Below are 57,671 nucleotides of genomic sequence, written 5' to 3' on the forward strand. Positions count from 1 at the left end.
GAAGCACGGCAGGTCGTTCACGTCGTTGCCGACGTAGAGCACGCGCTCGGGCGCGACACCCTGTTCATCGCACCACTGCTTGAGTGCGAGGTCCTTGCGGTCGATGCCGTGCAGCACGGGCACCCGCAGCTTGCGGGCGCGCGCCGCGACGACCGGGTTCTGTTCGGTGGAGAGGATCAGGAGCTTGAGGTCCGTGGTGTCACGGAGCGCCGCGATACCGAGGCCGTCGCCGCGGTGGACGGCGACGGTCTCGCGGCCGTCCGCGTCGATGAGCACCCGGTCGTCGGTCTGGGTGCCGTCGAAGTCCAGGACGACGGCGTCGATGTCGTCACGGCCCGGCAGCGTACGGACGTCGAGCAGCGGCGCGAGGGCGCGGGCGCGCGCCAGGTCGTGCGGGTCGTCGATCTCCAGCACCCGGGCCGGGTCGGTGCGGACCAGCGCGGTCTCGCCGAAGAACCGGTGCCGGGCGGTACGGAACCCCGCGGCGTCCATCGCGTAGGCCGCGCCGGTCTCCAGGAAGTCCTGCGGGCGGTCCTGACGGCGGGGGCGGAACGCCTTGTCGTGGTTGACACCGACCGTTTCCGTGCCGACCGTTTCCGTGCCGGCTTTGTCCGTGCCGGCTTTGTCCGTGCCGGCTTTGTCCGTGCCGGCGTGGCCCGTGCCGGCCGTGTCCGTGCCGCTCCCGTCGGCGCGGTGTTCCTCGCGGTGTTCCTCGCGCCAGACGAAGCCGTGCGTGGGCGCCACGGTCAGCGCGGTGTCCGCGCCGCCGTCGGTGACCGCGGCCGCCACGCCGTCGATCTCCTCGCTGGTGAGGAAGGGGCTGGTGCACTGCACGAGCAGCACGACGTCCGTTCCCCGGTACGCGTCCAGCGCGTGCAGCACGGCGGCCTCGCTGGTCGCCGTGTCACCGGCGATCTCGGCGGGGCGCAGCACGACATCGGCGCCGGCCTCGCGGGCCGCCGTCGCGATCCGCTCGTCGTCCGTCGACACGGCGATGTCGGTGACGCGGCGGGCGCCCCGGCAGGCCCGTACGGCACGGGCCACGAGCGGTACACCGCCGACCGCTTCGAGGTTCTTGGCCGGTACGCCCTTGGACCCGCCACGCGCCGGGATCACGGCCAGGACCCGGGGGGACCTGGCGGGTGCGGCCGGTACCGCGGGCTGTACGGACGGGGCCGGCGGGGGCAGTTCGGCCGGGTCGGTGGCTTCGGTGGGCATCACAGTTCTCCCATGCGGCGGATGACGGGGGCCACGCGCTGGACGCCGTGGCGGTACGCCCCGCGCGCCGCGTCCCGTACGGCGTCGCGCACCACTCGCCGTACGCCGCCGGTCCCGGTGTCGGGGGCGGCGTCCAGCCGGTAGCGGGCGAGGATGCCGGGGAGGTATCCGGGCGCGGTGGCGAGGGTGTAGTAGGGCTGGATCGGCGGGAGTCCGGGGTCAAGGAGCAGCCGGGCGACCCGCTCGCGTGCGGCGTCGAAGGCGGTGTCGTACGGGGCTCCGGCGCGGGGCGCTTCCCCATCGGGGGCTCCCCCATCGGGGACTCGCCCATCGGGGACTCGCCCATCGGGGACTCGCCCATCGGACACTCCCCCATCGGGGGCTCCCTCGGCAGGGACTTCCCGGGCAGGGGCTCCCCCGGCAGGAACTTCCCTGCCAGTGGTTTCCCCGCCAGTGGTTTCCCTGCCGGGGGCTACGCCGCCAGGCGTTTCCGGCCCGGCGGCCACCCCCTGGTCGGCCAGCCACCCGGGGTCGGCCTCCGGGCTCGTGCCGGAGTCCAGCTGGTCCCAGGAGGCGAGGCAGCCGGAGCCGAGGAAGTGGTGGTTGCCGAGCGCCTCGCGGATGCCGAGGTCGGTGAGGACAGCCGTGGGGATGCGCCGGTGCAGGGATTCGAGAGCCGCGGTCGACGAGACCGTCACCAGCAGGTCCGTGCGGTCCAGTACCTCGCCCATGTGCCCGTACACCAGGCGGAAGTTGGCGGGCAGCCCGCCGGGCAGCTTCTCCGCCAGCTTCTGGTAGGGCAGCTCCTCGATGTGTGTGGTGTGCTCACCCGGCTGGGAGCGCAGCTTGAGCAGCACCTCGCGGTCCGGGTGCAGCCGGGCGTGCTCGGCCAGCCGGCGCAGCAGATAGGTACGGTCCGCGCGGGAGGCGGGCACCGAGGGCTGGGCCGCGAAGACGACGGTCCTCAGCGTGTCCCCTGCGTACGGCGCCCCGCCGAGGAAGGGCAGCGCGGTGCAGGTCACCGCGGACGCGTCGGCGCCCACTCCCTCGTACACCGCGCGGAACCGTGCCGCGTCGTGCGGCGAGTTGGCGAGCACCACGTCGGCGCCGTGCCGCAGCAGCAGGCCGTCGGCCAGCTTCTCGTAGACGACACCGACGTAGCCGGTCACGACGACGGGCCGCCGCGCGGGGGTGGAGACTGCGGAGGTGGCGAGCGCGGGAGTGGCGAGCGCGGGGGTGGTGACCGCGGAGGTGGTGACCGCGGAGGTGGTGACCGCGGAGGTGGTGACCGCGGGGGTGGTGAGCGCGGCGAGGCCGTGCAGCATGGCCTGGACGGCGCCGCCGACGAGCGCGAGGACGACCACGTCATAGCCGTCGTCCTCGACGGCCCGGAGGAATTCGGCCCCCGTCACCTCCCGTACATCGGCCGTGTCCACACCGGCCCCGACCTCGGCGAGCTGGCGCGGCGTGGGCGTGGCCCGGCCGCGCAGCAGAAAGCCGCTGAGCCGTGTGTCGCCCACGGAGAGGCGGCGTGCGGTGAGCGCGCCCCATTTCCAACGGGTGTCGGAATCGGCGATCACGGCAACGCGGAGAACATCGCTTGTACTTGCTTGCACACCGACGAAGGTAGAAAGGCATTCGGTTCGGCGGCCCAACTCAGCCGCAACAAAGGGTTAACAGCGGGCCGACAGCGAGAGAAACGGCGAGCGGGGCGGGCCGGTTCACTGTTCCGCCATATTCAGTTCACCTGTCATCCCACCGGGCTTCAGGGCGAATGCCGGGGGGCCTCTTAGCGTCACGCAGGTGGTTAAGCTCTCCGTCATCGTGCCGTTCTTCAACGTGCAGACCTACGCCCCCGACACCCTCCGAAGCCTGCGCGCGAATGCACGCGACGACTTCGAGTTCCTGCTCGTCGACGACTGTTCGACGGACGGGACCCCGGAGATCCTCGAACGTGCGGAACGCGAGCTTCCGGGGGCCGTCCTGCTGAGACACCGGGAGAACGGAGGACTCGCCACCGCCCGCAACACCGGCCTCGACGCGGCCAACGGCGAATACATCACCTTCCTGGACGGCGACGACTGGCTCGCCCCCGGCCACTACGAGCGGCTGCTCGCCGGCGCTGAGGCGCTGGGCTGCGACTTCGTCCGCACCGACCATGTGCAGTGCACGGGCAGCACCCGGACGGTCCACCGGGTCCCGTACGGCAGGCGGGGCGAGGTGACCCGCCCGCGCGAGGTGATTCTGCCCGCCGACCGCTCCACCCCGGTCGACTACGCGTACGCCTGGGCCGGTATGTACCACCGCAGGCTGCTGGACCGCGGGCTGCTGCACTTCACCCACGGGCTGCGCACCGCCGAGGACCGCCCGTGGATCTGGCGGCTGCACAGGGAGGCGGAGTCATTCGCCGTTCTCGGGCTGCTCGGTGTTTTCTACCGGCGCGGTGTCGCCTCGTCCCTCACTCAGATCGGCGATGTCCGCCAGCTCGATTTCATCCGCGCTTTCGACCAGGTAATCGACGACACATCGAAAGACCCGGAAGCCGATCTCCTTCTTCCCAAGGCCGTGCGCACCTATTGCGCCATTATTTCGCACCACTTGGGCTCCATCGAAAGGTTCGAACCAGCCGTGGCACGTAAATTGCGGACGCTCAGCGCGGCCGCCCTGAAACGGATGCCGCAGGATCTGCTGAGCGACGCGCTCGACTCGATGGACACCCCGCGCGCCTCACGGCTGCGGCGGTTGCGCCGCCGCCCGGCCCCGCTGACGACGGAGGCCGCAGCGTGACACCGCCCGCCGCTACGGCCCCTGTCCGTACGACGCAGATCTTCTACGCCTCCACGCTGTACGGGGCCGCCACGCTCGCCGCCGCGATCGACAGCGGCTGCTTCGGCGCCGCCGACCGGCGCCTGCTGCTGGTCAGCAACAACGCGGCGATCCCGGAGACCACCCCCGCGCTGGACGCGATGCCCGGCTTCGAACGGCTGCGGGACCGGTTCGACGGGGTGCTCTCGTGGAACGAGACCATCGCCCCGCTGCACCCGGGCGGCTGGTCGCCGCGCACCGACGACATCCCGCTGTGGGAACGGCAGTTGAGACTGCTCTGGGACCTCGGTGACGACCGGATCGAGCTGGCCGTCGAGTCCGTGCAGGTCAACCCGGCGCAGGCGCTCGCCCTGCTCTTCCAGGACGCGCCGGTCACGGTGTACGCGGACGGCCTGATGTCGTACGGGCCGACCCGCAACAAGATCGACCCGCTGATCGGCACCCGGATCCGGCGGCTGCTCCATCTGGATCTGGTGCCGGGGCTGAAGCCCCTGCTGCTGGCCGAGTTCGGGGTCGAGCCGGAGATCGTGCCGGACGCGGCCTTCCGCAAGGTCCTGGCCGAGGTGGCCCTCGACGCGACGGGCCTGCCCGAGTGCGCGGAGCCTCCGGCGCTGTTGCTGGGTCAGTACCTCTCGGCCCTGGAGATCCTCACCCCGCAACAGGAGGAGGACCTCCATGTGCGGATGCTGCGCGGGGCCGTCGCCCTCGGCCACCGCACCGTCGTGTTCAAGCCGCACCCGACGGCCCCGGCGCGCTGGTCGCGGCTGCTGGAACGGGAGGCGGAGCAGCTCGGCGCCGAACTGACCGTGATCGAGGAGCCGTTGCTCGCCGAGACCCTGTACGAACGGGTGCGCCCTGCGCTGGTGGTCGGCTGTTTCTCCACCGCGCTGCTGACGGCGAGCGCCTACTACGGGATCCCCGTCGCCCGCACCGGCACGGAGCTGCTGCTCGGCCGGCTCTCCCCGTACCAGAACAGCAACCGGGTCCCGGTGACGATCGTCGACGCGCTGCTGCCCGATCTGGAGGACGCCGGGGCCGCGCCCGCCGATGATCTGCCGGGGCTCGTCGCCGCTGTCGGCTTCGCGATGCAGCCGCAGCTGCGGCCCGATCTGCGCCCGGCGGCCGAGGCGTATCTGACCCGCCGTCTGGACGCCCACACCTGGCGCTACTTCAAACGCCGCCGGCTGACCGTGCTGGGCCTGCCGGGCGCGATGCCCGCTCAGCTCGCCTTCATCCCGCGCAACGCGACGGTACGACGGGTGGCCAGGCGGGCCCGCTCCCTCAAGAGAGTTGCCCTGGGATGACCACGACCCCGGCCTCCGTGCCGCTTCCCGCTGCTGTCTCCGCACCGGCAGCGGCGTCGGCGTCGGCGTCGGCAGCGGCGTCGGCGTCGGCCTCGGCGTCGGCGTCAGCGCCGGCGTCAGCGCCGGACCAGGCCAGGGACCAGGGATCCGGGGGCTCCCCCGGGACCGGGACTGGATCCGGGTCCGGCTCCGGTTCCGGACCCGGTTCCGGGCCCGGGTCGGATCCCGGCGACGCTCCGCTGCCGATATCCCCCGCGCGCACGGGACCCGGAAAGCCCGTGCGCGCGGGCGGGCGACTGCGTGCCCTCGACGGTCTGCGGCTGGTCGCCGCCCTGATGGTCGCCGCGTACCACTACGGCGGCCGGGACGGCGACATCAGCAAGGGCTGGGGCGGCTCACCCCGCCACCAGTTCCCGACGCTCTCCGAGTGGTTCGCCTACGGCTGCCTCGGTGTGCAGATCTTCTTCGTCATCAGCGGGTTCGTGATCTGCATGAGCGGCTGGGGACGGCCGCTGCGTTCCTTCTTCGCCTCCCGCGTCTCCCGCCTCTACCCGGCGTACTGGGCGGCGATCGTCATCGTCACGGCGACGTTCGCGCTGCCCTGGGTCGCGTACCGGACGGTCTCGCCCAGCGACGCGCTGGTCAACCTCACCATGCTCCAGCAGCCGGTCGGCACCGAACGGGTGCTCGGGGTGTGCTGGACCCTCTGGGCGGAGCTGCGCTTCTACGCGCTCTTCGCCCTCTGTGTGGTGCTGCCGGGCGCCAACCGGCAGCGCGTGCTGGTGTTCTGCGGGGTGTGGACCCTGGCCGCCGTGATCACCGACGCGGTGCACCAGCCGATGCTGAACATGGTGCTGATGCCGGAGTACGCGCCGTTCTTCATCGGCGGGATCGGCCTCTATCTGCTGCACCGCGACCGCCGTGACGTCATCGCCTGGGGCGTGACCGGCGTGAGCTGGGCGATCGGCCAGCACTACGCGGTCGCCGGGCTGTGGCACCGGGCCGATCCGGCGTTCTTCTCCTACCGGCACACCTCGGTGATCGTCGCCGTGATCACGCTGGGGTTCGTGCTCGTCGGCGCCGTGGCACTCGGCTTCTTCCGCTGGGCCGACTGGCGCTGGCTGACGGTCGCCGGGGCGCTGACGTACCCCTTCTACCTGGTGCATGAGCACCTGGGCTGGGTGGTGGTGGCCGTACTCCACCGGAAGCTGGGCATCCCCTCGTACGGGACGCTCGTCCTGACCGTCGCGTTGATGCTGGGGCTGGCCTGGCTGCTCAACCGCTACGTCGAGAACAGACTGACGCCACTGCTGCGCCGCGCCCTGTCCAGAAAGATGCTGCCCCGAGAGGTCACTCCGGCTCCGCCCGCGGGCCGCTGACGGATCACGGATGACGGGTCGAGGGTCGCGGGGCACGGATGGCGAGCCAGGGCCAGTCACGCACAGCCCCAGGAGGGGGTCCGCCGGCCGGGCCCGTCACGCGTCGCGCGGCAGGTAGGCCGCTTCGATCCCGGCGACGATCAGCCGCAGCCCTTCCTCGAAGCGCCGGTCGTAGTCGGTGAAGATCTCCCGGCCGGCCGCCGCCGTGAGCGGATAGTCGGCCAGCCGCTGGGCGCGCTCCTCGATCCCGTACCCCTCGCGGCGCTCGTCCGGCATCGGCTGGACTCCCTGCTCCTCGATGACGAAGCCCACCGTGAACGAGTACGCCGTGGTGCCGGCCTGGACCGCCTGTGCCAGGCCGAACCCCAGTGAGGTCATCTCACCCAGCTGCCGCTCCAGCGACTCCGCGTGGTCGGTGCCGGTGAACCGGGCGCCGCTGTAGACCCTGGCGCCGTCACGGTGGCGCAGCAGCATGGCGCGCAGCGCGCGGTGGTAGACGATCAGCCCGTCCTGCCAGCTTCCACCGCTCCGTTCACGGTCCTTCTCCGGCAGATCGTCGGCGATCATCCGCCGGTACATCAGCGTCGCCATCTCGTCCAGCAGGGACTGCTTGTCCTTGAAGTGCCAGTAGAGAGCGGGGGCTTTGACGTCCAGCTCCCTGGCGATGGCGCGCAGCGACAGCCCGTCGAACCCGACCTCGTTCAGCAGTCGCAGCGCGGTCTCGGCGACGCGCGCCCGGTCGATCTTCGTAGTTCCCACCTTGACAATTTAACAGCGTTAAGGGCACGCTCGGAACCATGGAACTTAACAGCGTTAAGGAAACGGATGTGCTGATCGTCGGCGCGGGCCCCACCGGGCTCGCGCTGGCCGTGGATCTGGCCAGGCGCGGAGTGCGTACGACCGTGGCCGAGAAGGCCGACCGGCTCTTTCCCGGCTCCCGGGGCAAGGGCCTTCAGCCCCGTACGCTCGAAGTCTTCGACGACCTCGGCGTGATTGGCGATGTGCTGGCTTCGAGCGGGCCCGCCCCGGTGCAGATGATCTGGAAGGACGGCGAGCGGCAGGGCGAGCACCACATGTTCGACCCGGTGGAGCCGACGTCGGCAGCGCCGTACGCGGGAACGCCGCGCATTCTGCCGCAGTGGCGCACCCAGGAGATCCTTTACGAGCGGCTGACCGGGCTGGGCGGCGAGGTCTCCTTCGGCAGCGCCCTGACGTCCGTCGCGCAGGACGCGTTCGGGGTCACCGCGACGCTCTCCACCGGTGCCACCGTCCGCGCGGCCTACGCGGTCGCGGCCGACGGCGGCCGCAGCACGGTTCGTGCCGCGCTCTCCATCGCCATGACCGGGGAGCCCGTCGACCCATCGTCGATGCTGGTCGCCGATGTGCGGATCCCGGCCCTTGACCGGCTGAACTGGCATGTCTTCCCCGTCGACGCCGGGTTCCTGGTGCTCTGCCCACTGCCCGGCACCGAGGACTTCCAGCTGGCCGCGCGCTTCCCGGACGGAGCACGCCCCGACCTCTCGTCCGACGGCGTACGCGACCTGATCGCCGCCCGTACCCATCTGGACGCGGCCGATGTCACCGAGGTGCGCTGGGCCTCGGACTTCCGTCCGCGCGCCGCCCTCGCCGACCGGTTCCGCGAGGGCCGCATCTTCCTGGCGGGCGACGCCGCCCATGTCCACTCACCGGCCGGCGGCCAGGGCCTCAACACCAGCATCCAGGACGCGTACAACCTGGGGTGGAAACTCGGCCGGGTGCTGCGGGGCGGGGCTCCCGCGGCGCTGCTCGACTCGTACGAGGAGGAACGGCGGCCCAACGCGGCCGAGATGCTGGGCCTTTCCACCCGGGTCCACCGCGGCGAGCAGCGGCGCGGCGCCGCCACCCAGCAGCTGGGCATCGGCTACCGCGGCGGGCCGCTCTCCGAGGGGGCCGCGGGCGCACTGGAGTCGGGCGACCGCGCACCCGACGGACCGCTGGACGGCGGGCGGCTCTTCGACGCCTTCCGCGGCCCGCACTTCACCCTCCTCGCGGTGGGCACCGACGCGGAACTGCCACCGCTGGACGCCGCCGTGGTGCACATCCACCGGCTCGATGCCTGTGAGGCGTACGGCAAGGGGCTGTTCCTCGTCCGGCCCGACGGGTACATCGGCTGGGCGGGAGACGACGCCACCGGGCTGGCCGGCTACCTCACACGCTGCTGAGCGAGAGCTTCACCGCGAAGCCCAGGAAGAGCGCGCCCGCCGCCGAAGTCACCCCGGCCGAGAGACGCCTGCGGCGGCGGAAGGCGGCGGCGAGGCGGGTGCCGCCGAATATCAGCAGGGTGAGGTAGAGGAAGCTCGCCAGCTGTGCCAGCCCGCCGAGCACCACGAAGGAGAGCGCCGGGTAGGCGTAGTGCGGGTCGACGAACTGCACGAAGAAGGAGATGAAGAAGAGGATCGCCTTCGGGTTGAACAGGCTGACCACCAGGGCCCTGCGGTAGGGACGCTCCGGCGCGGACGACTGCTCGTCGGCGGTACGGGCGGCCCGGGCTGCCCCGTTGGTCCCGGCCGCCGCCTCGGTGGCCCCGGCCGTCCCTGGGGTCCCGCCCGAGTCCGCGGCCCGGTCACTCCGGTCACTCCGGTCACTCCTGTCGCGCCAGAGCGCGCGGGCCGTGCGGACCATGCCGAACGCCAGATACGTGAGATACCCGGCGCCCGCGTACTTCACCAGGCCGAACAGCAGCGGGTTCGCCTGGAGCAGCGAGGCGACCCCCGCGGCGGACAGTGTCATCAGCACGGTGTCCCCGCAGAACACCCCGGCGGCCGCCGTATATCCGGTGCGCACGCCGCGCCGGGCGGCAACCGAGAGCACATACAGCGAGTTGGGGCCCGGCAGCAGAATGATCAGCGCGAGGCCGGCGAGGTAGGTCGGGAGATCCGTGACACCGAGCATGGATCGAGTCTCGCACGCGGGTACGACAGTCCCGGCGTGACCCTCACCACCCCACCTCAGCGCCCCCGGGACCGGCCCGGGGCCCGACCGGATCGGACCCCAGCCGCCCCGGAATCGGCACCGGTGGCAGCCCCGGACCGGCCCGGGAGGCCAAGGCTTCCGTAGCGCCCGGACGGGGAATCACCCGGGGCGAGGCGGCGGAAGTACGCCGGACCGAGAGGAACACGAGAGGAACAAGGGGGACACATGCGGAAGATCCTGATGTGCAGAGCGCTCGTCGCCGCCACCGCGGTCGCCGTGGCAGCGGGCTGTTCGGTGCAGACCACCGGGCGGACCGCGGCGGACGACGCGAAGCCGGGCGGCGGGGCGAGCCACCACGCCACGGCCGGCGGGCAGGACAGCGGTGCCACCCCGGGGCCCGCGCACCGGGCCACCCCGCCCGGCGCCCCCTCCCCCACGGAGAAGCCCGCCGACCCCACCGGGCCGAAGACCTCGGCACCGGCGCCCGGCCGGACCCTGCTGGCGAGCGGCGCCACCGGCAAGCGGGTACGTGAACTCCAGGCCAGGCTGCGGCAGATCGCCTGGTTCGGCGCCACGCCCACCGGGACGTACGGCCCGGTGACCGTCGCCGCCGTCAAGGGGTTCCAGGGCAAGCGAGGGCTGGCCCGCACCGGCACGACGGACACCGTCACCTGGCAGCGGCTGCTCGCCATGACGAAGACCCCGACCAGCGACGAGCTGAACGGCACGGCGGGCGGCCACTCCACGGACAAGCTCGACCCGCGCTGCCTCACCGGCCGGGTGCTCTGCATCAGCAAGACGAGCCGCACGCTGCGCTGGGTCAGGGACGGCAAGGTGCTCTCGACGATGGATGTGCGGTTCGGCTCGCAGTACACACCGACCCGCGAAGGCACCTTCCACATCGACTTCAAGAGCCGCCACCATGTGTCGACGATCTACCACACGGCCATGCCGTACGCGATGTTCTTCAGCGGGGGCCAGGCGGTGCACTACTCGTCGGACTTCGCGGCCCGCGGCTACGACGGGGCGTCGCACGGCTGCGTCAACGTGCGGGACAAGGCGAAGATCGCCGCGCTCTTCGACCAGGCGCGGACCGGCGACAAGGTCGTCGTCTACGGAGGATGAGACCCGGGGCTCACCGGAGAGGTGCTCCCCCACCGGGGAGGTAAGGGGGCGCGGGTGGGTCCGGGGGAACGAAACCCACCCGCGCCGATTGCGCGGAGCCGAAGGTACGGGGGGAACCCCGGCTCACGCGCGGCCGATGACCAGTCGGCTCACTCTCTACTGCGCCGGGCCCCCGGAAAGTGTCACACCGCGGAAAGCGTCACACCCGCGGAGAGCATCACGCCCGAGGGCCGGCCTCGGTCCGGTGACCCGGCCCCGCCGCTTCCCTGAGTGCGCCGCACCCGGGCACGGCCTGCCCTGGCCGGTCCTTCCGCCGGTGCTTCGGTGCTCAGACTCCGAAGAGCGAGGCGCTCCTCCCCGAGCGCCCCCGTCTCACCGAACGAAATCGTCGTCCGGCCCGCCGCGAGCGCCCAGCGAGCGAGAAGAGCAAGCGGGAAGGCGAGCGGGAAAGGCGGGGGCATGGGCAGGGCAGGGGCGAGGCGTGGGCGGGGGGCGAAATCCCTGCCTCGATCCGGCCTCGAACGGTCTCTACACGCTGGGGGAGGGCGACGCGGGGAAGTCGAGCGTCGCCGACGGCGACGGTGAGGCACTGGCCGACAGGGAAGGTGAGGGTGTCGGTGTGGGGGACGTCGCAGGGGCGGCCGGGGCGAGCGGGGCCGAGGGGGTGAACGAGATGCGGTGGCCGCCGGAGCCACCGCTGCCCAGCACCCGGCCGCAGAACTTCTCGATGTTCCTCGCGCCGCCCGCCTTCGCCTCCAGGCTCCGTCTGCGCTCGCCCTCGACCCGGCCCGCCCGGTAGTCACGGCAGGCGGCGACCACCTTGCGGAGCACCTCGTCGCCCGAGTGCTGACCGCCGTCGGACGGGGTCGGCCGGCTCTGGCTCCCGGTGCCGGACGCGCGGCCGGTGCCCGCTGTCGGGTCCGCGCCCCGGTCGCCCAGCCCCCGGTCGCTGACGTCGCCGCCTGCCTCACCGGCGGGCGGCGAGGGCCGGGGGCTGCGCTCCTCGGGTCCCGGGGTTTCACCGGAGGGCGTGGCACTGTCCGGCCCCGGGGAGGCGCTGGTGGCAGTGCCGGAGGGGGTTTCGGAGAGCAGCGGGCGCGGAGTCGCGGCGGACGAGACCGACGAGGCAGGCATCGGTTCGCTGCGGCCGAAGGGCGAAGGCAGCATGCCCGCCCCGGCGGCGACCGCCACCCCGCTCAGCGCACAGCCCGCCACCACGGCGGCGATACTGAACCGCACCGGCCGGCCCCAGCGTCCGGCGGCGGACGCCGTCCACGGTGTACGGCCCACCGGTGCGGGCTGCGGATCCGCGGCGCCTTCCCTGGCCAGCCGGAACGCCTCCACGGCCGCTTTCTCGCCGGGGAGTTCGTCGATTTCGGGCCGGGCGGCCGACCCGGCCGCCCCGTTCAGTGCGGCGTGCAGCCGTGCGGCCTGCGCCCTCGCGTGATCGTCGACGGCACCGACAGGCCCACCGCTCAGCAACCGCTCCGCTGTGTCCTTGTCAAGCCATTCGCACCGCTCGTCGGCCATCACATGTCCTTCTGCGTCCACGGGCGCGAATGCGTCACACCGACCGCGGATTTCGTTCCCTCGCGTGGGGAGCGCTGCGACGGGACGGCGTCGAGTCCGTGCGGGCCCGCGTCGGGGCCGAGCAGTTCGGCGAGTCTCTTCAGGCCGCGGTGCGCGGCGGTCCGTACGGCGCCGGGCCGCTTGCCGAGCGTCCTGGCGGCACTCTTCGCGTCGAGCCCCACGACGACCCGCAGCACCACCGCTTCGGCCTGGTCCTGCGGGAGCTGGGCGATGAGCCGCATCGTGCGTCCGGTGGCCAGCGCTTCGATGGCTTCGCCCGCGGTGTCCGAGTCGCCCGGCTCGGCGGCCAGTTCGGACTCGTCACCGCCGCCCGCGGGACGCCTGCCGCGCATCCGTATGTGGTCGAGCGCACGGTTACGGGCTATCCGGGCCGCCCAGCCGCGGAACCGGTCGGCATCGCCGCTGAACCGCTGGAGGTCACGGGCTATCTGCAGCCACGCCTCGGACGTGACGTCCTCCGCGTCCGGATCGCCGACCAACGTCCGTACATACCCGAGCAGTCGCGGGTGCACCGCGCGGTACACAGTCCGGAAGGCGTCCTCGTCCCCGTCCTGCGCCGCGAGCACCGCGGTGGTCAGCTCCGCGTCGTCCCCCAGCACTTCCTCAACCTGTCCTGCTGCACGGCTCCCCCGCCGTGCGGCCTGGTCGCCACTGCCGCGCTGCTGTGCGCAATCCGTCACGCTACGGCCTGTGCCCGGCCCACGTCCATGTCTTGTACCACCTGCGACAACGCGCTGACTCTGCGCGGTGTGACAGAAAACGCACGCCCGGCGCTGAGAGAGGTACGGGGCCGTTCTGCGGCTCCCGCAGACGGCGACCGGGGCCTCTCCTGTGGGGGGTGGCGGCCCCGGTCGTCCTCCCGCCTTTCACCGCCTCGACCTGCTGTTGTGTCGTGCAGATAGCGGCACCTTCAGCTGCTCCGACGTGCATCCACCGCTGCGCCCTGACAAGCCCCTCGGTATGTGCGCTGACAGCCCCTCGGTATGTGGTGAGGGCCCGACCGGTGCCTGCTGGTCGGGCCCTCACTGTTGTTCTGGTGGCGGCTCGCGCCTGCCCCTCGGTCAGACGGCGGCAGGGGCGCCGAGCGCCGCGGAAGCCTGCTGGAACGGGCTGGGCGCGTGCCTGGGCGCGGCGGTGTGGGAGGGGCCGGGGCAGGTGAAGCCGAGCTGGGTCATGGCCCGGATGATTTCACCGGCGCTGAAATCGCGACGGTCCTGGCGTGTGATGACCTGCCCGACCTGCTTGATCGGGTAGGTGCGGCGGCCGATGATCACGGACTCGCCGATGACCTGTTCGGGCTTGACGCCCTTCAGGGATTCCAGAACGCCGCTTTTGGTGAGGTCGAACGGGAACCGGGCGATGACACAGCGCATGATGCCTCACAGGGAGAAGAAGGGGATGGTTCTGCCGCGGTGAGGCGGTTCAGCGAGCGAGGACGAGGACGCCCTGCTCGCTTCCCTGCCCGTCGACAACCGGCAGGGCAGCGAGCCGGCGGCCGCCCACTGCGTGCTTGGCTTCGGCGATCAAGGGCTCTAGGCCGCCGCGTCGAAGGAGGACTGACGCGCGGTGACACGCCGGGCAGCTGATACGGGGCTGCGACGACCGCGAGAGGCCGTGCTGCGGGTGCGCTCACGCCGTGCGGCCACCGGCGCGGTGATCGTCACGGGAATGCCCGAGGGTGTCTGGGCGCCGGTGATCCGGCTGAGTGCCTCTTCCCCGGAGCGGACCGGGGTGGTCTGGGGAACGATGCCTGCGGCTGCCATGAGCCGGGTCACGTCGCGGCGCTGGTGGGGGGTGACCAGGGTGACGACACTGCCGGACTCGCCGGCCCGCGCGGTACGGCCGCCCCGGTGGAGGTAGTCCTTGTGATCGGTCGGCGGGTCGACGTTGACGACGAGGTCGAGGTTGTCGACGTGGATCCCGCGTGCCGCGACGTTCGTCGCGACGAGCACGGTGACGTGCCCGGTCTTGAACTGGGACAGGGTCCGGGTGCGCTGCGGCTGCGACTTCCCGCCGTGCAGGGCAGCGGCCCGCACTCCGCTGTTGAGCAGGTCCTGGGTGAGCCGGTCGACGGCGTGCTTGGTGTCCAGGAACATGATCACCCGGCCTTCGCGCGCGGCGATCTCCGTGGTCGTGCGGTGCTTGTCGGCGCCGTGGACGTGCAGGACGTGGTGCTCCATCGTGGTAACCGCGCCTGCGGACGGGTCGACGGAGTGGACCACGGGGTCAGTGAGGTAGCGGCGGACCAGGAGGTCGACGTTGCGGTCGAGGGTGGCGGAGAACAGCATGCGCTGGCCCTCCGGGCGTACCTGGTCCAGGAGCGCGGTGACCTGGGGCATGAAGCCCATGTCGGCCATCTGATCGGCCTCGTCCAGGACGGTGATCGCGACCTGGTTCAGCCGGCAGTCCCCCCGGTCGATGAGGTCCTTGAGACGCCCCGGCGTCGCGACGACGACTTCGGCACCACGGCGCAGTGCGCTGACCTGCCTGCCGATCGGCATTCCGCCGACCACCGTGGCCAGACGCAGCCTGACCGAACGGGCGTAGGGAGTGAGTGCGTCGGTCACCTGCTGTGCCAGCTCACGCGTCGGCACAAGGACCAGGGCCAGCGGCTGGCAGGGTTCGGCACGCTGTCCGGCGGTGCGGGCCAGCAGGGCCAGGCCAAAGGCGAGGGTCTTGCCCGATCCGGTGCGCCCTCGACCGAGCACGTCGCGGCCCGCGAGGGTGTTGGGCAGGGTCGCGCCCTGGATCGGGAACGGGACTCGCATGCCTTGCGCGGTGAGCGATGCCAGCAGCCGCTCGGGCATGTCCAGATCGGCGAACGCCTCGACGGCGGGCAGCGCAGGAGTGATCGTCTTCGGCAGAGCGAATTCTCCCGAGGCCGCCGAGGGCCGCCGCCCATGGCCGCCCTGGCGGCTCGGCCCTGCGGAACGCCGCGGGGCGGGCGAGCCGGAGCGGCCGCTCCGGTGCGAACCGGTATCGGAGCCAACGGTGGGGCCGCCGGTACGACGGCGGGAGGAGCGGTTGTTCGTACGTGCGGGGTTCATTGGAACCTTCCTTGACACGGCGCGTATCAAGGAATTCTCGCAGCAGAACAACAGCGCGGGGAATTACAAGAACGGACCGAACGAAATGCGAAATAGGATCTGACCTGCGGCGAATCCGACGCGAGTGCAGGCGATACAAGGGTGACGTCTCAAGCTGGCAGAAAATGCGGGACGTCTACGGGTGCGGTTACAGGGAGGCCCGCTTTTTCGAGTAGGAATTCGCGGGCGCCTTTGCCCCGCAGACGAAGCCTCGGGAAATGCCCGTAGCTGGGGCCCGCACCCCGAAGGATGCGGGCCCCAGCTACGAAGTGCGCGTCGACGTCAGACGGGAACGATGTTCTCGGCCGTGGGGCCCTTCTGGCCCGCCGCGATGTCGAAGGTCACCTTCTGGCCTTCGATCAGCTCACGGAAGCCTTGGGCAGCGATGTTCGAAAAGTGGGCGAACACGTCGTCGCCGCCACCATCCTGCTCGATGAACCCAAAACCCTTGGCCGCGTTGAACCACTTCACAGTGCCGGACGCCATGTCATATCTCCTTGTGGGGCAGTACGCCGGGACCCGCAATCACGGATACCGGGTCGCCGAGATGATGCCCCGCCCGAAGAATAACCGGAGATATAAAACGCTTCCCGCGGCTCAAAAGACCGACGAAAGCGTTGAAGCTCTTGGGAACCACGACTGCAACTAGGATTGACAGTAGCATGCGGTAGCGGCCTGCGTACGATTAACAAATCCATTCGGTTCGCTGCGGTAAACACACTGTCCGCGCGGCATATTCAACTCTCGCTTCGCGGTCACAGGTATTGCCCCACCCGCAACGCAACATTCCAGCAAGAGCGCTCGTACATTACGGCTCAGAGGGCACAACTGCCGCAGTGTGGCGTCCCCCTGTCCGGACCGCCGCCCATCAGCCCGTATGCCGGTCAGGTCCCGACGTAGGCAGGGCCGCGCAGCGCTGCTGCTGCGCGGCCTGTCGCAAGCACCCCAGAGCCCACCGCCATCGCCTGACGGCGGACGCCCACCGTTCGCGTGGCGTACCAGTCGAAGAGCAGCCCGTCAGGGCAGCCACACGCCCCAAAGTGCGGGCCGTGAGGGTCGGGCGGGGGTGGTGGGCACCTTGCGCCTCAGCCTGCGGTCGTCGGGTTCTCCGACTCGGAGGCGCGACGGTATTCGGCGTTGATGCGCTGGGCTTCTTCGAGCTGGTCTTCGAGGATGACGATGCGGCAGGCGGCCTCGATGGGGGTGCCCTGGTCGACGAGTTCTCGTGCGCGGGCGGCGATGCGCAGCTGGTAGCGGGAGTAGCGACGGTGGCCGCCCTCGGAACGCAGCGGGGTGATGAGGCGGGCTTCACCGACAGCGCGGAGAAAGCCCTGCGTGGTACCGAGCATCTCGGCCGCCCGGCCCATCGTGTAGGCGGGATAGTCATCGTCGTCGAGACGGCCGAACGAGTCGCCTGCTGTCATTTGCACCTCTCTGTGGAACGCGTCGAGGGGCCCGAGTGCCGCATGGCACCCGGGCCCCGAAGGAACTGCTACACCATCTGCCGGCCCTGGTACTGCGCCGACCTTCTGTTTCCGCGTGCACGCCCGGGAGAGGGCGTGGGTTGCGGGGATCGCGGTTGCTTGACCGGAGACCACCTCACTATCGATGTCCTGCGGTACCCGGGCTCAACGCTCTGCCCGGGCGATCCTGATGGCGCCTGCTCCTCCGTTCTTCCCTCTGGAAACAATCACTTACCCACTACTGATACTGCTGCTCTGTGGCCTGTGACAGCGCCACCCTTCGACAGCCGGCCCCGTCGCCCGTCCTGCGTCTGCTCCGGCTTGGAACCCCGCTGCCGAACCTCCCGGTGCGCGCGTCCGCAGCCGACGCCTTCACCGAGGTGCTGCTCACTCAACTTCACTGCTGGGTACTGCACTTGCCGGTACTGCACTTGCGGGTACTGCCACTGCGTGAACTGCGGTACTGCTCACGGCGGCCCCTGATCACCGCGGGCCACCCGGTCCGGTCGTCAGTCCCGTCGCCGTCTGCAACAACCCTGGCTTCGAAACTCCACCACCGCACCGTCCTGCGAACTGCAACTGCGGATACCGCTGCCCGGCAGTTCGTCTCTGCCGGGCCCTGCTGTCTCTCTGGGCTACGAGAGAAACCATAACCACACCACCACCCAATGTCTACTCCGGCCGACATAGATTTTCGGAACCCGTGTGGAGAGATTGTCGGCCTCGGCCACGGGACGGGTGCGTGGCCGTGTCGTTCCAGTCAGGCCTCACCGCCAGGCAGGACCTGCGTGATGATCCAGAGACCGGGGTGACCCGATGGACACAATGAGTGTCAACGTGGCAACCGGCTTCTCCGAGGTACGCATGGCCGATCACGCCGGAGCGCCAGGGAATTCCTCCCGGATCCCGCACCGCCGACGGGTGCACGACCGCAGGGGCAGGCCCAACGTTGCCCACCAGCCCACTAGTAGCGGTAGCGGGCAGCGAGGATGACGATCTCCTTGTCCGTGACCAAGTAGACGAGACGATGCTCGTCGTCGATCCGCCTCGACCACGCCCCGGGCAAGTGGTACTTGAGTGGCTCGGACTTGCCGATCCCCATGAAGGGATCGCGCTTGACGTCCTCGATGAGCTTGTTGATCCGAGTGAGCATCTTGCGGTCGTTCTTGGGCCAGGACGTGCAGTCCTCCCAGCCCTGATCCTCGAAGACAAGCCTCACGCGGCGTCCACGGCAGGGCCCGTCACGTCCGGATCGATCAGCTCGCGCTCCGATACGTTGATGTCGCCCAGAGCGTTCTCGTACGCCTTGAGCAGACGCCGCGCATTCGCAGGCGAGCGCAGGAGATATGAGCCCTCGCGCAGTGCCGCGTAGTCCTCGGCCGAGACGAGCACGGCGTTGCCATGTCTGGAGACGATCTCGATAGCCTCGTGATCGTCGTTGACCTTCCTGATCAGAAAAAGCCCCTTGCAGGTCGACTCCGGGAGAAGTCGGCCTCATCTGACCTGCATGTTTACCAGGGCGCCACCGTGTTGTGCATCCGTGGGCCGCGGATGTTCCCCGCGGCCCACGGAAGGGGCTTTCGCCGGTCGCTCGCCGGACCCGGTCCGGTTACCTGCGGGCGGCGCCGGCGGCGATGTGCAGCCGTGCGTCGGCCCAGTCGGCGTGGTCCGAGTCGTTACCGTCGCCGCCGTCCGTCACGCGCAGGGTCAGCTGCCGCACGCCGGTGACGTCGATGTCGAAGGCATGGGCGGCGTCGCCCGGGCCCATGAGCCCGCTCGTGCCCAGGACCTTCCCGTCACCGATGACGTCGAAGACCACGGAACCCTTGTCCGACGTCTCCTTGTCGATGCCGACATCGGTGCTGAAACGGTCATAGGTACCGCCCAGGTCGACCGTCACCTCGGAGGGCGCGTGCGCACCGAGCCCCTTGTCGTAGGTCCGGTCGCCGATACGCAGCGGACCTCCGTCGCCCTTGGCCGACTCGCCGTTGGACATGTCCCGCTCGACCGGGCCCCAGCCGTTGCTCTCCGCCGAGAAGGGGAGATCGCTGACGTAGTCGATGCCGGGCGGTGACACGAAGACACGGACCTGCCTCCGCTGACTCAGTTTCGGGGCTGTCGCGCCCGCGGCCGGGTCCCGATAAGTGGCGGTGACCGGAATCTCCGTCCAGCCGTAGGCGGGCCGCTCCGGCACAGTGACCCGCCAGTCCGCGGTCAGCGGCTGACCGGTGGCCAGCTCGGCGGCGGTCGCGCCCGACCCCTCGACGCTCCAGCCCGCCGGGGTCTTCGCGCTGAGCGTGACATCGGTGACCGGACCGAACTCGTCGATCGCGAAGCTGCCGCCGAGCTTCACCACCGTGCCCGGATGCGCCGCGGTCTGCCGCGTGTTCACCGTCAGCGTGCTGGAGGGGACATGGCGTACGGGCATGTCGCAACTGGTCCGGCCGGGCACAGCGCGGCAGACGATCGCGGCGAATCCACCGTTCTCGGTACCCGGCACCTTCAGGGTGTCGTGGCGAGTGAGCAGCCGGCTCTCCCGGACCAGACCGTCCGAGCCGTCGCGGACCACGTCGACGCGCCACTTCCCGCCGCTCAGGAAGTCCAGCGGCACCCGGTGGGTACGAGCCGCACCTGCGGCCATCTCACCCAGGAACCATCGGGCGCCACTGCGTCGCGCGAAGCCGGCGCTCCGACCGGGCGCGCTGCCCTTCAGCAGCTTCGTCTCGTCCCAGACCGTCGGTACCTGCTCCAGGAAGCGGGCCAGTTCAGGACGGGCCCGGTACTCCTCGATGCTGCCCGCGAAGTTCTGCAGACCCGACTCGAAGATGACGGACAGGGCCAGTTCCGCCGCATCGGATGTGTTGCGCTGACCGAACTGGAAACCCATCGGGGTGAAGTCCATCGAACCGACCACGTTACGGGTGAACGGCAGCGTCGCGATGTTGTCCGCCCGGACGTCCCCCTGCTCGGCGCCGTGCACCGCCTCCATCGACATCACCTGCGGCCAGGTGCGCTGGATGCCGTTCGGGATCGTGGAGCCGTGGAAGTCGACGATGAGTTTGCGCGCCGCCGTGGCCTTGAGTATTCCGTCGTACCACTGGTAGCGCTCACGGGTGTCGGAGTCCATGAAGTCGATCTTGAGGCCGGCGGCGCCCCACTTCTTGACCTTGTCCAGCTGCGCGTCACGCTTGGCGGGCGTGTCGAGGTCCGTCCAGGCCATCCACAGCAGGATCCTCACTCCGCGCCGGTGCGCGTAGTCCATGAGCTGCGGCATCCAGTCCGTGGTCTTCCAGCCGTCGTCGACGAGGGCGTACTGCCACCCGTGCGCCGCGGCGTAGTCCACGAACTTCTCCTGCGTCGCCAGGCTGCGCTGAGCCTCGTTGAACCCGGCCAGCCATGACCAGGCGACCTTCCCTGGTTTGATCCAGGAGGTGTCGCGGATCCTGGACGGCGGTGCCAGGTCGTCGATGAGGGTGGACTCGGTGACGGTCGCGAGGTCGCCGATGACGGCGGTGCGCCACGGGGTGGTGAGCGGTCCGTCCGAGTGGACCTCCTTGTCGGCCAGCGCCACCTCGTAGCGCCCGGTGCCCTGTTGGTGCACGAGACGGCTGCCGGAGTACCGGCCGTCGAGGTCCGACTCGGCGAGTACGACGTTCTGGTCGCCCACCTGGAAGAGTGCCGGGTAGCCGTACTCGCCGCTGCCCGCGGAGGCGGCGGTGCTCCGGTCGTAAGGCTGCTCGTGCGGGGCGGAGTAGGCGGTGAGCCAGGCCGGCGAGGAGGCCGGGGGCTGGAAGGCGGACGCCTCGTGCTCGATGGTCACGCCGTCCTTGCCGGGCAGCACATAGCGGTATGCCACGCCGTCATCGGCGGCCCGGACCACCAGGTCGAGGCGGGCACCCCCCTTTCCCTCGAAGGCGAACCGCGACTCGTTCATGTGGACGGACCGGTGGAGCTGCTTGCCGACGGTCGTCGTGTACTTCTCGTCGACCGCACGGCTGTCACGGTGCAGCAGGTGGAGTCCCGAGGTCAGATCCGCCTGATCGGTGACCACACCGACGGGCGCCGGTTCGAGCACTGTCCGTCCGTTCCGCCGGACGGAGAAGCCGAGCGAGCCGTCGGCCCGGTTCAGGGTGACGACCGCGGTGGGCCCGCCGCGCTGCACGGTCCATGACGTGGCCGCAGGGCCGGAATGCGCCCTGACAACGTTGTCGGACAATGCGCTCGCCGGGGTGGCCGAACCCAGGGCCAGTGCGGCGGTGACTGCCGCAGCCATCAGCACCATGGGGCCGGCACGTAGCTTTCGCCGTCTCATCCAGTCCTCCGTATCGGAACCAGTCAACTACCAACAGCACCGGACGACTTCGAACAGTGCTGGTGCTGGCTTACCGGTCGGGACGAAGCCTGTAAACAGCCCGCACCGGAATCGTTTCACCGCGCACCACCATGAAGACCCGGCAGACCGTCCGCGGTCGCCGGCCCCGGAAGCGATGGCGCCCACCACGCCGTGCCAGGGGTCGCCCGTCCGCGGAACCCCGGCCTCCGCACCGACGGACGGATAGCTGGCCGGGCCGTCCGACAGCCGCGCCCGCAGCCGACGTTCGCCGGCGGGACAAGCCCGGGAAGACGGCAAACCAGCAGGCCGGACAGGGTGTGCCCGTCGGTCACGGGGCACGGCGCAGAGCCCTCGTCCAGGTTCGTCACTGCCGGGGCGCGCCGGACCGTCCGCACCATCGGGGCGGAGGAGAGACGGAAATGTTCCCTGGCGCCCGGGGAGGTCGCACGCCGGAGAGCGGCACAGATGACTTGCTTCCTGTGCGTTGCCTGAATCGAGACAACTGGCTTAGCCTGTCGCCAGTTTGAAACGAATCAATGGCGTCGTCACCTCCATGGGCTGTCCAGTGTTCGATGCCGGTGAGGGTGAGGGAGCCTGACACGCACTGGTCGGCTGACCGGCCGACCAGTCCCTTGCCGGGCGCGTGATGTGCGGACCGGGCCGACTCCGCCCGCCCCCTGATGCCGCATCAGGCCCCTTGACGAGCACAGAGACAACCGCCGGTACCTCGCCCCCCCCATCGGCCGAGACGGGTGGCCGCTCGATCTCTCAGACCAGGAAGCCAGGAAGCACCGTATGGTCACTCGCAGAACGTTCCTGTCCGGTTCGGCGGCCGCGGCGGCGGTGGGCGTCACTCCGCAGCCCGCTGCCGCAGCTCCGGCACCGGCCGTCACCCCGTCGGTACGTCCGATCGACCGGCGAGCTGTCGTGGCCCGCCATCGAGTCGTGCGCGGGAAACTCGACACACAGAGCCCGCTCCAGGTCGGCAACGGCGGGTTCGCCTTCGGTGTCGATGTCACCGGGCTGCAGACGTTCGTCCCCTTCAACACCATGTCCGACTGGGGATGGCACAGTTTCCCGCTGCCGCCGGGCCAGAAGCCGTCGGACTTCCGCGGCCAGACCTGGGACACGCACGGCCGCCCGGTCGAGTACCCCATACCGAATCCGGACCAGCCCGACCTGTCGTCCTGGCTCTACGCCAACCCGGCTCGCATCAACCTCGGGCGTATCGGTCTTGAGCTGACCATGCCCGGCGGCCGTGCGGCCGTCGCCGACGACATCAAGGGAATCCACCAGGAACTCGACCTGTGGACCGGCGTCATCGACAGCCGGTTCGAGATCGCCGGTGAAGCAGTGCACGTCCGCACCTGCTGCCACCCCGATCACGACACGGTCGCCGTGGAAATCGACTCGCCGCTCGTCGCTGCCGAGCGGCTGGCGGTCTTCCTCGACTTCCCCTACGCCGATCAGCAGGAGTTCGCCGCGTACGTCGGCACCTACGCCGCCCCCGACGCCCACGAGACGACGACCACGGCACACGGGCACAACCACGCCGACATCACGCACCGCCTGGACTCCACCGAGTACCACGCCTCGCTCGCCTGGGAAGGCCACGGGGTGTTCACCGGCCCGGGCCCTGCCGCCGGAAAACTCGTCATCCGCACCGCGCGGTACGGAACCGACGGTCATTGGGCCGACGTCACCGGCAAGCTCGCGCGACTGGTCGCGGACAATTCGCTCATCCTCCTCGTCGACCACTCGAACCTCGGCGACCCGGCGCCCGGCCTGGCCAAGCGCCTGGTGCTCGGCTACACGTACGCGGGCCAGGACCACGACATCGTTGTCCTCGACGGCCAGAACCTCTCGATCGGAGCAGCGGCCGACCGGCACCGCTACCGTCTCGCCGGCGGCCGCCGGACCGATCGGCTGCGGTTCACCTGCACGTTCGCGCCCAAGCCGTCCGGGTCGGTGCCGACGTCGAGCGCGGCCTTCGCGGCGAGCACGCGGGCCTGGCGGCAGTACTGGCTCTCCGGTGGAGCGATCGACCTCTCCGCGAGCACCGATCCGCGCTGGACGGAACTGGAGCGGCGTGTCGTGCTCTCCCAGTACCTGATGCGCGCGAACGAGGCCGGTTCGCTGCCGCCGCAGGAATCCGGGCTCGTCAACAACGGCTGGAACGGCAAGTTCCATATGGAGATGTACTGGTGGCACGGTGCGCACTGGGCGCTGTGGAACCGCTGGCCGATGCTCGACCGCAGCCTGGGTGTCTATGAACGCTTCCACCGGTCGGCGCGCGAACGCGCGGAGTCCCAGGGCTTCCGCGGAGCGCGCTGGCCGAAGTGCACGACGGCCGACGGGCGCGAGTCACCGCACGCCATCCACGCCCTGCTGGTGTGGCAGCAGCCGCACCCGGTCTTCCTCGCCGAGATGGACTACCGGGCACATCCCGACGAGAGCACGTTGCGCAAGTGGCGCGACATCGTCTTCGACACCGCCGACTTCCTCTCCTCCTGGGCCTTCTGGGACGAAGACACGCGCCGCTACATCCTCGGTCCGCCCCTGTACATCGTCTCGGAGAACACCGACCCGAAGACCACGCAGAACCCGACGTTCGAGCTCGCCTACTGGCGCTTCGGCCTGCGGGTCGCGCAGCAGTGGCGTGAACGGCTCGGCCTGGGCCGCGATCCGGGGTGGCAGCGTGTCCACGACGGGCTCGCGCCGCTGCCGGTGCAGGACGGTACGTATGTCCTGCACGAAGGCGTCCAGGACATGTGGACACAGTGGAACTACGAGCATCCGGCCCTGATCGGACCGTACGGCTGGCTGCCGGGCGACGGCGTCGACGTCCCGACGATGGCCCGCACCGCCGAGAAGGTCTTCACCGGCTGGCAGTTCGACCGGACCTGGGGATGGGACTTCCCGATGCTCGCCATGTGCGCGGCGCGACTCGGACGCCCCGACGACGCCGTGGACTTCCTGCTGCACCCAGCCGCCGGTTTCCAGTTCGACGACGCAGGTCTGGCAACCGGCGGGCCGTTCCCGTACTTCCCGAGCAACGGCGCACTGCTGTACGCCATCGCGTTCATGGCAGCGGGCTGGGACGGCGCACCCGACCGGCACGCGCCGGGCTTTCCGGCGGACCGGCGCTGGACGGTGCGCTTCGAAGGGCTGGAGCCGGCCCAGTGAGCGCGGAAGTCGAGCGCCGCGTGCGGGACGGCAGGTTCCGCAGCTGATGCCCACCGGCGGCATACGGGTCTCCAGCCGAACAGCCCGCACGGCCGCACCGGCCTCCGGGACGCACGGCCGACGCGTGACCAACAGCCGCCGGGTACACCTGGACAGAGGCCGGCCCGGGCGGGAAGCCAGAACTCGGCCCGGGCCACCAAGCGCCTGCTCAGGAGCCTTATGACTCGTCAGGGCCAAGGGCGCCGGCCCTGGTCGTCCTCCCGTCCTCTGCTGCCTCGGCAGCGTCCCTCTACGGTGCGGCTGTCTCTTCGAGGTGGTACAGCTCAGGCACGGAGACCTTGATCGGCTCTTGCGTGGTCCGGGCGATCACGACGACCGCCGGCTCGTCCGGGTCCGGGTTCTCCTCCCGGTGCGGGACGAACGGCGGGACGAGGAAGAAGTCACCGGGACCGGCGGCGAGCCGCACCTCCTCCGTGCCGTCGTGGTAGACGAACACGGGGTGGCCGCTGACCACGTAGATCCCTGCCTCGGATTCACCGTGATGGTGGTTGTCCGTCGCGCTCAAGGGCGGGTTCTCCACCAGACCCATCCAGAGCTTCTTCGAATCGACCGTGCCGCCGCTGATGGCGGCGTGGCCGTCCAACTCGCCGGATCGAACATGGTGGACGCGGTTGTTCAGCGCGCGTGCGTTGCCACCAGCTCCCGGCGCGGCTCCGGCGCCTTCCTGGGTAGTCACTGTGCAGTCTCCCGGTTATCGATGACTTCGGCCGGACTCAGGCTGCGATGTCCCTACCTGGTCCGACAACCCCTGTTGCCATTACAGCAAACAGCATGCCTCGGGCAGCTCCAGGACACTCGGCCACGACGAGGTGCTTCTGATGATCAGCCCCCCGGGGATCCGGTCCCGGAAACGGCAACAAAGATTGCCCGGTTCAGCCGCGCACCGCACTCTTCCGGAGGAGGTGATCGCCATGACTGGCGCCAATATCGACACCAGTAACCAACCCTCGTACGACGTCATCGTGATAGGCGGCGGGGCCGGAGGGCTCAACGCCGCGCTCGTGCTCGCCAGGGCCCGTCGCACCGTGGCCGTCGTCGACTCCGGGGAGCCCCGCAACGCCCCCTCTGCCCACATGCACAGTTTCCTCTCACGTGACGGCGTCCCCCCGCTCACCGTGCTCGAAGCCGGCCGTGCGGAGATCTCGCGCTACGGCGTCGTCCGCATCGATGGCCGGGCGGACCAGGTCGAGGCCGCGGAGGCCGGAGGGTACGTGGTCCGCCTGGAGGGCGGCGCGACCCTGGACGCCCGGCACGTCGTGCTCGCCACGGGCCTGCGCGACGAGCTGCCCGAGATCCCGGGGGTGCGGGCGATGTGGGGCGAGGACGTGCACTTCTGCCCCTACTGCCACGGCTACGAAGTCCGCGACCGGCCCATCGTCGTACTCGGTGTGCACCCGGCCTCGCCCGGGCAGGCCCTGCTGCTGCGCCAGTGGTCGCCGCACATCGTGTACGTCCCGCACAGCCGCCCGCTCACCGACGAGGAGCGCGAACGCATGGACGCCCGCGGGGTCGAGGTGGTGGAGGGGCCGGTGTCCACCCTGCTGAGCAAGGACGGCCGGCTGCACACGGTGGAACTCGCCGACGGGCGGACGGTGGAATGCGCCGGAGTCTTCCTCTTCCCGGCGATGACGCCGAACGACGGGGCCTTCGACGGTCTCGGCTGCGAGAAGGACGAACAGGGCTGGCTGGTCACCGACCGGTCGGGCCGCACCAGCCGCCCGGGCCTGTGGGCCGTCGGCAACGTGACGGACTCGCGCGCCCAGGCCGTCACCGCGGCCGGCATGGGCGCCGCGGCCGCCTTCGCCCTCAACCACGACCTGGTGGACGAGGAGATCGAGCGTGATCTGGCGGCGCACCGCGCCGCCGCAGGCCGCTCCGGGGCGTCCGTCCCCATGTGCTGAGCGGACGCGCGACGGCCATGGCGTCGCCTCCGGCCCCGAACGCCCGCCTCCGGATCATGTTCCGGAGGCGGGCGTTCGTCCTGTCGGGCGGGCGCGTACGTGCATCCGCTCGCCCTGGCGGCCGAAGACGCTGAGGACCTCCACCGGCCCCTTCCCCGTGCTGCCGAACCAGTGCGGCAGCCGGGTCTCGAACTCGGCCACCTCACCGGGGCCGAGGACCAGGTCGTGGTCGGCCAGGATGAGCCGCAGCCGCCCGGAGAGCACGTACAGCCACTCGTACCCCTCGTGGGTGCACAGCTCCGGGGTGTCACGGCTCGCCGGCAGGACCATCTTGTAGCTCTGCAGCGGGCCGGGCTGACGCGTCAGCGGCAGCACCGTGTTGCCGTTCACCGTGTGGGGCTTGACCCGGACGCGCGGATCGCCCACCTCCGGGGCGCCGACCAGTTCGTCGAGGGGGACCTGGTGGGCCTGGGCGATGGGCAACAGCAGTTCGAGGCTGGGGCGACGCTGTCCCGCTTCGAGACGCGACAACGTGCTCTTGGAGATGCCGGTGGCCTCCGAAAGCGCGGCGAGGGTGACACCCCGGGTGGTGCGCACCCGCTTGAGCCGGGGACCGACAGCGGACAGGGCCCGGGTGATCGTCGGTGACTGCTCCATGCCGCCATTAGACCGACGCATTCCCAAAATGGCAACTGTAGATGCCGTTTTGGTGGTATACGCGCCCCGCCTCCGGTACGGATGACCGCGGCGGGGCGCGGGGGATTCAGAGGCCGAGGGACCTCCCGATCAGCTCCTTCATCACCTCTGTCGTCCCGCCGTAGATCGTCTGCACCCGGCTGTTGGCCCACTCCCGGGAGATCGCGCTCTCCTTCAGATAGCCGTAGCCGCCGTGGATCTGGAGACAACGGTTCGCGATGTCGACCTGAAGTTCCGTCGTCCACCATTTCACTTTGGCCGCGTCCGTCACCGAGAGCTGCCCGGCGTTGAGCCCGGCGACGCAGTGGTCGAGGAAGACCTGGGCGATCGTCAGCTCGGTCTCCATGGTGGCGAGTTGGAAGCGGTTGTGCTGGAAGCTTCCGACGGTATGGCCGAAGATCTCGCGGCTCTTGGCGTATTCCAGGGTGTCCGCCAGCATCCGCTCGACCGCACTCACGGCCACGGTGGCGATGCTCAGCCGCTCCCGGGGCAGTCCGGCCATCATGTAGGCGAGACCGGCGTTCTCCTTACCGATCAGGTTGTCGGCCGGCACCCGGCAGTCGTCGAAGAACAGCTCGCAGGTGTCGCTGGCGTGCCAGCCCAGCTTCTCCATGCGCCGCCCACGGGTGAAGCCGGCTGTGCCACGTTCCACCACCAGCAGGCTGATGCCCTGGGCGCCGCGCTCGGGGGCGGTCTTGGCGGCGACCACGACGACATCGGCGTTCTCGCCGTTGGTGATGAACGTCTTCTGGCCATTGAGGACGTAGGAATCGCCGTCGCGGACCGCCGTGGTGCGGATGTCGGCGACGTTGGAACCGGCGTCGGGCTCGCTCATCGCGATCGCCGCGATGAGCTCGCCCGAACAGAGCCCGGGCAGCCACCGCTTGCGCTGCTCCTCGGTGGTCTGCCCGGTCAGATAGGTGGCGATCACGTCGTTGTGGGCCACGAAGCCGGGCGCCGTCGCCCGGGCCCACATGATCTCCTGCGAGAAGACCACCGGGAAACGGTAGTCAGGCTCGCCGCCCCCGCCGTACGCCGGGCCCACTCCGATGCCGAGGAGCCCCGCCTGCCCGGCCTTGCGCCACACCTCGCGGTCGACGATGCCGTCCCGCTCCCACCGGGCGTGGTGCGGACGTACCTCACGGTGGAGGAACTCCCGGCAGGTGACCCGGAACTGCTCGTGCTCGGCCTCATACCTGCTGCGTGCCATGCAGTCACCCCTCTCCGGGGTCGGTGTCGTCGACGATGGTGGCCAGGGTGTCCTCGGGACGCCGGACGGCAGCGAAGTGGCCGCCGTCGATCCCGACCCGGCGGGCGGGGACCGTGCTGTGCGCGGTCCACTGCCAGACCTTCTCCGGCGGAGCGTGGACGTCCTCCCGGGCGGCGATCAGGGTGAGCGGGAAGTCCACCCGCAGCCCGCGCGCCTCCTGGGCGAACTCGGCCCGGACGGCGTCGTCCTCCCGGAGCATCCCCAGCAGGATGCGGCCCATCGTCGGGTCGGCGAGTACCGCGGACGGGGTCCCTCCGTCGGCGGCGGTCCTGGCGAGCAGTTCCTCGTCGGGTACGGAGCCGAGCAGCGCCCCGGGCCGCTGGAGTCCGGGCGGGACCGCCCCGGACAGTACGGCCCTCTCCGGCGCGACGCCGGCCTGCCGGGCCGCCTCCGCGGCCACCGCGAGGCTCATGGTCGCGCCGAAGCTGTGCCCGAAAGTCGCCCAGCGCAGACCTGGCGTCCGCTCCCGCTCGGTCAGCAGATCGGCCACCACCTGCTCGGCCATACAGCGCACGAGGGCGTGGAAACCGGCGGCCTTCCGCTCCTGACGGCGGGTCCCGCGGCCCGGGGCGTCCACACCCCGGACCAACAGGTGCGGCTCGCCGAGCGGCTGCCAGCCCCGGTAGACCAGCGAGGTCGCCCCCGCGTGGGGAAAGCAGTAGAGCCGTACCGGAGGCCTTGATACGGGTCGCACGGTCACTCCTTCGTGCTCCGGGCCAGCTTCTCGGCCAGCATCAGGGTGGTCAGATTGGTGGGCGCGCTGGGGAGGGCAGGGAAGAGCGAGGCATCGGCGATCCGCAGGTTCTCGGTGCCGTACACCCGGCCCTCCTGGTCGGAGACCGCCCATGGGTCGGTCTCCGGCCCCATCCGGCATGAACCGGCCGCGTGCCAGCCGGGGTTCGCTATATGGCGGACACCACTGCGCACCACGCCGTCGTTGGCGACCATCCGGTCGCTCCAGAACTGTGTCCTGGTCAGCCGGCCCGACAGGCCCGGGGACCGCAGGAAGCTCCAGGCCCGGCGCACGCCGTGGCACAGCCGTTCCACGTCCTCGGGGTCGGTGGCGATACCCAGTTCGATGACGGGCGCCGCGTACGGGTCGGCGCTGTCGAGGAAGACCCGGCCTCGGGAACGCGGGCGCATCAGCATCACCGACATGCCGACGACCAGAGGCCAGCCGAGCCGGTCGACGAAGCCGGGGATGGTGTGGCTCTCCACGTTGTTGAGCAATCCCGTCTGGATGTCCACGTCGTCGTCGAAGCCGCTGCTCATCCTGGCCGCGACCTGTCGCCAGGGCAGCCCCGGCGTGCACACCCCGTCGGCCGGCCTGGACCAGATGACGACCGAGGGGTGGTCCACCAGGTCGCGGCCCACCCCGGGCAGGTCCGCCACGGGCGCGATACCGAGGGCCCTGAGCAGTCCGGCGCCGCCCACGCCCGAGCGCTGCAGGATCGCGGGGGTGCCGACGGCCCCCGAGCTGAGCACAACGTGTCGCGCCCGGAACGTGGTGAGCGTGCCGTCGAGTTCGGCCTCCACACCGACCGCCCGGTTCTTCTCGAACAGCACCCGGGTGACCCGGAGGCCGGTGCGCAGATGGAGGTTGGGCAGGTCTCGGACGCCGGCGAGAAAGGCGGTGGAGGCGTCGATGCGTTCGCCGTCCACGGCGTTGCCGGGGATCGGGCCGACGCCGCCCTCGCCACCGGCATTGAGGTCCATGAGGTCGGTGACGCCCTGCCGGTTGCACTCCTCCCAGAACGCCGCGTCCAACGGGTGCACCTGATCGCGAGGGGTGCGCCGGATCGGCAGCGGTCCGCTGTCGCCGTGCAGCCGTCCGGGGAAGTCGGCGTCGTTCTCGATGTCCTTGTAGAAGGGCAGCACACGCTCCCACGACCAGTCCGGGTTGCCGGCGGCCGCCCAGGCGGCGAAGTCGCGGGGCAGCCCTCGCAGGGCTATGGCGCCGTTGACGGCGGAGCCGCCGCCGACGACCTTGCCGAGCTGGTAGGGGAAGCGTTCCCAGAGGGCACGGGCTGCCGCCCGGCCGCCGGTGGCCGGCGCGGCCCCCGGTGCCCCGGTGCTGCCCTGGACCAGCTCCTCCAAGCGGTTGCTGGTACGCAGGTTGGCCCGGTAGTCCCAGTTGTGGCCGGCCAGGACGAGACGTCCGGCGTCGGCCAGCGGGTGGGCCCGGGGGCGGGGCCGGGGCTGGTCCCCACCGGCCTCGATGAGCAGGACGTTCCCGGAGTCCCGCGCGGCAAGCCGGGCGGCGGTCACGGCTCCCGCGGAGCCGGCTCCGACAATCACGTACTCCCACTCGCGTACCCCCGCGGCGGGATCGCGGTGGGCGGTCACGTTGCGGACCCCTGGACGGTTGCGATCAGTTCGGTGAAGGACGCGATCGACGCGTTCATGAACAGCCCCTCGACCATCTCCTGCTCCATGTCGGCCTCGATGCCGAACTCGGTGCGCAGCAGCGCGAGCAGGCCGACGGCGTGCAGGGAGTCGCCGCCGATGTCGAAGAAGCCCTCCTCCACACCGAAGTCGCCGTGGCCGAGCTGCTGGGTCCAGAGCTCGAAGAGCCGCTCCTCGACCCGGCTGCGCGGCGCCACCCGCGCGGAGGCGCCTTCGGGATCGTCGTTCCACGGCGCCGGCAGCGCCTTGTGGTCGATCTTGCCGTTCGTCGTCAGGGGCAGGGCGTCCAGGGTCAGGAAACGGCTGGGCACCATGTAGCCGGGCAGCAGAGCCGCCAGCGCCTCACGCAGCACGGCCGGGTCCGGGTCCTTCCCGGGCTCGGGCACCACGTACGCGGCTATCTGCCGCTGCCCGGTACGGGCGTGTGCGGGCGCGGTGACGAGCGTGCTGCGCACCTCGGGCCGGCGCAGCAAAGCGGCCTCGATCTCGCCCAGCTCGACCCGGTAGCCGTTGATCTTCACCTGAAAGTCCTCGCGGCCCAGGATCTCGATATCGCCGCCGTCCAGGTAGCGTCCGAGGTCGCCGGTGCGGTAGAGGCGCTCCCCGGTGACCGGGTGGACCAGGAAGCGTTCGGCGGTGCGCTCGGGGTCGCCGAGATATCCGAGGGCCACGCCGACGCCGCCGATGTGGATCTCGCCGGTGACTCCGACAGGGGATGGCTCCAGCCACTGGTTGAAAACGTGCATGGTCTGGTTGGCCAGCGGCTTGCCGTACGGGATGCTCGCCCATTCGGGCCGGACGGCCTCGACCGGGTGGTGGATCGACCAGATCGAGCCCTCGGTGGCGCCGCCGAGGCTGATCACCCGCATCGCGGGGATCGCCTCCCGTATCCGCTTCGGCAGGTCGACCGGGATCCAGTCGCCGCTCAGCAGGGCGAGCCGCAGTCGGCAGCCGCGCGGGACTCCCCCGTCACCGAGCGAGTCGATCCACATGCGCATCGGCGCGGGCACACTGTTCCAGATGGTGACGCCGTAGCGGCTGATGAGCTGCGACCAGTGGGCGATGTCGTTGCCGCGCGCCGGGTCGGGCACGACGACGGCACCACCCGCGCCGAGGACGCCGAAGAGGTCGTACACCGACAGGTCGAAGCCGGTCGGGGCGAGCGCCATCGTCCGGTCGTCCGCACCGATACCGAAGCGCCGGTTGATGTCCTGCACCGTGTTGGCGGCGCTGCGGTGGGTGATCATCACGCCCTTGGGCTCACCGGTGGAGCCCGAGGTGAAGATGACGTAGGCCAGGTCGTCGTGGCCCTGGCGGCGCTCGGGGCGCTCGGTGGGGCACTTCAGGGTGGCCCGGTCCTGTGGAGTCAGGACCGTCGCGCCCTCCGGCCAGGCCAGGGTGTCCCGCAGCTCGGGATCGGTGATCACGGCCCGCACGGAACATCGGGCCAGCAGTTTCAGGCGGCGCTCCTCAGGCAGTTCCGGGTCGATGGCCACGTACGCGGCGCCGGCGTGCAGCACGCCGAGCAGCGCCGAGAACTGGGCGGCACCCGGCCGCATCGACACGGCGACGATCTCGTTCGGCTCTGCGCCCGGGCCGTCCAGGAGCCGGTGCGCTATCCGGTGCGCGTCCTCGGTGAGCCCGCGGTACGTGGTCTCTGCGCCGGGCGTCACGACCGCGATGGCGTCGGGGCGGCGCACGGCCGCCTCGGAGACCAGCTCGTGCAGCAGCGCCGGCGGGATGTCCTCGGCCGTGGCGTTGGCTCGCACCCGCTCCTCGGTCTGTGTGTCCGGCAGCGGCACGATCCCGCGGGTGGCGTCCCACACGGAAGCGTCGTCGGCCAGACGGTCGAGCAGGGTCACATACGCATCGAACATGGCCTCGACGGTGTTCTCGGGGAACAGGCCGGCGACCGCGTTCCAGTTGATGGAGAGCCGTTCGTCCAGCTCGAGGATCTGATTCTCCAGCCAGACCTGGGGAGTTCGGCTGTGGTCGTGGACCAGCTCGCCGAACACCTCAAGGCGCCCCGCGTCCGTCTTGCCGTCGCCGGCGCCGAGCATGCTGGAGAAGACCACGGGCATCGAGGCCCGGCTGTCGTCCCTGCGGCGGGCCAGGTCGCGCAGGACCCGGATTCCGCCGCGCGTGGAGTGCGCCAAGTCCTCCAGGGCCTGGGCCTGAACGGCCCGCGCACGCTGCTCGAAGGTCTCCTCGGCCCGGCCGCCGACGGCGAGCAGGCTCGGGGTCAGGAAGTCGCCCATGACGGCATCGAGCTGCGGGTGCAGCCCGAGCCGGTGGAACTGGGTGACGGTCAGGGTGAACTCCTGCCGCCGCGACCAGGTCCGCACCACCTCCGCGTAGGCCGCGAGCAGCACACCCGACGGGGTGAGCCCGTGCCGGGCGGCCGCCGCACGCAGCGCCTCCCAACGTTGCGGCGCCAGCACCGCACGGTGCCGTACGAAGCGGGGGGTGCCGAGCTGCTCGGGCGCCACGGCGAGCGGCAGCTCCGGCGCGGGCGGCAAGGTGTCGAGGCGGTCCGCCCAGTACGCGGCGTCCTCCTGGCCCAGGGCGGCGCCGCGCAGTTCCTCCTGCGCGAGCACATAGTCGCGGAACGACAGCTCCAGCGGCTCCGGGTGCCGGCCGGGCTCGTCGTAGAAGAGGCGCCACTCGTCGAGGAGCCTGCGCAGGCCCCGCATGTCGACGAAGAGCAGATCCACGGCCATGTGGAGCCGGACCCGGTCGTTGTCGAGCAGTGAGGCACGGACGTCGAACAGCGGCGCCCGGTCCACCGGAAGCACCTGCTCCGTCAACTCGGCGCGGATCCTCTCGACTTCGGCGATCTGTTCCTCAGCGCCACGGCTCCGCAGATCGGTGCTGCGTATGACGTACGGCTCCACCTCGTCCGCGGCGAGAACCCGCTGCGTCTGGTCCTGGCCGGCCACCGTGCGCAAGGCGTCGTGCCGGTCGATGACCTTCCGCAGGGCCTCGGCCAGACGGTCCATGTCGAGACCGGGACAGTCGAACTCCAGGTAGTACTGGCTGGAGATGCCGCCGAGTTCCAGGCCCTTGTGGCGGCCGATCAAGTAGGCCTGCTGGATGTCGGTGAGCGGGAACGGCTCGTGACGGCGCTCCGGCTGTGGCTTGAGGCCGGGCAGCCGTGCGTCGTCCGGGCGGGTGTGTTCGGCCCCGCAGCGCAGCTCCGCGAAAAGATCCTCCATCGAGGTCCGCCCCCTTTTTTTGTCGGATGCCCAGGCTGTCGGATGCCCAGGTGGGCTTTCGAATTCCTATACGAAAATGGAGGTTAGGAGGGGGGCGGAAACGTCTTCAATACGGTCCGACCGTAAGGGTGACCGTAGGGTTTCACCGGCGCTCGACTATCGCTTGACCCGCGCCGGACTCCCCGGCCACAGATCGGACTTCACCATTGACCCACGACGGGAGCCCGGCGACATCATCGGTGCATGGACATTCTGAAATCCCCGGGATCGGCCGGGAAACGCATACTCGTCGGGGCAACAGGATCTATTGCGGTGACCGGACTTCCGTCATATATCGAGGCGATGCGCCGCCAGATCGAGGGCAGCACGTTCACGGTCCTGCTCACCCGCACCGCGGGGTCGTTCATTTCACCCGAGAGCGTCGCGCTGTTCGCCGAGCGAGTGGTGTACGGGGAGTCCCCGGCGGACTGGCCGACCGACAAGCCGTCCCGGATCGCCGGCGACCACGACATTCTCGCGGTCCTGCCCGCTACAGCGCACACGCTCGCCACCGCGGCGGGCGGGGCCGCGCCCAATCGGCTGATGACGGTGGCGTTGTCGGTCGACTACCCCGTCGTCTACTTCCCGGTGATGGGCGCCACGATGTGGCACAAGCCGGCCGTCGGGCGGAACATCGCGCAGATCCGCGAGGACGGCGGGATCGTCAACGAGCCGGAGTGGCACAACGGTTTCGACCCGACCACGGGCACCGTAAGCCGTCACCCCGCGCTGCCCTCGCCCGAGACGGTGGCCGCGGTGGTGGAGGACCTTCTCGCCAAAGCGCGCTGACCCCGCCCCCCGCACAGGTGAGGCCCCGCCGGTCCGGCGGGGCCTCACCTGTGCGGGGTCGGCTCAGGCGGCGATGGCGGTCGCCTCGATCTCGATGAGGAAGTCGGGCTCGGCGAGGGTGGCGACCCCGACCAGGGTGGTGGGCCGGATGACGTCCGCGCCCAGCTTGGCCGCCGCACGCTCGGCGCCCGCGGTGATGGCCTCCCACTTGTCGAGTGACCAGTCCACGACGTAGATCGTCAGGCGCAGCACGTCGTCGAAGGTGGCGCCGGCCGCCTTGAGGCCGGTCGCGACGTTGAGGTAGACCTGCTCGGTCTGGGCCGCGAGGTCGCCCATGCCCACCGGCTCGCCGTCGGCGGTGCGCGGTGTCTGGCCGCTCAGGAAGACCACTCGGTTACCGGTACCGACGGCCAGCTGCCGCCATCCGTAGGGCTTGGGGAGGTCGGGGGGGTCGAGGGCCTCGACTGCCATTGCACTGTCCTTTCTCGAAGTGCCCCGCGGGCAGGGGTGGTTGCCCCTGCCCGCGGCGGGTGGTTGTTGTGGTGCACGGAGGGAGAGCGTGGGTCAGCTGTTCTCGCGGCAGGTCGCGTAGTACTTGCGCACCAGGCTGACCAGCTCGGGATCGAAGCGGGACGCGAAGAGCAGTTCGGCCGGCGGGGTGAACTCCGGGTCCAGCTCGTTCGCCCAGGCGAGCGTGGCGGGGCGCAGATCCATCTCGATCCACTGGTGCCACTCGACGGGTATCGTCCAGTCCTGCTCGTAGCCGATGCCCATCTGGTGGTCGATGAGGACGTCGACGATCTCCTCGCGGGTGCCGGTCTTGAGGGGCTGCCTCAGCGGGGCAAAGCGGTCCAGGTCGGCCTCCGGCTCCTCGCCCAGGATCCGGGCGGCGAAGTCCTGGGCCAGGAGAGGGGAGAGGTGCAGGCCGTCGCGGTAGGTACCGGTCATGATCCACAGCCCCTGCATGCCGCCGCGGCCGAGCAGCGGGAAGCCGTCCATGGACACCGGGCGGTTGCCCACCTGGATCTTGGCGACGTCGCTGTTCCAGAGGTTGCGGCGAACCTGGCGGTGGGCGCACTGCAGGAGGAAGACCAGGTCGCGCATCTCGGCGGTGTCACGCGGTTCCACGGAGATGACGTTGGTGGCGCCGAGGTAGACGTGCCCGTCGCCGCGTGGGACGACGTGGAGGCCACAGGCGAAAGAACGGTTCGGGGTGCGGACGACGCTGTCCGGGCTGGTGCCGTCCGCGGTCCTGATCAGGGAGGAGACGCCGTAACCGCTGACGAGGCGGGGGACGCGGGAGCCGATGGGCAGACTGTCCAGGAGCTCCTGGCTGCGTGCGCCGGCGGCCAGCGTCACCTGGTCGGCGCTGATCGTCCGCCCGGACGCGGTGACCACTCCGGTCACCCGCTCCCCCTGGTGCACGACGCGGGTGGCGGGCTCGGGCACGAGGGTGGCGCCTGCCTGGACAGCCGCCTGTTCGAGCCGCTCCAGAAGTGCGGCAGCGTTGACGGCGTGCTCACCGGGTATGTGGAAGGCCTTCAGCGGCCGGGAGATCGGCTCGGCGTCCACCCAGTCGAGGTCGGCGGGCTCGACGTCCTCGAAGGGCTCGTCGTAGCGGGCGAGCTCGGTACGGATGGCGTTGTAGTTGGCGTCGTCGATCTCGGCCGTGCCGATGGTGTTGAGGATGACGGTGGTGCCGTCGGCGGTCTTGATGGGGGCGCCCTCGGTGCTCGCCTCGAGTCCGGCCAGCCACTGCGGCCACAGCTTGGTCGCCTGGATGCCGAGTTCGAGCTTGGCCCGGCCGTGCTCGGTCGCGAGCAGCGAGGTGGTGACCTCGGCGAAACAGCCGAGCATGGCTCCGGCCGCGGCTGATCCGGCCCAGGGCCGGTGTGGCCGGCCGAGTACGGCGACACGCTGTCCCCGCTGTGCCAGGACCCAGGCGAGCGATAATCCTAGGACTCCGTTGCCGGCGATGACGACATCGAAGCCCGTACCGTCCGCGTTCCCGTTGGCGCTCATGGCATTCCAATCCTCAGGGGCAGGTCCTGTCGCCCTGCTGTGAATTCGCATTCGTCTGAACTGATGCTCGTGACTTGGCACGGGGCATTCCGGCCGGGCCGGATATGTGGGGTCAGTGACGCAGGAACTCGTACATCGTGAAGTCCATGTCCACGATTCCGCGCTCGTTGGTGTGGGCCGCGACCACCGGGGATTCCGGGAAGTCCGCCGCGGGCAGTTCGACGGTCTCGCTGCGGTAGCGGCGGCCATCGAATCCGGCGTCGGCGGCCGCCCGCAGCATCTTGTTCTTGTTGCCCATGGCCTCGCTGGTGCCCAGGTAGATCCGGCCGGCCGGGGTCAGGTGGGGTACCACGTCCTGGAAGAACCGACGCACCATCTCGTAGCCGGGGTCGAAGACCGCGCGCTCGATCCGGCCCGCGCAGGAGCGGCTCTCCGGAGCCTCGATGAACGGGGTGTTCCAGAAGACCAGGTCGAACGGTTCGGCGGGCTCCAGTGCGTCGAACAGATTGCTGGTCAGTGCCGTGACCCGGTCGGACACCCCGTGCCGGGCGGCGTTGCGGTGGGTGTTCTCCGCCGCGGCCGGGTTGATGTCCAGGGCGACCACGCGCTCACTGCCGCGCTGGGCGGCGAGCACCGAGGCGAGGCCCGCGCCGCAGCCCATCTCCAGGAAGCGGATGCCCTTTCCGTACGGCACCCAGGAGGCGAACAGTTCCGGGCCCGGGTCCGTGTAGGGCGGGAACACCTCGGGGAGCAGTTCCCACTCCTGGTCGAGGAGCGTGAACGTCGTCCGGGCCGGACGGTCCGGGTTCTGGATCTGCGACACCACCCAGTTCCCGAGTTCGTAACCGAGCTTGTTGTCCATGGGGTCCTCCACTCAGGGGAGCCGCCGGAGAAATCCTGTCCTGCTCCGGGGCTCCCGGCGATGGGTTGCTGCCGGCGGGCGGGGAACGGCCGCCGGAAGGTGCTGCGTCGAGCGCGGACCCGGGACCGGAAGGGCGAGGTCAGCTCTCGCTCGTCTGCGGGCCCCCTGCCCGGCCGCGGGCCAGCGTCCGGTCGATCAGGACGACGGGGACGGTGAGTACGGCAAGACCTGCGCCGATCCAGGGGATGGAGGTCAGTCCGGCTCCGGCGCCGAGGGCGACACCCGCGAGGACGGGGACGAGACTGATGCCGAGCTGGAACATGGAGACGGCGGTGGCTCCGGCGAGCGTCGGCGCGTCGGCCGCCACGGTGAACACCCGGCCGTAGACAGCCGGGTTGAGCACGAATCCGGCGATTCCCAGCAGCAGTACCAAGATGATGACCGCGGGGGCGTAGTCGGCGAGAAGGGCCAGCAGCACCGACGTGACGAGGATGCCGCCCGCGCCGATGAGGAGGGCGTGGTGGGGACGCCCGTCGGCGATCCGGCCGCCGATGAACAGACCGAAGAACGCACCGACGCCGAACAGGACGAGGATCGGGGGCACCCACACGGAGCCGACGCCAGTGACGTCCCTGAGGAGCGCCGCAAGGTAGTTGTACGAGATCATGTACGCGGCGGTACTCAGCAGCGTCGCGACGTACACCACCCACAGTTGCGGCTGCCGCATGGTGCGCAACTCGCGGCTCACGCTGGGTTCCTGCGCCGCCTTGGTCGCGGGGACGGCGGTGGCCGTCGAGACCGCACCGAGGACGGTCAGGGCGACCACCGCCCAGAACCCGCCCTGCCAGCCGGTGAAGTGGCTGAGGAACGCACCGGCGGGGCCACCGCCGACCATGGCGATGCTGAGTCCGCTGACGACGACGCCGGAGGCCCGTGCGGTGCGTTCGGGGGCGACGAGTCCGATCGCGGTGACCGCGGCGACCGCCCAGAACCCGGCATAGGCCAGACCGCACAGGAAACGGGTGACGATCAGCACGGTGAAGTTGTCGGTCACCAGGCCGATCGCCACGAAGACGGCGAACGCGACCTGCGAGATCACCAGTGTGGTGCGTCGCGGCCAGCGCAGCGTCAGGACGGCGAGCGGTGGGCCGCCGATGACGACGCCGATGGCGAACGCGGAGATCAGCGCACCGGCGGAGGAGAGCGAGATGTGCAGGTCGTCGGCGATGTCCGGGAGGACCCCGGCAAGCAGGAACTCGGCACTGCCCATGGCGAACAGGCTGAACGCGAGCAGGTAGACGGCGAACGGCAACCGGTCATGGGCCTTGCGCGCGGCCGCATCGTGGGCATCGGTCTGAACGCTCATCGGCAACCGCCGAGCGTACGGGGGGTGGTCGGACACATGGGGAGAACTCCTTGTCGGGACGGTTCGGGCGGACGGATCAGGGCGGGTGCATGCCGGCCCGGCCGGCGTGCGCAGAACGGCGCCGCCGGACCCGTGAGACGGCCGCCCGAGTGGCGCGGGCATCTCGGCGACCCGTTTGATCACGGTGATCACTGCCAGTCCCCATGCTGGAACCGTGCGTCGCGGAATGACAATATTTGTTGCCGAGACCGGGACGCGCGGGCGCCGTCCGGCGGGACCGGTTCCTGGGCCCGGCCACCGGGTCAGTCATCACCGGGGAGGGCCTCGCCCCAGCCCCACTTCTTGATGGTGGTACGTCCCGAAGGCCCGGTGCCCGGCTGCGAGTTGGCCATCGCCCGGCGCGAGCCGAACTCGATGTAGCCGACGAACGCCGAGCGGAACTCCGCGTCCTCGGGGATGCCCACGACGTCCATGGCCTCCAGCATCAGCTCCACCCACCGCGCACGCTGCTCGGGCGTGATGGAGCGGCCGCGGTGCCGGGAGACCATGCGCGGGTATCCGCCGTGGTCCTCGGTGTAGCGCTCGGGGCCGCCGAGGACCTCGCCGAGGAAGGTCGCGACGTGCTGTGGGTGGTCGTCGTCCATGTGCTTGAAGAGCGGAGCGAGGAGCTCGTCCTTGCGGACGCGCCGGTAGAACTCCTCCGTGAGCCTTTCCAGCGCCTCGGCGCCACCGGCCCATTCGTACAGGGTGGGAGTCTGGTCCGTCACTGTGTCACCTCTTCTGTGGTGCTCGGTGGTGGTGGGGTGCGCTCAGGCCGCGTACAGGTCGAAGGTCGGGGTCGGCGGGCCGCTCTGGGCGCCGGTGACGAGCCGGGGGTCGACCGCGAGCATCAGTTGGTGCAGTCGCTGAAGTTGCGGAGCGGGCTCCAGGCCCATGTCCTCTATCAGCCGCCGGCGCAGCCTGCGGTAGAGGCCGAGGGCTGCGGACTGCCGCCCGGAGCGGTAGAACGCGACCATGGCCTGGGCGTAGAGCCGCTCGTGGGAGGGGTTTCTCCCCGTCAGTTCGATGAGTTCCGCGAGGAGTTCGGTGTGCATGCCGAGGCGCAGCTCGGCGTCGATGCGCCGCTCGGTGGCGAGCAGCCGGCTCTCCTCCAGGGCGGCCGCGTGGATCCGCAGCGCCTTCCCGGCCCGTACGTCGACGAGCGCCGGCCCTCGCCACAGTGCCAGGGCCTGGCGGAGCAGCCGGGACGCCAGCTCGTTGTCTCCGTCCGCGAAAGCCGCGAGGCCGTCGCGGGTCGCTCGCTGGAACGCGAAGGCGTCCACGTCCTTCTCGGCGACCCGCAGGAGATAGCCCCTCGGTCCGGTGGCGAGGAGTTGCCGGGCCCGGGCCGGCCCGTCGGGCCCGCCGAGGGCGGCGGCCAGGACGCGGCGCAGGCGCAGGACGTATGTCTGGAAGGTGGTGTGCGAGCTGCGCGGCGGCGTCGGCCCCCACAGTTCCTCCCGCAGGACCGATGCCGGGACGAGCTGTCCCGAGTGGAGCGCGAGGAGTGTCAGGATCTGCCGCTCCTTCGCCGCCGTAGGCACGACCGGGACACCGTCCGTCTCGGCCTCCAGCGGACCGAGAATCCGTATCTTCACGCGTCCTCCGTAACTCGCATGTGACCCGTCCGGCTTCCCTGTTCCGCCGGGGCGACCGCTCTGGGAAGGAACATAGAAGTGCGGGGGTGAAGCCCTCAATACGGTGGGACCGTAGGGCTGACCGAAGAATCTGTGGCCTTAGCCGTCCGGCAATCACGCGGGCATGCGTGGGCGGCCTGCGGCGGGAATGCCGCAGGCCGTCCGAACTACGGGGGTGACAATGCAGGGAGAAGGCGCTCAGGAGCACAAACAGAATCCGGGCAGGCCGAAGAAACACCCGCAGGCGTGCCGGACGACGAGTGAACCCCGGGAGATCCGGGGGCAGACCGGAATTGAATGGCCGTCGACGATTCCGTCGGGATATTCCGATGCCCGCCGCCGCGGGCACCACGGTCGGACGGGAAGGGTCAGGCCCGGGGCCGGCACAGGCGGGCCGTGTGCACGGTGACCGCCGTGAGGTAGAAGGCGTCGGGGCGCCACAGGATGCCCGTGCAGTCGTCCCTGTCCAGGAGTTGCTCCACGGTCAGCCGGTCGACGAGGTCGAGCTGCTCACCGTGTTCGTCGAGCAGGAGGCGCAGGCGGGTGTGCAGATGCCGGCGCGCGCCCAGGTCCAGGGGGGCGGGGAAGTCGATCAGGAAGGTGCGGCTGCCGGTGGGTACAAGCCCCGCGGACGCCAGCAGGCACGGCCAGTCCTCGACCACGGATGTGGCGCCCGGCAGCCGGGCGCGTCCGGCTGCGAACCGCTCCTCGATGGCCGCGTCCAGACGCGCCTGGAGGCCGGGTTTGCCGATGCCGATGTCGCGGGGCAGGAAGCGCGGCGGCAGCCCGCGTTCGGCGACGGCGAGCATGCCGCCGGGCTGCAAAGCGGAAGCCAGGCTCCGCAGCGCCGCCTGCTGGTCGCCCAAGTGGCGGCAGACGTTGCCGGTCCAGATCAGGTCGGCCGGTCCGAGCAGGCCGAACTCTTCGGGCAGTTCGGCCCGTCGGGTGACGATCCGCTCGGTCAGCCCGCGCTCCGCTGCGCGGTCCTCGGCCCGGGCGAGGAGCGTGGCCGACCGGTCCACGGCCACGACGGCCGACTGCGGGAAGACCTGGGCCAGGACGCAGGAAGCCACTCCGGGCCCGCTGCCGATGTCGAGGATTCGGCGGACCGCCGCCGTGTCCCGGCCGGCGGGCCCGAGCAGGCTCCCCAACCAGCGCGCCGCGTCCGTCAGGAAGCCGGAGTGGAGTTCCGTCTCTTGCTCCGGCTCGGCGCCGGGGGCCTCGCCGGGGGCCTCGCCGTCGAAGCCCGGGGCGCGGTGTGCAGATGTCATACGGTCACCTCCGGCGTTCAGGATGGAGACGCCGGAGGTTCTGGGCAATTCTTGTTGCCGAATCCGGAACCGGTGCGCGATTCGGTTCAGTACGCGGCGGCCGCCGCCCGCAGGCGACGCGCACTCGCCGGGCGGATCAGGTCCCGTGCGCAGGTGTCCAGGAGCTCCCGTTGGGCGGTCAGCGGGAAGTAGTGGCCGCCCGGGAACGTCTCCATGCGCAGGGCGCGCCGGGTGCACCGGCGCCAGCCGGCCAGGTCCGCCCTCGTGACGCTGTGGTCCTGGAGACCGCGCATCACGGTGACCGGGCAGTGCACGACATGGCGCGGGTCGCGGCGGTAGGACTCCATCACAGCCACGTCCGCACGCAGCGCGGGCAGCGCCCGGGCCGCGCGCCGCGGGTCCCGGCCGACCGGGGGCATCCGGCCGCGGTCACGGAGCCTGCGGATCATCGCCGCGTCCGGCAGGTGGCTGACGGCGTGCTCCGGCGCGGTCCGGTGCGGCAGTCCGGAGCCCGACACGTAGAGCCGCTCGGCGACCGCGTCGTGCTCCCACTCGAGCCGGGCGGCCATCTCGTACGCGAGGAGAGCACCGAAGCCGTGCCCGTAGAACGCGAACGGGCGGTCACACATGCGGGCCACGTACGGCATGATCTCAGCCAGCAGCGGCTCCAGGCTGCCGCACGGGCGGGTGCGCGGATGGCGGCCTCGGCCGGGCAGCTCCACGGGGGTGACGACCACCAGAGGGCCGATGGCCTCGGCCCACGGCAGGTACACGCCGGCCGAGACGCCCTCGAACGGGAGACAGAAAAGCCGCACCGAGGTGTCGCCGGTCATCGGCTCACCGGCCCCACGAGCAGGTCGTCGGCGCCGGGTTGGCGCCTCGGAGTTCCGCCGCGCAGCAGGGTGTCGTACGCCTCGGTGGCCATGTGGACGAGGCGGAGCCCCGCCCTCCGGCTCCTCAGCTCGCTCGCGTACCGCCAGGCGAAGGTCCAGGTGCGGTCGTCGCGCCGGATGAGGGTGGCGCGCGTGGACGGGCCCTGGTCGAGGGGCAGTCCGCCGGCGGACTCCCGAGCCAGCCGCTCGGCGAGGCAGGCGTCCTGCACCTCTGTACGGGTGGCCCGCCAGTCGACGACCTGGAGACGGAAGCCGGAGCCGAGCACGGCCTGCCAGGCCTGCTCGTACACCAGCGGCAGGAGTCTGGTCAGGGACAGCACGAACTGCTCGGTGCGGCCGCTCTCGGGCGGGGCCGGGACCGACAGCGGCGGCAGGGCCGGGCGGAGGGCCCATATCGGGCAGAGCTCCTCACTTGAGGCGCTCACGTGATCACCGATCCTTCCATCAGGATTTCGCCATTAGGTCGCGGTGAATATGCCAGGTTCCAGGGGAACGCTTTCCGTGTGGCTCGCCGGTCACCACCGCAATGCCGTGCAGACCGTACCCATGCGGTACCCGCGCTCATCAATACGGTGGGACCGAAACAGTGGCCGAATGAACACGTGTCGATTCCATCAGGTGGAAGCATTTGCATAATTCCAGTGGGGGTTGTGCTAGCAGCGGGCTACATTCGCGGGTGTACGCCGTTCACCGGCGGTCGGGGGATCGATGGGGGATCGATGGGTGGCTCGATTTCTCTCTGACCTGTCTGCAAAACACCCTTTCCGTCAGGGCGGCGACGGCTTGACCACGAGACCGTGTCCTTGGCAGCGCTGGTTCGCAGGAGGTTCAGGGAAGTGCCCCAGGAACTGTTCGGCAGAGGCGAAGAATCCAAGATCATCATCCAGATGCTCGAGTCCGCGAGAGCGGGAGAGGGCGCGGCCGCGCTGGTGGAGGGAATCATCGGCACAGGCAAGACCTCACTCTTGCGCTGGGCCGAAGGAATCGCCCGTGAACAGGGCATGGTCGTGCTCTCTGCCACGGCCTCCCCCGCCGAACAGCCCTTCTCCTTGGGGGTGGTGCACCAACTGCTCGGCGGGCTGCCCGAGACGGCACAGGGATGGACGCGTACCTTCGCGGCGAGCGTGGGGGCCACCGACGGCGGGCCGGCCGAGCCCGACTACCCGCTGCTCGCAGAGCTGTGCGCGGGCGTGGGGCGGACCGCGCGGTGCACCCCGCTCCTCCTCACGGTCGACTCCGTCCAGCACGCCGACCTGGAATCCCTGCTGTGGCTGGGCTTCCTCAGCCGCCGGCTCGACGACCTCCCCGTCGTACTGCTCGCCACCAAGCGCCGCGGCGAGCCGGTGAGCGACCAGCACCTGCTGGTCGAGTTCGAGGAAGGCATCCGGCCCGACCGCCATATCCATCTGCACGACCTGAGCCCGGCCGCCGCCCTGGACCTGGCCGCCGCACTGTGCGGCCACGACCACGAGTCCGTGGATGCGCTGATCGCCGACACGGGCGGCAACCCCTACCTGCTGACCGAGCAGATACGGAGCGTGCCCGCGTTCCCCGGCGGGACCGGGCGTGCCCCGGACGCCCTCGTCGGCCGCACGCTGGATCCACCGGCCGAACTGATGCAGCTGCGCGCGGTCAAGGAGCGCATCCTGTGCATGCTCAGGCGGCTCGATCCATTCGGCCTGGAGGTCGCCAGGGCGGCCAGCATCCTCGGCTCGCCGCTGGACCCTGCCATCCTCGCCGACTTGTGCGGCGTGCCGACGGAGGACGCCTGCCGCAGCCTCTCGCGGCTCACCGAGTCGGGGCTGGTGTGCCCGCACGCCATGATATTCCGGCACCCCCTCCTAGCCAGACTGCTGTACCAGGACATCCCGTGCGCGGAGCGGGCCGAACTCCACCGGCTCGCCGCCCGGTCCATGTGGCGCCGCAGCGCGCCGTGCGAGGACGTCGCCGCCCACCTGCTGCGATCGCACCGGCTCGACGAGCCGTGGATGGCGCGGCTGCTGCTCGATGTCGCCCAGGGCATGGTCGGCCGGGACCCCGCGGGGGCCCGGCAGCTGATCGAGAAGACCACGCTGCACGGCGCACCCGAGGAACTGGCCGCCCGCGCCGAGGGGTTGTGGATCCAGGCACTCACCGCCCTCGACCTGCCGACCTCCGCCCGGGCGCTCACGGTGCACGCCGCCGGCCTCCTGGGGCCCGACGAGCGGCTCCACGAGGCGCTGCGGCTGTCCGAGATCCTGCTTCGGCTCGACGAATCCGCCTGCGCCCGCGAGGTGTTGGAGGACATCCGTGCGGAGGCCGGCGTGCTGGACGCCGCGGCGGCCGGCCGGCTGCGCGAGCGGCTCATCGACATCCGGCTCCACGAGGGCACCTACACCCCGGGGGACGAGGGCGAGGACCGTCTTGAGCAGGTCCTGCTTCTGCGCACCGCCGCGGGCCGCTCGGCGCAGGCGGTACGCCGGATCGCCGACCGGTTCCTGGCCCTGCCCCGCGCCCCGTACGGCTCCCCGCCCTGGTACCACGCGGTGCTCGCACTGCTCTGGGCCGGCGACATGGACGAGGCCCGGCGGCACCTGGACACGGAGGTGCTGCTGGCCCGTGCCGAGGGCACTGTGACCCGGATCGCCGAGGCCCTGGCCGTACGCGCTCTGGTGCAGCTGCACCGCGGACCGCTCGCGGACGCCGACGACGACGCCCGTCAGGCGCTCGACCTGCTCACCAGGATCGGCGCCGCCTCCTATCACGTGGGTGCGCTGGCCCGGAGCGTCCTCATCGACGTGGCCCTGGAGAAGGACGACATCGCGGCGGCCGGCGCCCTGCTCGACGAGGCTCCGCTGCTGCCCGGCGACCGGCCCGTCACTTGGTGGCGGCTGCACCTCCTGGACAGCGCCGGCCGCGCCCTGGGCCGGCTCGGTCAGGCGCAGCGCGGGCTCGCCCTGATCGCCCACTGCGAGGAGGAGGCGGCCCGTCGGGGCGTCGTCAACCCGGCGCTCCTGCCCTGGCGTTCCACGCGCTCCGCTCTCCTGCTGGGACAGCGCAACGTGCTCGCGGCCCGCCGGACCGCCCGGCAGGAGACCGAGCTCGCCCGGCGCTGGGGCGCCCCGTTCGCCCTGGGCCGGGCCCTGGTCGCGCAGGCCTCGGCGAGCTCGGGGCGCGATGCGGCACAACTCGCCTGCCAGGCTCTGGAGATCCTCGAACCGGCCCCCGCGCCGCTGCTGTTCGCCCATGCCCTGTACGAGGCGGGGCGGGCCCACCGGCAGATCGGCAAGGTCCGGCGCACCCGCGAACTGCTGCACCGCGCCAACGAGGTGGGGATTTCGCTCGGCGCCGACGGTTTGGTCGAGGCGGTGCAGCGGGAGCTGCGGTACGCGGGCGGGCGGCCCGATCCGCGCAAGGACTCCGCGGAGTCGCTGCTCACCCCGACCGAACGGCAGGTCTCGGGGCTGGCCGCGCGCGGGATGAGCAACCGTGACATCGCGCGTCTGCTCAAGGTGAGCCTGCGGAACGTCGAGTCCCATCTGACCCATTCCTACCGGAAGTTACGGATCAGCGGGCGCCTTGAGCTGGCCAAGTACTTCCCGCCGGGGGAGGAACCGGCGGCGATGCCGGTACTGCTCCACTAGGGTGCGTCCGGTTTCGCAACCGCACCTGGTGCAACGGCGTACCGGCGTACCGGCGTGACTCTGCTCGTCGTGGGTGGGAGCCGGCTCGCGGCTGGTGAGGTGTCGTGGGGGCATGGCACCGGACCGTGTCGCTGGGCCCCCATACGCGGAAGGCTGTGGTGCGACACACCTTGTGCCGCACCACGGCCTCCAGCCCTGCTCAGTACGCGGACCACGTCAGTGGCCCGGTCCCGTCGGAACAGGGGTGGCGGCCCCGGTCGCCCTCCCGCCGTTCCCCGGACGCACCTCCCCGGACACGCTTCTCCGGACACGCCTCTCCGGACCGGAAACGGCGGGACAGCAGGGCCCGGCCCCCGTCACCGTGGCCGCATCGGTCAGAACGTGGGGCGGACCGCGCCGACCGGCTCGCCGTGGCCGAGTACCGGCGCTGTGGCGAGTGCGCTGAGCGTTGCGTCGCCGTCCACGTCCACTCCGAGGCGGCGCAGCGCGGCGACCATCACCACCGGGCGGGACCGCTGGGAGCCGTCCGCGATCTTGAGCGATACCGCCGACCCGTCCGGCAGGCCGAGCGCGTACACACCCTCGGCGCCGTCCTTGGCTACGGCCCCGGGCAGGGCGCCCATGAGCCGCGTCACGTCCCTGCCGGTGCCGCCGACGTACTGCGGGTGGGTGTTCATCGCGCGGGCCACGCGGTGTTCGAGGCTGCCTTCGGGGGCCGAGGCCAGGCGGCCGAACGCCCGGGCCAGGCCGCGCAGGCTGATGGCGAACAGGGGCGCGCCGCAGCCGTCGATACCCGTGGCGGCGATCCTCTCGCCCGCGAGTTCCTCCAGGGTCTCGCGCAGCACCATCTGGAGCGGGTGCTCCGGGTCGAGGTAGGTGGCGGTGTCCCAGCCGTTCACGACGCAGGTCGCCAGCATGGCCGCGTGCTTGCCGGAGCAGTTCATCGTCAGGGGGGTGGGCCCGCCGCCGCCGGCCAGACAGGCGCGCAGCGCGCCCTCGCCGATCGGGAGGGCGGCCGTGCAGCGCAGCGCGTCCGTGCCGAGCCCGGCCGAGCCGAGTATCGCCCGCACGCCGTCCAGGTGGATGGACTCGCCGGAGTGGCTGGCGCAGCCCAGCGCCAGGAGTTCGCCGTCGAGCCCGAGCCCGGCGCGGAGCATGCCGAGCGCCTGGAGGGGCTTGTTCGACGAGCGCGGGTACATCGGAGCGTCGACGTCCCCGATCCGCAGGGCCTCCGAACCGTCCGGGCCGGTCGCGATGACCGTCCCGTGGTGCACGGACTCCAGGAAATCCCCACGCCAGACCTCGGCCACCACGCTGTGCATCAGTTATGTCCGCCTCTCCAGTTCGAGTCAACTGTCGACAGTTATCACTTGGCACCGAAGCCTGTCGAATGTGCGGGCGATTTCAGCGAGACCTCTTGACACCTGCGGAAACACGCCTGTCAACTGGCAACTGTCAACACCTTGCCGGTCCAGAGGAGGCGTCATCCGTGAGTGAGACACTGCAGCGCGGCCTCGCCGTCCAGGTCGCCGAGGTGCTGCGCGAACGACTGCTCGGCGGCGACCTGCGACCGGGGACCCGGATCAACGAGGTGGTGCTCGCACGGGAACTCGACATCAGCCGGGGGCCGTTGCGCGAGGCCGTACGGCAACTCGTCAGCGAGGGCCTGCTCGTGCACAGCCCCAACCGCGGCGCCACGGTCTTCACGGCCGAGCCGGACGACGTGAGAGCCCTGTTCGAGCTCCGCACGGCGCTGGAGACAGCGTCCGCCCGGCTGGCCGCGGAGCGCCGTGACGAGAAGGATGTCGCCGCGCTGCGCTCGGCCTGCGCCCGGGCGCGGAAGACCATCCAGGGCGGCAGACGCTTCGTGCACCGGCTCGACCTGGACTTCCACCGGACCCTGACGGACACCGCGCGAAGTCCGCGCGTCGCGGAACAGTTGTGGCGGGTGCAGCAGCAGATCATCCTGCTGCGCAGCCCGCTGGACGTCCCGGCGGCCCACACGGCCGACTCCCTGGACGACCACGAGGAGATCGCCGCCGCCGTCGCGGACGGTGACGGCGAGCGGGCCGCGGCGCTCATGGATCTCCATCTCGGCCGGGTACGGGCCCACATGACGGGTTCCCCGACCGGCTGACCCCCGATCCCGCCACCCCGCCTGAGCCAGTGGGGCCGGCTCCACCGACCGGCTGACCCCGCCGGCTCACTGAACCTGCCGACTCGCTGAACCTGCCGGCCGGCCGACCCCGCCGGATGCCCCTGCCCGACCGGCCGGCGCTCCTCCGGCCGGCCTCACCGGCTCCGTTCGACCCCGCCCGACCTGCCAACTCCCCCGCCCGACCTGCCAACTCCCCCGGCCGGCCAACATCCCTGGCCCGCCAACCCCCTTGACTTGACCGGCGGCCAACACCCCTGGCCTGCCAGCTCCCCGGTCGGCCAACTCCCCGGTCAGCCCGACCGGTTGCCCTGCCCCACCGGTTCCGGCCCCGTGTCGTGCGTACGTACATGCACCCGTACACGCGTACCTGCGCGCGTACGCACCTCCGGACCCGCAACGCATGATCCACCGGCCGCCCCCTCCGGTCCCGCGTACCCGGCGGACGGCCCGCCCCTCCCCCACCCCGCCCGACCGCCCGGCCCCACCGGGCCACTGGAGTACCCGAAATGACCGACTCCTCCGCAGCGGCGCCCCCGCGCGAGCGCCGCACCCCCGGACTGCTCGTCGCCGCACTTCCCGTGGTGCTGATGCTGATCGTGATGATCGCGGGCACCGTCTGGCTCGGCCTCGACCCCGTGGTCCTTCTCGTCACGGCCTGCGCCGTCACCGGCGTCATCGCCCGTTGGCTCGGCGTGACCTGGGACGAGATGCTCATGGGCATCCGGTCGAAGATCGACGACGCGATGCCGGCGCTGCTGATCCTGATCTCCATCGGCATGCTCATCGGCACCTGGACGCTGAGCGGCACGATCCCCATGATCGTCGACTGGGGGCTCAAGGCCATCCAGCCGTCGTGGATCGTGGTGCTGTCGTTCCTGATCACCATGATCGTCTCGACGGTGACCGGTACGTCCTGGGGCTCCGTCGGCACCGTCGGTGTCGCCCTGATCGGCGTGGCCGGCGGACTCGGTGTGTCCCTGCCGATGACGGCGGGCGCCATCATCTCGGGCGCCTACTTCGGCGACAAGATGTCCCCGATGTCGGACACCACCAACCTGGCTCCCGCCGTCGCCGGTTCGACCCTCTTCGAGCACATCCGGCACCTCCTCTACACGACGGGCCCCGCGGCGGTCCTCTCCTGCGTCCTGTACCTCTTCCTGGGCCGCGGCCAGCACGCCGACGGGCTGGCCGCCCGGCGCACCGCGGATCTGCGGGCCGTACTGGAGCACGGATTCCACTTCAACCTGCTGCTCCTGCTGCCGCCCGCGGTGATCCTCGTGGGCGCGGTCATGAAGAAGCCGCCGCTGCCGACCATCATCGCCTCGTCGGCGGTCGCGGGGATCCTGGGCGGTGTCCTCCAGGGCTTCTCGCTCCAGCAGATCGGCTCCTCCGCGTCGACCGGCTTCACCGTGTCGATGCTGAGCGGCCACGGCGGCATCGACCCCCACCACGTGTCCGCCGCGGCCGGCACGCTCCTCAACCGCGGCGGCATGGCATCGATGGCGTCGACCATGCTGATCGGCCTCGCCGGCTTCGCCTTCGCGGGCATCCTGACCGAGACCGGCTGCCTGGACGTCCTGATGCACCGGCTGCTCACCAAGGTCCGCCGCACGGGCGGGATCATCCTCGCCACCGCGCTGACCTCCGTGGGCACCGCGCTCTCCATGGGGGTCTCGTACCTGACGATCATCGTGCCGGGCCAGGCGTTCCGGGACATCTACCCCGAGCGCGGCCTCGCCCCGAAGAACCTGTCGCGCACCCTGGAGGACTCCGGCACGGTCTTCGTACCCCTGGTGCCGTGGACCGAGGCCGCCACCTACATGTCCACGACCCTGGGTGTCGCCACCATGGCGTACGCGCCGTACGCGTTCCTCAACTACTTCGGCGTGATCATCGCCGTGATCTGCGGCTACACCGGGATCGGCATCGCCCGCCAGGAGCCGGTACGCAGGACCACCGGGGAACCCGCACCGGCCGCCGCCGTCTGAGGCGTGTCCCGCCGGGGACGCCGGGGGCTACGGCTACGACTACGGCTACGGGCCACGGGCCACGGGCCACGGGCCACGGTTGCAGCCCACGGCCGCACTCCCTCCTTCGCCGCCCTCAGGGCTGGATGTTCTCCAGGTCCGCCAGGAGGCCGGGGTGCTTCGGCTCCCAGCCGAGCGCCTGCCGGGTGTGGGCCCCGGACGAGGGCTGGTCGGTCGCGAAGATCGGGCCCAGAGTCCCGTACGACTCGGCCGGCACCTGCTCGACCGGCAGGTTCAGCCGCCGGCCGATGACCGCGGCGATGTCACGCACCTGGTCACCCTCGTCGGCCACGGCGTGCCAGGCGCTGCCGGCCGGCGCCTGCTCCAGGGCGAGCCGGAAGAGCACGGCCGCGTCGAGCGCGTGCACGGCCGGCCAACGCTGGGCGCCGTCGCCGGGGTAGCCGGACACTCCCGTCGTACGGGCGATGCCGGTCAGCATTCCGGCGAAGCCGCCCGTACCGTCCTTGTGAACCGTGCGCGGCATACGTACGGCCGAACTCCGGACTCCGCGCGAGGCCAGGTCCAGGACCGCCGTGACCGTGCGGCTGCGCCCGCCGACCGGCCCGTCGGTCGGCAGCGGGTCGGCCTCGGTGGAGGCGCGGCCCGGCACAGCGGGAGTGCCGGAGACGGTGACGAACGGGCGGTCAGTGCCGACGAGTGCCTCGCCGAGGGCCGCGAGCGCGGCACTCTCCTCCGCGACCGCATTCGCCAGGGCTTCGGGGCTGCTGAAGTCGTTGCTGAACGCCAGGTGGATCACCCCGTCGGACTGACCTGCACCGGCGCGCAGGGCGTCCAGATCGGCGAGACCTCCCCTGAGCGGCTCCGCTCCTGCCGCCTCGACAGCCTGCGCGGAGGCGTCGGAGCGGGCGAGCGCGAGCACGGAGTGGCCGTTGCCCAGCAGTTCCGCGACGACGGCGGAGCCGATCAGACCGGTGCCACCGGTGACAAATACACGCATAAGACTCTCCCTTGCATGATTGGCCCGTAAGCCTTGGGCCTGTACGCCATGGACCCGTGAGCCACTGACCTGTGAGCCATGGACCTGTGAGTCACGACCCGTAAGGCACAGACCCATGAGTGATGGGACCTTGTCTCATCACTCTAGCAAAGTAATGGGACAAGAGTCCCGTGACACGCAATGCACTTACGATGGATCCATGGGCCGATGGGAACCAGGTGCACGCGAACGCCTCGTCGTGGCTGCCGTCGACCTGTTCACCGAGCAGGGATACGACGCCACCACGGTCACGCAGATCGCCGAGCGCGCCGGAGTCACCAAGAGCACCTTCTTCCGGCACTTCCCCGACAAGCGCGAGCTGCTGGTGGCCGGACAGGAGACGCTGAGCCGGCTGCTGTCCGAGGGGATCGCCGAGGCTCCCGCCGACGCCGGCCCGCTGGATGCGGTCGCCGCCGGTCTGGTGCGCGCGTCGAGCGCGATGGGCCCCATGAACCGCGAGCTCGCCCCGCGTCTGAAGGCGGCCGTCACCGCCAGCGCCGAACTCCAGGAGCGCGACGCCCTGAAGAGCGTCAGCCTCGCCGCCGCGGTCACCACCGCCCTGGTGGCCCGCGGCGTACCTGAACCGACCGCGGCTCTCGCGGGCGAGCTGGGCGTCCTCGCCTTCAAACGGGGGTACGCCGAGTGGTCCGACGGCGCACCCGACGCCCAGGACGACCTCGCCGAGTACACGCTGGCAGCCCTGGACGAACTCCGTACGGCGAGCGCGTCGCTGCACTGACCGGGACCCGCCGCTCCCTTTCCGGGACACCGCCTGTTCAGGATGTCGGCCGCGTGTTCAGGGTGCGGGCCGCCTGTTCAGGATGCCGGCCGCGGCTTCCTCAGGGCGTCGACGGCTGCGAGATCGTCCTCGCCGTGCCCGGCTGCGACGGTTGCGTCCAGGCGGTCGCGGACTGCTTGCAGCAACGGGCTGGGGGCGGCCGCCTCAGCGGCCAGGTCCATGTCCTTCAGGGCGAGCCGCACCGCGAATCCGGGCGCGTACGACCGGTCCTCCATGGCACCCACCTTCCGCGATTCGTACGGCATGGCGAGCGGGCCCGCCTCCAGGACCCGGCCCAGGGTCGCGTGGTCGACACCGAGCGCGTCGCACAGCGCGAGGACGTCGCTCGCGGCCACCGTCGCCGCTGTCATCCAGGCGTTGACCGCGAGTTTGACCGCGCTGCCCTCCGCCCCTGTCCCCACGTGCTGCACGGACGAGCCGAGGTCGTCGAGCACAGGACGTGCCCGCGCGAGGGCGCCCTCCGGGCCGGCGACGATCCAGACCAGCGTGCCCTGCCGGGCGGGGTCCGTGCTTCCCGAGACCGGTGCGTCCAGATAGGCAACACCGTGATCGCGAGCCAGACCGGCCAGACTGCCCGCGCTCCGCGGACCCACTGTGCTCGCCTGCACCCAGACCGCGTCATCGCCGAGCCGGCCGGCGGCATCGGACATGACCGCCGCCACCGCATCGCCGTCACGGAGCACCGTGATGACGACGGACGCGCCGGAGACCGCGTCGTCCAGGGCCTCCACGGCCGTCACTCCGGCAGCGTGCCGCGCCGCGGCGCGGGCCTTGTCCGATGTGCGGTTCCACAGCCGTACCTCATGCCCGGTCTCCCCGAGCCGTGCCGCCATCGCGGCGCCGAGTGCACCGGCTCCGAGGACAGTGACCGTCGTGCTGTGCGACATGGAAGGCTCCCTCGTCCGTCTCGCCCGCTTCTCGTCCGCTTCTCGTCCCCTCCGGTCCACTCCTCCGGTCCCGCCCCCTGCTCCATGGTCCGCCGGAAGCCCGGATTCTTCCTGGCCGGGAAACGCGGCGCCCCGGCGATGGGCCGGCTGACCGCGACAGCCCGGCGGAACGGGGCTAGCGTGAAACCGGGACCGAGCCAAGGGCCGGGACCGAGCCAGGACCAGGGCCAGCGCCAGGACCGGGACCGAGTCCGGGGCCACGGCCGACGGTCATCGGCCATCGGCCATCGGCCATCGGGCATCGGGCATCGCGGTCATCCATCCCGCGGTCATCGGTCATCGCGGTCATCGCGATCGCCCATGCTCGGCAGGGAGGACGTGGACATGAAGGCCATCACCCTCGTACCCGGCAAACCCGACCAGGTGGAGATCCGTGACGTCGGCGAACCGGGCCCGGAGCACGGCGCGTTGCTCGTCGAGGGCCGGCTCCTCGGCATCTGCGGCACGGACCTGGACATCGCCGACAAGGGTTACGGTGCGCCGCCGCCCGGCGAGGAACGTCTGATCGTCGGGCACGAATCCCTGGGGAAGGTGCTGGAGGCCCCGGAGGGCAGCGGGTTCGCACCGGGAGACCTGGTCGCCGGCATCGTGCGTCGGCCCGACCCCGTGCCCTGCGGGCCGTGTTCGGTGGGCGAGTGGGACTTCTGCCGCAACGGCCTCTACACCGAACGCGGCATCAAGGAGCTGCACGGTTTCGGGTCGCAGCTGTGGCGCAGCGAACCGCAGTACGCGGTGAAGCTCGACCCGGCTCTCGGCGACCGAGGAGTGCTGCTGGAGCCCCTGTCGGTACTGGCGAAAGCGTGGGAACAGACCGAACACATCCTGAGCCGGTCCTCCTGGAAACCCAGGGTCGCCCTCATTACCGGCGCCGGGCCGATCGGCCTGTTCGCCGCCATGCTCGGCGCCCAACGCGGCCTGGACGTCCACGTACTCGACCTCGACAGCAGCGGCCCCAAACCGCAGCTCGTCGCCGACCTCGGCGGGACCTTCCACACCGGCGACGTCCGGGACACCGGTCTCGCACCCGACGTCGTCATCGAGTGCACCGGCGTCGGCTCACTCGTCCACGCCCTGACGGACGTAGTGGGGCCCGGCGCCGTCATCTGTCTGACCGGTATCTCGTCCGGCGGCCGGAAGGTCACCGTGGACCTGGACGCGACCGCCCGGGAGATGGTGCTGAGGAACGGCGTCGTCTTCGGCTCCGTCAACGCCGGCCGCCGCCACTACGAACAGGCCGCGGCCGCTCTCGCCCAGGCCGACCCGCGCTGGCTGGACCGCCTCATCACCCGCCGGGTCCCGATGAGCGGCTTCGCCGACGCGCTGCACAAGGGCAGCGACGACGTGAAGGTCGTCGTCGACCTCCGGGCCTGAGGGCCCGGCACCGGCCGCGCGCACAGCGGCGGACCGGCGGCAGACCGGCGGCAGACCGGCGGCAGACCGGCCACGGACCGGCGGCAGAGCGGCGGCAGACACAGCGGTGCGCCGCGAGCGGGCCCACTCGCGGCGCACCTGATGTCACCTCAGGCGTCAGGCGTCAGGCGTCAGGCATCAGCCGTGACGGTGCCCCAGACGCTCGACGTCCACGACGCGACCGCGCGCGTTGCGCAGGGTCGCGGTGTCGACGCGGTCCCAGATCGGCGCGCGCCGGTTCTGGTAGACGTCGCTCCAGGTGTTGCGGCCGTGGCCGGTGTGGACCTTGACCGACTTGTGCGCGCCGAGCCGCAGCGCCTGGAAGCGGTAGGAGTGGTGCTGCGCGTCGGTCAGCGTCCAGCCGCGCAGCTCCACCGCCCGGCGGGAGTTGTTGGTGACGGTGATCCACTCCGCGTCCACCCGGTTGCCGCGGTGGTGCCCGCGGCCGTGGCTGTCGACGTGGTGAACGGCGCCCACCACCACGGCCGAGCGCTCAGGGCGCGGGGCGGGGTGGTGGCCGGCGGCCGCCGCCGGGAAGGCGGCGGCCAGCAGGGCCCCGGAGGCCAGCACAGCTGCGGCGAGACGGGAACCCGAAGACAAAGACGACATGGAACCCCCAGATCAGGGCATGCGTGCGCCGGTCGGCCCACGCATGGTGCAGATGAACTTCCGGCTCTGTGCCGGACAACCACACTCTGAACCGAGCCGGTTCCGATGTCCGGAGAACCTTCGCGACTTTACTGAAACCGGACAAAACACACACCGTCAGATCATCCGGCGCATACGCCCCCGCGCACACCCCGCCAACAACGCGCCCCCGGCGCAGCCCATATGTGCCCGAAGTGCCACTGTGCCCGAAGTGCCGCTGCGTGCCGTCACCCCGCGTCCGGTCGCCGTACGGCGGACCAACTCCCCGGTCTCGCCGCGCACACGGTGACCGATCCGCTACCGTGCGTAATACACGCCCAGCCGGGCCTCAGGACACAAGGGGACCTTGAGTGAACCGTATTCGCACCGTTCTCGCCGCGCTGACCGTCACCGCGGCGACGGCGGCGGCGCCCGCCGCCGCGAGCACCGCTCCGCAGCAGCACCAGGACCGGACGGCGGCCTCCGGGCCGCAGCACGCCCCCTGCTCGGGAGAGTTCGACGGCGACGCCAGGCTCGGACCGCAGTGGCTCCCGTCGAAGCACGAGAAGCCGGTCGGCCCGCTGCTCAAGGGCTACCACCGGACCGGGAAGCTGTCGGCGGGAGACTTCCTGAAGAAGTACTGGGAGGGGCCCGCGGATTCGGGCAGCTGGAAGTACCCGCCGAACGACGGGTTCAAGGAGGTCAACGGGCAGGTGGACAAGGAGCCCGAGAAGCTGCGCACCGGTGAGCGCCTGGACCGCTTCGGCTCCGAGTACGGCGGCTATCTGGCACCCGCGGGCGACTCGTACGCCAAGCGCGCGCTGCCCCCGCAGAGCCTCAACACCCGTGATGCGGCGGTGCCCTGCGACTACCACGTCTACCGGGTGGCCAAGCCGTTCTGGGTGTGGCAGGGCGGTATCGCGCCGTGGTTCGAGCAGCCCGGCAACGGGCAGCAGATCAAGCTCGACCCGGTGTTCCTGAACCCGGGCGAGGGCCAGCGGCTGAACGTCAAGTGGCTGCTCGACCACCACTACCTCGCCCAGGCCACCCCGGCCGGCGAGTAGCGCCCCATGGACCGCCACGAACTGCGTGCCGCGCTGCGCGACGCCGGAGTACCCGACGGCTACTACCGGATCGAGGGGGTCCATGAACCGGCCCCCACGCCCACCGACTTCCTCTATCTCAAGCGGACCGAGGACGGCCGGGCGTGGGAGACCGGTGCGTACGAACGGGGCCTCTCGGAGGTCATCGGCCGGTACGACACCGAGCCGGACGCCTGCGCGCACCTGCTGCGGCTGCTCGTCTGACAGCGGCCGGCCGGCCCGCCGACCCGCCACCCCGCCCGCGCGCCCGCCCGCCCGGATATCCGCCTACGGGGACGTCCGCCTGCCGGGACGTCCTCGCCGCCGCCGGGCGCGGCCTACTGGTCGCCCACGTCCCGCCGGTTCGACAGCGCCGACTCCGCCAGGGACGACAGCCCCTCGACGTAGACCGTGCCGTCCGGCGCCGGCCGTACGACGAGCCAGCCGCGCGCGCCCAGGCTGCGCACCCGCCCCCGCACCTCGTCGCCGAGCTCGGCCGCGAGGTCGTCCTCGCGGGGTGTGCTGCCCGCGTGCAGGTCCTCGCGGATCCGCAGGAGCAGCGCCTCTTCCTGCGCGGTGATATTGAAGTCCATCCCTGGACGCTACGGCCCCCGGGGCGCCACCGCCCGCGGAGGGCCGAACCCCACCCGGACTCCACCCCGGACCTGCACCCCGCAGCACAGGAGAGAGCGGCGCCGCACGCAGCACAGGAGAGGCCCGCGGCGCCTTCACAGGTCACCGCGGGCCTCTCCCAGCCGGGCTCAACCGGTCCCAGCCGGACCCGACCGGACTCAACCGGGCCCAGCCGGGCTCAACCGGACTCAGCCGGACCCGACCGGACTCAGCCGGACCCGGACCGGACTCAGCCGGACCCGGACCGGACTCAACCGGTCCCAGCCGGACTCAACCGGTCCCGACCGGGCTCAGCCGGACTCGGCCGGGCCGGGCCGGGCCGGTTCAGGCGCCCGGTGTGGCCGGCAGCTGGGGGACGCCGGGGACCGTCGGCAGAGTGGGGAGACCCGGCAGGTTCGGGGCCGGGAGCCCGCCGCCGAGCACGACGGAGACGACGACGT

49 protein-coding genes (2 of these 49 cut by a window edge) are annotated in these 57,671 nt (G+C 71.0%); 15 read left to right on the forward strand and 34 right to left on the reverse strand.

Annotation, left to right across the window (positions count from 1 at the left end; all coding sequences use genetic code 11):
- A protein-coding gene (locus G3I19_RS01205; RefSeq protein ID WP_164258467.1) for an acylneuraminate cytidylyltransferase crosses the window boundary here: on the reverse strand, positions 1 to 1,218 show its 5' portion. 144 nt of this gene lie to the left of the window's left edge; only the first 1,218 of its 1,362 coding nucleotides appear in the window; the start codon lies at positions 1,216 to 1,218; its stop codon lies off the left edge, out of view.
- On the reverse strand, positions 1,218 to 2,798 hold the full coding sequence (locus tag G3I19_RS01210; protein ID WP_164258603.1) for a DUF6716 putative glycosyltransferase: 1,581 nt from the start codon (positions 2,796 to 2,798) through the stop codon (positions 1,218 to 1,220). The genes G3I19_RS01205 and G3I19_RS01210 overlap by 1 nt, the downstream gene beginning before the upstream one ends.
- A gap of 223 nt (positions 2,799 to 3,021) precedes the next feature.
- On the opposite strand from G3I19_RS01210, the gene G3I19_RS01215 reads away from it, so the two are divergent.
- From G3I19_RS01215 to G3I19_RS01225, 3 genes are all read left to right on the forward strand, one after another.
- Positions 3,022 to 4,005, forward strand: a complete 984-nt coding sequence (locus tag G3I19_RS01215; protein ID WP_164258469.1) for a glycosyltransferase family 2 protein — start codon at positions 3,022 to 3,024, stop codon at positions 4,003 to 4,005.
- Positions 4,002 to 5,348 carry an alpha-2,8-polysialyltransferase family protein gene (locus G3I19_RS01220; protein WP_164258471.1) on the forward strand — a complete coding sequence of 449 codons (1,347 nt, stop codon included), beginning with the start codon at positions 4,002 to 4,004 and terminating at the stop codon, positions 5,346 to 5,348. Before G3I19_RS01215 ends, G3I19_RS01220 begins: the two co-directional genes overlap by 4 nt.
- A 335-nt stretch (positions 5,349 to 5,683) precedes the next feature.
- Positions 5,684 to 6,727, forward strand: a complete 1,044-nt coding sequence (locus G3I19_RS01225) for an acyltransferase (RefSeq protein WP_239073892.1) — start codon at positions 5,684 to 5,686, stop codon at positions 6,725 to 6,727.
- A 96-nt stretch (positions 6,728 to 6,823) separates the two neighbouring features.
- Here the strand turns inward: G3I19_RS01225 and G3I19_RS01230 are convergent, their stop codons facing one another.
- Positions 6,824 to 7,486 carry a TetR/AcrR family transcriptional regulator gene (locus G3I19_RS01230; RefSeq protein WP_164258475.1) on the reverse strand — a complete coding sequence of 221 codons (663 nt, stop codon included), beginning with the start codon at positions 7,484 to 7,486 and terminating at the stop codon, positions 6,824 to 6,826.
- Positions 7,487 to 7,524: 38 nt separating this feature from the next.
- Between G3I19_RS01230 and G3I19_RS01235 the strand changes: the two genes are divergently transcribed.
- Positions 7,525 to 8,928: an FAD-dependent oxidoreductase gene (locus G3I19_RS01235; protein WP_164258477.1), complete on the forward strand. Its 1,404-nt coding sequence runs from the start codon at positions 7,525 to 7,527 to the stop codon at positions 8,926 to 8,928.
- Here the strand turns inward: G3I19_RS01235 and leuE are convergent.
- Positions 8,915 to 9,658 carry a leucine efflux protein LeuE gene (gene leuE, locus G3I19_RS01240; protein WP_164258479.1) on the reverse strand — a complete coding sequence of 248 codons (744 nt, stop codon included), beginning with the start codon at positions 9,656 to 9,658 and terminating at the stop codon, positions 8,915 to 8,917. The genes G3I19_RS01235 and leuE overlap by 14 nt on opposite strands.
- A 246-nt stretch (positions 9,659 to 9,904) precedes the next feature.
- Here leuE and G3I19_RS01245 point away from each other — a divergent pair, with 246 nt between their 5' ends.
- Complete coding sequence (locus G3I19_RS01245; protein ID WP_239073882.1) at positions 9,905 to 10,804, forward strand: L,D-transpeptidase family protein; 900 nt, start codon at positions 9,905 to 9,907, stop codon at positions 10,802 to 10,804.
- Positions 10,805 to 11,332: 528 nt separating this feature from the next.
- Here the strand turns inward: G3I19_RS01245 and G3I19_RS01250 are convergent.
- The 9 genes from G3I19_RS01250 to G3I19_RS01290 form a co-directional block, all read right to left on the reverse strand.
- Positions 11,333 to 12,334, reverse strand: coding sequence for a hypothetical protein (locus G3I19_RS01250; protein ID WP_164258481.1), 1,002 nt, complete (start codon positions 12,332 to 12,334; stop codon positions 11,333 to 11,335).
- Positions 12,334 to 12,993 (reverse strand): RNA polymerase sigma factor, encoded by a 660-nt coding sequence (locus G3I19_RS01255; protein ID WP_164258483.1) that lies wholly within the window; start codon positions 12,991 to 12,993, stop codon positions 12,334 to 12,336. The genes G3I19_RS01250 and G3I19_RS01255 overlap by 1 nt, the downstream gene beginning before the upstream one ends.
- Before the next feature lie 462 nt (positions 12,994 to 13,455).
- Positions 13,456 to 13,767 carry an SCO5918 family protein gene (locus G3I19_RS01260; RefSeq protein WP_164258485.1) on the reverse strand — a complete coding sequence of 104 codons (312 nt, stop codon included), beginning with the start codon at positions 13,765 to 13,767 and terminating at the stop codon, positions 13,456 to 13,458.
- A 159-nt stretch (positions 13,768 to 13,926) separates the two neighbouring features.
- On the reverse strand, positions 13,927 to 15,441 hold the full coding sequence (locus tag G3I19_RS01265; RefSeq protein WP_164258487.1) for a DEAD/DEAH box helicase: 1,515 nt from the start codon (positions 15,439 to 15,441) through the stop codon (positions 13,927 to 13,929).
- A gap of 321 nt (positions 15,442 to 15,762) precedes the next feature.
- Positions 15,763 to 15,966 (reverse strand): cold-shock protein, encoded by a 204-nt coding sequence (locus G3I19_RS01270; protein WP_164258489.1) that lies wholly within the window; start codon positions 15,964 to 15,966, stop codon positions 15,763 to 15,765.
- Between the two features lie 599 nt (positions 15,967 to 16,565).
- Positions 16,566 to 16,904: a MerR family transcriptional regulator gene (locus G3I19_RS01275; protein WP_164258491.1), complete on the reverse strand. Its 339-nt coding sequence runs from the start codon at positions 16,902 to 16,904 to the stop codon at positions 16,566 to 16,568.
- A gap of 1,003 nt (positions 16,905 to 17,907) precedes the next feature.
- Positions 17,908 to 18,162: a Txe/YoeB family addiction module toxin gene (locus G3I19_RS01280; protein WP_164258493.1), complete on the reverse strand. Its 255-nt coding sequence runs from the start codon at positions 18,160 to 18,162 to the stop codon at positions 17,908 to 17,910.
- Complete coding sequence (locus G3I19_RS01285; RefSeq protein ID WP_164258607.1) at positions 18,159 to 18,398, reverse strand: type II toxin-antitoxin system prevent-host-death family antitoxin; 240 nt, start codon at positions 18,396 to 18,398, stop codon at positions 18,159 to 18,161. The genes G3I19_RS01280 and G3I19_RS01285 overlap by 4 nt, the downstream gene beginning before the upstream one ends.
- A 154-nt stretch (positions 18,399 to 18,552) precedes the next feature.
- Positions 18,553 to 21,216 carry a glycoside hydrolase family 97 catalytic domain-containing protein gene (locus G3I19_RS01290; RefSeq protein ID WP_203598992.1) on the reverse strand — a complete coding sequence of 888 codons (2,664 nt, stop codon included), beginning with the start codon at positions 21,214 to 21,216 and terminating at the stop codon, positions 18,553 to 18,555.
- A gap of 855 nt (positions 21,217 to 22,071) precedes the next feature.
- Here G3I19_RS01290 and G3I19_RS01295 point away from each other — a divergent pair.
- Positions 22,072 to 24,462 (forward strand): DUF3395 domain-containing protein, encoded by a 2,391-nt coding sequence (locus G3I19_RS01295; protein WP_164258497.1) that lies wholly within the window; start codon positions 22,072 to 22,074, stop codon positions 24,460 to 24,462.
- Positions 24,463 to 24,751: 289 nt separating this feature from the next.
- Here the strand turns inward: G3I19_RS01295 and G3I19_RS01300 are convergent, their stop codons facing one another.
- Positions 24,752 to 25,198 carry a cupin domain-containing protein gene (locus G3I19_RS01300; protein WP_164258499.1) on the reverse strand — a complete coding sequence of 149 codons (447 nt, stop codon included), beginning with the start codon at positions 25,196 to 25,198 and terminating at the stop codon, positions 24,752 to 24,754.
- A 235-nt stretch (positions 25,199 to 25,433) separates the two neighbouring features.
- Between G3I19_RS01300 and G3I19_RS01305 the strand changes: the two genes are divergently transcribed.
- On the forward strand, positions 25,434 to 26,423 hold the full coding sequence (locus G3I19_RS01305; protein WP_164258501.1) for an NAD(P)/FAD-dependent oxidoreductase: 990 nt from the start codon (positions 25,434 to 25,436) through the stop codon (positions 26,421 to 26,423).
- A 54-nt stretch (positions 26,424 to 26,477) separates the two neighbouring features.
- Here G3I19_RS01305 and G3I19_RS01310 read toward each other — a convergent pair whose 3' ends face one another.
- The 5 genes from G3I19_RS01310 to G3I19_RS01330 form a co-directional block, all read right to left on the reverse strand.
- A complete protein-coding gene (locus G3I19_RS01310; RefSeq protein ID WP_164258503.1) occupies positions 26,478 to 27,080 on the reverse strand; it encodes an XRE family transcriptional regulator in 603 nt (200 codons plus the stop codon).
- Positions 27,081 to 27,186: 106 nt separating this feature from the next.
- Positions 27,187 to 28,329 carry an acyl-CoA dehydrogenase family protein gene (locus tag G3I19_RS01315; RefSeq protein ID WP_164258505.1) on the reverse strand — a complete coding sequence of 381 codons (1,143 nt, stop codon included), beginning with the start codon at positions 28,327 to 28,329 and terminating at the stop codon, positions 27,187 to 27,189.
- Between the two features lie 4 nt (positions 28,330 to 28,333).
- Entirely contained in the window at positions 28,334 to 29,083 is a 750-nt protein-coding gene (locus G3I19_RS01320) for a thioesterase domain-containing protein (protein WP_164258507.1), read from the reverse strand.
- 2 nt (positions 29,084 to 29,085) lie between these two features.
- Entirely contained in the window at positions 29,086 to 30,735 is a 1,650-nt protein-coding gene (locus tag G3I19_RS37950; protein ID WP_164258509.1) for a GMC family oxidoreductase N-terminal domain-containing protein, read from the reverse strand.
- Positions 30,732 to 34,010: a non-ribosomal peptide synthetase gene (locus tag G3I19_RS01330; protein ID WP_164258511.1), complete on the reverse strand. Its 3,279-nt coding sequence runs from the start codon at positions 34,008 to 34,010 to the stop codon at positions 30,732 to 30,734. Before G3I19_RS01330 ends, G3I19_RS37950 begins: the two co-directional genes overlap by 4 nt.
- A gap of 243 nt (positions 34,011 to 34,253) precedes the next feature.
- Between G3I19_RS01330 and G3I19_RS01335 the strand changes: the two genes are divergently transcribed.
- Complete coding sequence (locus G3I19_RS01335) at positions 34,254 to 34,838, forward strand: flavoprotein (protein ID WP_239073883.1); 585 nt, start codon at positions 34,254 to 34,256, stop codon at positions 34,836 to 34,838.
- Between the two features lie 63 nt (positions 34,839 to 34,901).
- Here G3I19_RS01335 and G3I19_RS01340 read toward each other — a convergent pair whose 3' ends face one another.
- The 9 genes from G3I19_RS01340 to G3I19_RS01380 form a co-directional block, all read right to left on the reverse strand.
- Positions 34,902 to 35,309, reverse strand: coding sequence for a RidA family protein (locus tag G3I19_RS01340; RefSeq protein WP_164258513.1), 408 nt, complete (start codon positions 35,307 to 35,309; stop codon positions 34,902 to 34,904).
- Positions 35,310 to 35,402: 93 nt separating this feature from the next.
- On the reverse strand, positions 35,403 to 36,860 hold the full coding sequence (locus G3I19_RS01345) for an FAD-dependent oxidoreductase (RefSeq protein WP_164258515.1): 1,458 nt from the start codon (positions 36,858 to 36,860) through the stop codon (positions 35,403 to 35,405).
- A 112-nt stretch (positions 36,861 to 36,972) separates the two neighbouring features.
- Positions 36,973 to 37,722, reverse strand: coding sequence for a methyltransferase (locus tag G3I19_RS01350; protein WP_164258517.1), 750 nt, complete (start codon positions 37,720 to 37,722; stop codon positions 36,973 to 36,975).
- Between the two features lie 139 nt (positions 37,723 to 37,861).
- Positions 37,862 to 39,088 carry a Cmx/CmrA family chloramphenicol efflux MFS transporter gene (locus G3I19_RS01355; RefSeq protein WP_164258519.1) on the reverse strand — a complete coding sequence of 409 codons (1,227 nt, stop codon included), beginning with the start codon at positions 39,086 to 39,088 and terminating at the stop codon, positions 37,862 to 37,864.
- A 302-nt stretch (positions 39,089 to 39,390) separates the two neighbouring features.
- Positions 39,391 to 39,855: a group II truncated hemoglobin gene (locus G3I19_RS01360; protein ID WP_164258521.1), complete on the reverse strand. Its 465-nt coding sequence runs from the start codon at positions 39,853 to 39,855 to the stop codon at positions 39,391 to 39,393.
- A gap of 42 nt (positions 39,856 to 39,897) precedes the next feature.
- A complete protein-coding gene (locus G3I19_RS01365; protein ID WP_164258523.1) occupies positions 39,898 to 40,725 on the reverse strand; it encodes an AfsR/SARP family transcriptional regulator in 828 nt (275 codons plus the stop codon).
- A 407-nt stretch (positions 40,726 to 41,132) separates the two neighbouring features.
- The gene (locus tag G3I19_RS01370; protein ID WP_164258525.1) at positions 41,133 to 42,035 is read right to left on the reverse strand and encodes a class I SAM-dependent methyltransferase; all 903 of its coding nucleotides are present in this window, start codon (positions 42,033 to 42,035) and stop codon (positions 41,133 to 41,135) included.
- Positions 42,036 to 42,121: 86 nt separating this feature from the next.
- On the reverse strand, positions 42,122 to 42,868 hold the full coding sequence (locus G3I19_RS01375) for a thioesterase (RefSeq protein ID WP_164258527.1): 747 nt from the start codon (positions 42,866 to 42,868) through the stop codon (positions 42,122 to 42,124).
- The gene (locus G3I19_RS01380; RefSeq protein ID WP_164258529.1) at positions 42,865 to 43,353 is read right to left on the reverse strand and encodes a hypothetical protein; all 489 of its coding nucleotides are present in this window, start codon (positions 43,351 to 43,353) and stop codon (positions 42,865 to 42,867) included. Before G3I19_RS01380 ends, G3I19_RS01375 begins: the two co-directional genes overlap by 4 nt.
- 411 nt (positions 43,354 to 43,764) lie before the next feature.
- On the opposite strand from G3I19_RS01380, the gene G3I19_RS01385 reads away from it, so the two are divergent.
- Positions 43,765 to 46,551: a LuxR family transcriptional regulator gene (locus G3I19_RS01385; RefSeq protein WP_164258531.1), complete on the forward strand. Its 2,787-nt coding sequence runs from the start codon at positions 43,765 to 43,767 to the stop codon at positions 46,549 to 46,551.
- A 374-nt stretch (positions 46,552 to 46,925) separates the two neighbouring features.
- Here G3I19_RS01385 and G3I19_RS01390 read toward each other — a convergent pair whose 3' ends face one another.
- Positions 46,926 to 47,873, reverse strand: coding sequence for an asparaginase (locus tag G3I19_RS01390; RefSeq protein ID WP_164258533.1), 948 nt, complete (start codon positions 47,871 to 47,873; stop codon positions 46,926 to 46,928).
- 167 nt (positions 47,874 to 48,040) lie between these two features.
- Here G3I19_RS01390 and G3I19_RS01395 point away from each other — a divergent pair, with 167 nt between their 5' ends.
- Positions 48,041 to 48,688, forward strand: a complete 648-nt coding sequence (locus G3I19_RS01395) for a GntR family transcriptional regulator (protein WP_164258535.1) — start codon at positions 48,041 to 48,043, stop codon at positions 48,686 to 48,688.
- Between the two features lie 527 nt (positions 48,689 to 49,215).
- On the forward strand, positions 49,216 to 50,697 hold the full coding sequence (gene nhaC, locus G3I19_RS01400; RefSeq protein ID WP_164258537.1) for a Na+/H+ antiporter NhaC: 1,482 nt from the start codon (positions 49,216 to 49,218) through the stop codon (positions 50,695 to 50,697).
- Positions 50,698 to 50,812: 115 nt separating this feature from the next.
- Here the strand turns inward: nhaC and G3I19_RS01405 are convergent, their stop codons facing one another.
- Entirely contained in the window at positions 50,813 to 51,694 is an 882-nt protein-coding gene (locus G3I19_RS01405) for an SDR family oxidoreductase (RefSeq protein WP_164258539.1), read from the reverse strand.
- 199 nt (positions 51,695 to 51,893) lie between these two features.
- Between G3I19_RS01405 and G3I19_RS01410 the strand changes: the two genes are divergently transcribed.
- The gene (locus tag G3I19_RS01410; RefSeq protein ID WP_164258541.1) at positions 51,894 to 52,472 is read left to right on the forward strand and encodes a TetR/AcrR family transcriptional regulator; all 579 of its coding nucleotides are present in this window, start codon (positions 51,894 to 51,896) and stop codon (positions 52,470 to 52,472) included.
- Between the two features lie 77 nt (positions 52,473 to 52,549).
- Here the strand turns inward: G3I19_RS01410 and G3I19_RS01415 are convergent, their stop codons facing one another.
- On the reverse strand, positions 52,550 to 53,680 hold the full coding sequence (locus G3I19_RS01415; protein ID WP_343234948.1) for an NAD(P)-dependent oxidoreductase: 1,131 nt from the start codon (positions 53,678 to 53,680) through the stop codon (positions 52,550 to 52,552).
- Positions 53,681 to 53,803: 123 nt separating this feature from the next.
- Here G3I19_RS01415 and G3I19_RS01420 point away from each other — a divergent pair, with 123 nt between their 5' ends.
- Positions 53,804 to 54,850, forward strand: a complete 1,047-nt coding sequence (locus G3I19_RS01420) for a glucose 1-dehydrogenase (RefSeq protein WP_164258545.1) — start codon at positions 53,804 to 53,806, stop codon at positions 54,848 to 54,850.
- Between the two features lie 177 nt (positions 54,851 to 55,027).
- Here G3I19_RS01420 and G3I19_RS01425 read toward each other — a convergent pair whose 3' ends face one another.
- Positions 55,028 to 55,498: a lamin tail domain-containing protein gene (locus G3I19_RS01425; protein WP_164258547.1), complete on the reverse strand. Its 471-nt coding sequence runs from the start codon at positions 55,496 to 55,498 to the stop codon at positions 55,028 to 55,030.
- Between the two features lie 389 nt (positions 55,499 to 55,887).
- Here G3I19_RS01425 and G3I19_RS01430 point away from each other — a divergent pair, with 389 nt between their 5' ends.
- Together G3I19_RS01430 and G3I19_RS01435 are read left to right on the forward strand one after the other, a co-directional pair.
- Positions 55,888 to 56,580: a TNT domain-containing protein gene (locus tag G3I19_RS01430; protein WP_164258549.1), complete on the forward strand. Its 693-nt coding sequence runs from the start codon at positions 55,888 to 55,890 to the stop codon at positions 56,578 to 56,580.
- A 6-nt stretch (positions 56,581 to 56,586) separates the two neighbouring features.
- Positions 56,587 to 56,823, forward strand: coding sequence for a hypothetical protein (locus G3I19_RS01435; protein ID WP_164258551.1), 237 nt, complete (start codon positions 56,587 to 56,589; stop codon positions 56,821 to 56,823).
- Positions 56,824 to 56,936: 113 nt separating this feature from the next.
- Here G3I19_RS01435 and G3I19_RS01440 read toward each other — a convergent pair whose 3' ends face one another.
- Both G3I19_RS01440 and G3I19_RS01445 read right to left on the reverse strand, forming a co-directional pair.
- Positions 56,937 to 57,191 carry a hypothetical protein gene (locus G3I19_RS01440; protein ID WP_164258553.1) on the reverse strand — a complete coding sequence of 85 codons (255 nt, stop codon included), beginning with the start codon at positions 57,189 to 57,191 and terminating at the stop codon, positions 56,937 to 56,939.
- Between the two features lie 364 nt (positions 57,192 to 57,555).
- Positions 57,556 to 57,671: the 3' end of a hypothetical protein gene (locus G3I19_RS01445; RefSeq protein WP_164258556.1), read on the reverse strand. Its footprint extends 532 nt past the window's final position; 116 of the gene's 648 nt are visible here — the last part of the coding sequence; its start codon lies off the right edge, out of view; the stop codon is at positions 57,556 to 57,558.

The sequence above is a fragment of the Streptomyces sp. SID10853 genome, assembly GCF_010548145.1.
GTDB lineage: Bacteria > Actinomycetota > Actinomycetes > Streptomycetales > Streptomycetaceae > Streptomyces.

Coding starts and splice junctions, on each gene's coding strand:
- G3I19_RS01335 (WP_239073883.1), top strand. CDS start 34,254: ATGGACATTCTGAAATCCCCGGGATCGGCCGGGAAACGCATACTCGTC.
- G3I19_RS01290 (WP_203598992.1), bottom strand. CDS start 21,216: ATGGCTGCGGCAGTCACCGCCGCACTGGCCCTGGGTTCGGCCACCCCG.
- G3I19_RS01425 (WP_164258547.1), bottom strand. CDS start 55,498: ATGTCGTCTTTGTCTTCGGGTTCCCGTCTCGCCGCAGCTGTGCTGGCC.
- G3I19_RS01405 (WP_164258539.1), bottom strand. CDS start 51,694: ATGCGTGTATTTGTCACCGGTGGCACCGGTCTGATCGGCTCCGCCGTC.
- G3I19_RS01310 (WP_164258503.1), bottom strand. CDS start 27,080: ATGGAGCAGTCACCGACGATCACCCGGGCCCTGTCCGCTGTCGGTCCC.
- G3I19_RS01270 (WP_164258489.1), bottom strand. CDS start 15,966: ATGGCGTCCGGCACTGTGAAGTGGTTCAACGCGGCCAAGGGTTTTGGG.
- G3I19_RS01375 (WP_164258527.1), bottom strand. CDS start 42,868: ATGACCGGCGACACCTCGGTGCGGCTTTTCTGTCTCCCGTTCGAGGGC.
- nhaC (WP_164258537.1), top strand. CDS start 49,216: ATGACCGACTCCTCCGCAGCGGCGCCCCCGCGCGAGCGCCGCACCCCC.
- G3I19_RS01250 (WP_164258481.1), bottom strand. CDS start 12,334: ATGGCCGACGAGCGGTGCGAATGGCTTGACAAGGACACAGCGGAGCGG.
- G3I19_RS01245 (WP_239073882.1), top strand. CDS start 9,905: ATGCGGAAGATCCTGATGTGCAGAGCGCTCGTCGCCGCCACCGCGGTC.
- G3I19_RS01370 (WP_164258525.1), bottom strand. CDS start 42,035: ATGACATCTGCACACCGCGCCCCGGGCTTCGACGGCGAGGCCCCCGGC.
- G3I19_RS01275 (WP_164258491.1), bottom strand. CDS start 16,904: ATGACAGCAGGCGACTCGTTCGGCCGTCTCGACGACGATGACTATCCC.
- leuE (WP_164258479.1), bottom strand. CDS start 9,658: ATGCTCGGTGTCACGGATCTCCCGACCTACCTCGCCGGCCTCGCGCTG.
- G3I19_RS01260 (WP_164258485.1), bottom strand. CDS start 13,767: ATGCGCTGTGTCATCGCCCGGTTCCCGTTCGACCTCACCAAAAGCGGC.
- G3I19_RS01315 (WP_164258505.1), bottom strand. CDS start 28,329: ATGGCACGCAGCAGGTATGAGGCCGAGCACGAGCAGTTCCGGGTCACC.
- G3I19_RS01225 (WP_239073892.1), top strand. CDS start 5,684: ATGGTCGCCGCGTACCACTACGGCGGCCGGGACGGCGACATCAGCAAG.
- G3I19_RS01330 (WP_164258511.1), bottom strand. CDS start 34,010: ATGGAGGATCTTTTCGCGGAGCTGCGCTGCGGGGCCGAACACACCCGC.
- G3I19_RS01435 (WP_164258551.1), top strand. CDS start 56,587: ATGGACCGCCACGAACTGCGTGCCGCGCTGCGCGACGCCGGAGTACCC.
- G3I19_RS01340 (WP_164258513.1), bottom strand. CDS start 35,309: ATGGCAGTCGAGGCCCTCGACCCCCCCGACCTCCCCAAGCCCTACGGA.
- G3I19_RS01350 (WP_164258517.1), bottom strand. CDS start 37,722: ATGGACAACAAGCTCGGTTACGAACTCGGGAACTGGGTGGTGTCGCAG.
- G3I19_RS01345 (WP_164258515.1), bottom strand. CDS start 36,860: ATGAGCGCCAACGGGAACGCGGACGGTACGGGCTTCGATGTCGTCATC.
- G3I19_RS01235 (WP_164258477.1), top strand. CDS start 7,525: ATGGAACTTAACAGCGTTAAGGAAACGGATGTGCTGATCGTCGGCGCG.
- G3I19_RS01410 (WP_164258541.1), top strand. CDS start 51,894: ATGGGCCGATGGGAACCAGGTGCACGCGAACGCCTCGTCGTGGCTGCC.
- G3I19_RS01265 (WP_164258487.1), bottom strand. CDS start 15,441: ATGAACCCCGCACGTACGAACAACCGCTCCTCCCGCCGTCGTACCGGC.
- G3I19_RS01305 (WP_164258501.1), top strand. CDS start 25,434: ATGACTGGCGCCAATATCGACACCAGTAACCAACCCTCGTACGACGTC.
- G3I19_RS01390 (WP_164258533.1), bottom strand. CDS start 47,873: ATGCACAGCGTGGTGGCCGAGGTCTGGCGTGGGGATTTCCTGGAGTCC.
- G3I19_RS01440 (WP_164258553.1), bottom strand. CDS start 57,191: ATGGACTTCAATATCACCGCGCAGGAAGAGGCGCTGCTCCTGCGGATC.
- G3I19_RS01295 (WP_164258497.1), top strand. CDS start 22,072: ATGGTCACTCGCAGAACGTTCCTGTCCGGTTCGGCGGCCGCGGCGGCG.
- G3I19_RS01355 (WP_164258519.1), bottom strand. CDS start 39,088: ATGAGCGTTCAGACCGATGCCCACGATGCGGCCGCGCGCAAGGCCCAT.
- G3I19_RS01420 (WP_164258545.1), top strand. CDS start 53,804: ATGAAGGCCATCACCCTCGTACCCGGCAAACCCGACCAGGTGGAGATC.